At 56.6% G+C, this 57,671-nt stretch carries 54 protein-coding genes (2 of these 54 running past the window's edge); 31 read left to right on the top strand and 23 right to left on the bottom strand.

The features are described 5' to 3' along the window. The 11 genes from EL361_RS16645 to EL361_RS16595 all read right to left on the bottom strand — a co-directional run. On the bottom strand, positions 1-189 hold the 5' portion of the coding sequence (locus tag EL361_RS16645; RefSeq protein WP_126381160.1) for a hypothetical protein. The gene continues 411 nt to the left of window position 1, outside the view; only the first 189 of its 600 coding nucleotides appear in the window; the start codon lies at positions 187-189; its stop codon lies beyond the left edge, outside the window. A 29-nt stretch (positions 190-218) separates the two neighbouring features. Further along, complete coding sequence (locus EL361_RS16640) at positions 219-800, bottom strand: hypothetical protein (RefSeq protein WP_126381159.1); 582 nt, start codon at positions 798-800, stop codon at positions 219-221. A 29-nt stretch (positions 801-829) separates the two neighbouring features. Then, a complete protein-coding gene (locus tag EL361_RS16635) occupies positions 830-1,333 on the bottom strand; it encodes a RebB family R body protein (protein ID WP_126381157.1) in 504 nt (167 codons plus the stop codon). Positions 1,334-1,393: 60 nt separating this feature from the next. Further along, positions 1,394-1,663 (bottom strand): RebB family R body protein, encoded by a 270-nt coding sequence (locus tag EL361_RS16630; protein WP_126381155.1) that lies wholly within the window; start codon positions 1,661-1,663, stop codon positions 1,394-1,396. An 81-nt stretch (positions 1,664-1,744) separates the two neighbouring features. After that, positions 1,745-2,767, bottom strand: a complete 1,023-nt coding sequence (locus EL361_RS16625) for a hypothetical protein (RefSeq protein WP_126381153.1) — start codon at positions 2,765-2,767, stop codon at positions 1,745-1,747. 33 nt (positions 2,768-2,800) lie between these two features. Beyond that, the gene (locus EL361_RS16620; RefSeq protein WP_126381151.1) at positions 2,801-3,133 is read right to left on the bottom strand and encodes a hypothetical protein; all 333 of its coding nucleotides are present in this window, start codon (positions 3,131-3,133) and stop codon (positions 2,801-2,803) included. Positions 3,134-3,193: 60 nt separating this feature from the next. Continuing rightward, entirely contained in the window at positions 3,194-3,388 is a 195-nt protein-coding gene (locus EL361_RS16615) for a RebB family R body protein (protein WP_197723447.1), read from the bottom strand. A gap of 85 nt (positions 3,389-3,473) precedes the next feature. Then, positions 3,474-3,740, bottom strand: coding sequence for a RebB family R body protein (locus EL361_RS16610; RefSeq protein ID WP_126381146.1), 267 nt, complete (start codon positions 3,738-3,740; stop codon positions 3,474-3,476). 76 nt (positions 3,741-3,816) lie between these two features. Beyond that, positions 3,817-4,089: a RebB family R body protein gene (locus tag EL361_RS16605; RefSeq protein WP_126381144.1), complete on the bottom strand. Its 273-nt coding sequence runs from the start codon at positions 4,087-4,089 to the stop codon at positions 3,817-3,819. A 60-nt stretch (positions 4,090-4,149) separates the two neighbouring features. After that, entirely contained in the window at positions 4,150-4,422 is a 273-nt protein-coding gene (locus tag EL361_RS16600) for a RebB family R body protein (RefSeq protein WP_126381142.1), read from the bottom strand. A 280-nt stretch (positions 4,423-4,702) separates the two neighbouring features. Then, positions 4,703-5,134 (bottom strand): Fur family transcriptional regulator, encoded by a 432-nt coding sequence (locus EL361_RS16595; RefSeq protein ID WP_126381140.1) that lies wholly within the window; start codon positions 5,132-5,134, stop codon positions 4,703-4,705. A 275-nt stretch (positions 5,135-5,409) separates the two neighbouring features. On the opposite strand from EL361_RS16595, the gene EL361_RS16590 reads away from it, so the two are divergent. Beyond that, positions 5,410-6,702 carry a sensor domain-containing diguanylate cyclase gene (locus EL361_RS16590; RefSeq protein ID WP_172961810.1) on the top strand — a complete coding sequence of 431 codons (1,293 nt, stop codon included), beginning with the start codon at positions 5,410-5,412 and terminating at the stop codon, positions 6,700-6,702. Between the two features lie 97 nt (positions 6,703-6,799). On the opposite strand, the gene EL361_RS16585 is transcribed toward EL361_RS16590, so the two are convergent. Beyond that, positions 6,800-9,685 (bottom strand): insulinase family protein, encoded by a 2,886-nt coding sequence (locus EL361_RS16585; RefSeq protein WP_126381553.1) that lies wholly within the window; start codon positions 9,683-9,685, stop codon positions 6,800-6,802. Positions 9,686-9,806: 121 nt separating this feature from the next. Here EL361_RS16585 and EL361_RS16580 point away from each other — a divergent pair, with 121 nt between their 5' ends. Continuing rightward, positions 9,807-10,610 (top strand): SDR family NAD(P)-dependent oxidoreductase, encoded by an 804-nt coding sequence (locus tag EL361_RS16580; protein WP_126381135.1) that lies wholly within the window; start codon positions 9,807-9,809, stop codon positions 10,608-10,610. Between the two features lie 72 nt (positions 10,611-10,682). Next, the gene (locus EL361_RS16575; RefSeq protein WP_126381133.1) at positions 10,683-11,741 is read left to right on the top strand and encodes an HDOD domain-containing protein; all 1,059 of its coding nucleotides are present in this window, start codon (positions 10,683-10,685) and stop codon (positions 11,739-11,741) included. A 66-nt stretch (positions 11,742-11,807) separates the two neighbouring features. Here EL361_RS16575 and EL361_RS16570 read toward each other — a convergent pair whose 3' ends face one another. Further along, positions 11,808-13,172 (bottom strand): VgrG-related protein, encoded by a 1,365-nt coding sequence (locus EL361_RS16570; RefSeq protein ID WP_126381131.1) that lies wholly within the window; start codon positions 13,170-13,172, stop codon positions 11,808-11,810. Between the two features lie 183 nt (positions 13,173-13,355). Between EL361_RS16570 and EL361_RS16565 the strand changes: the two genes are divergently transcribed. The 5 genes from EL361_RS16565 to EL361_RS16545 all read left to right on the top strand — a co-directional run bounded on the left by EL361_RS16565 (position 13,356) and on the right by EL361_RS16545 (position 17,852). Then, positions 13,356-13,910, top strand: a complete 555-nt coding sequence (locus tag EL361_RS16565) for an HDIG domain-containing metalloprotein (protein ID WP_126381129.1) — start codon at positions 13,356-13,358, stop codon at positions 13,908-13,910. A gap of 23 nt (positions 13,911-13,933) precedes the next feature. Further along, positions 13,934-15,283, top strand: coding sequence for a YihY/virulence factor BrkB family protein (locus EL361_RS16560; RefSeq protein WP_126381126.1), 1,350 nt, complete (start codon positions 13,934-13,936; stop codon positions 15,281-15,283). Then, positions 15,270-15,584 (top strand): cysteine-rich small domain-containing protein, encoded by a 315-nt coding sequence (locus tag EL361_RS16555; protein ID WP_126381124.1) that lies wholly within the window; start codon positions 15,270-15,272, stop codon positions 15,582-15,584. Before EL361_RS16560 ends, EL361_RS16555 begins: the two co-directional genes overlap by 14 nt. A 127-nt stretch (positions 15,585-15,711) precedes the next feature. Continuing rightward, positions 15,712-16,728, top strand: coding sequence for a radical SAM protein (locus tag EL361_RS16550; RefSeq protein WP_126381122.1), 1,017 nt, complete (start codon positions 15,712-15,714; stop codon positions 16,726-16,728). Continuing rightward, positions 16,725-17,852 carry a hypothetical protein gene (locus EL361_RS16545; protein ID WP_126381120.1) on the top strand — a complete coding sequence of 376 codons (1,128 nt, stop codon included), beginning with the start codon at positions 16,725-16,727 and terminating at the stop codon, positions 17,850-17,852. The genes EL361_RS16550 and EL361_RS16545 overlap by 4 nt, the downstream gene beginning before the upstream one ends. A 196-nt stretch (positions 17,853-18,048) precedes the next feature. On the opposite strand, the gene EL361_RS16540 is transcribed toward EL361_RS16545, so the two are convergent. Continuing rightward, positions 18,049-19,497, bottom strand: a complete 1,449-nt coding sequence (locus EL361_RS16540; RefSeq protein ID WP_126381118.1) for an HD domain-containing phosphohydrolase — start codon at positions 19,495-19,497, stop codon at positions 18,049-18,051. Between the two features lie 272 nt (positions 19,498-19,769). On the opposite strand from EL361_RS16540, the gene EL361_RS16535 reads away from it, so the two are divergent. Then, a complete protein-coding gene (locus tag EL361_RS16535; RefSeq protein WP_126381116.1) occupies positions 19,770-22,433 on the top strand; it encodes an HDOD domain-containing protein in 2,664 nt (887 codons plus the stop codon). Then, on the top strand, positions 22,430-23,911 hold the full coding sequence (locus EL361_RS16530) for a MinD/ParA family protein (protein WP_126381114.1): 1,482 nt from the start codon (positions 22,430-22,432) through the stop codon (positions 23,909-23,911). The genes EL361_RS16535 and EL361_RS16530 overlap by 4 nt, the downstream gene beginning before the upstream one ends. Before the next feature lie 73 nt (positions 23,912-23,984). On the opposite strand, the gene EL361_RS16525 is transcribed toward EL361_RS16530, so the two are convergent. The 3 genes from EL361_RS16525 to EL361_RS16515 all read right to left on the bottom strand — a co-directional run bounded on the left by EL361_RS16525 (position 23,985) and on the right by EL361_RS16515 (position 28,246). Further along, positions 23,985-25,235 (bottom strand): OmpP1/FadL family transporter, encoded by a 1,251-nt coding sequence (locus EL361_RS16525; protein WP_172961809.1) that lies wholly within the window; start codon positions 25,233-25,235, stop codon positions 23,985-23,987. Between the two features lie 376 nt (positions 25,236-25,611). Further along, on the bottom strand, positions 25,612-27,039 hold the full coding sequence (pyk, locus tag EL361_RS16520) for a pyruvate kinase (protein WP_126381110.1): 1,428 nt from the start codon (positions 27,037-27,039) through the stop codon (positions 25,612-25,614). Between the two features lie 250 nt (positions 27,040-27,289). After that, positions 27,290-28,246 (bottom strand): UDP-glucuronic acid decarboxylase family protein, encoded by a 957-nt coding sequence (locus tag EL361_RS16515; protein WP_126381108.1) that lies wholly within the window; start codon positions 28,244-28,246, stop codon positions 27,290-27,292. Positions 28,247-28,477: 231 nt separating this feature from the next. Between EL361_RS16515 and EL361_RS16510 the strand changes: the two genes are divergently transcribed. The 5 genes from EL361_RS16510 (at position 28,478) to pgi (ending at position 33,777) form a co-directional block, all read left to right on the top strand. Further along, a complete protein-coding gene (locus EL361_RS16510) occupies positions 28,478-29,071 on the top strand; it encodes a TetR/AcrR family transcriptional regulator (RefSeq protein ID WP_338031049.1) in 594 nt (197 codons plus the stop codon). Positions 29,072-29,131: 60 nt separating this feature from the next. After that, positions 29,132-30,136 (top strand): TRAP transporter substrate-binding protein, encoded by a 1,005-nt coding sequence (locus tag EL361_RS16505; RefSeq protein ID WP_126381104.1) that lies wholly within the window; start codon positions 29,132-29,134, stop codon positions 30,134-30,136. Between the two features lie 95 nt (positions 30,137-30,231). Beyond that, on the top strand, positions 30,232-30,717 hold the full coding sequence (locus EL361_RS16500) for a TRAP transporter small permease (RefSeq protein WP_126381102.1): 486 nt from the start codon (positions 30,232-30,234) through the stop codon (positions 30,715-30,717). Between the two features lie 2 nt (positions 30,718-30,719). Then, positions 30,720-32,033, top strand: coding sequence for a TRAP transporter large permease (locus EL361_RS16495; protein ID WP_126381100.1), 1,314 nt, complete (start codon positions 30,720-30,722; stop codon positions 32,031-32,033). Positions 32,034-32,130: 97 nt separating this feature from the next. Continuing rightward, positions 32,131-33,777, top strand: a complete 1,647-nt coding sequence (gene pgi, locus EL361_RS16490; RefSeq protein WP_126381098.1) for a glucose-6-phosphate isomerase — start codon at positions 32,131-32,133, stop codon at positions 33,775-33,777. Positions 33,778-33,837: 60 nt separating this feature from the next. On the opposite strand, the gene EL361_RS16485 is transcribed toward pgi, so the two are convergent. Next, a complete protein-coding gene (locus EL361_RS16485) occupies positions 33,838-34,776 on the bottom strand; it encodes a sulfite exporter TauE/SafE family protein (protein ID WP_126381096.1) in 939 nt (312 codons plus the stop codon). A gap of 159 nt (positions 34,777-34,935) precedes the next feature. Between EL361_RS16485 and EL361_RS16480 the strand changes: the two genes are divergently transcribed. The 5 genes from EL361_RS16480 to EL361_RS16460 all read left to right on the top strand — a co-directional run bounded on the left by EL361_RS16480 (position 34,936) and on the right by EL361_RS16460 (position 41,319). Further along, positions 34,936-36,009, top strand: coding sequence for a TOBE domain-containing protein (locus EL361_RS16480; RefSeq protein WP_126381094.1), 1,074 nt, complete (start codon positions 34,936-34,938; stop codon positions 36,007-36,009). 351 nt (positions 36,010-36,360) lie between these two features. Beyond that, the gene (locus EL361_RS16475) at positions 36,361-37,146 is read left to right on the top strand and encodes a FadR/GntR family transcriptional regulator (protein ID WP_126381092.1); all 786 of its coding nucleotides are present in this window, start codon (positions 36,361-36,363) and stop codon (positions 37,144-37,146) included. Positions 37,147-37,170: 24 nt separating this feature from the next. Further along, the gene (betA, locus tag EL361_RS16470; protein ID WP_126381090.1) at positions 37,171-38,835 is read left to right on the top strand and encodes a choline dehydrogenase; all 1,665 of its coding nucleotides are present in this window, start codon (positions 37,171-37,173) and stop codon (positions 38,833-38,835) included. Beyond that, entirely contained in the window at positions 38,832-40,307 is a 1,476-nt protein-coding gene (locus EL361_RS16465; protein ID WP_126381088.1) for an aldehyde dehydrogenase family protein, read from the top strand. The genes betA and EL361_RS16465 overlap by 4 nt, the downstream gene beginning before the upstream one ends. 85 nt (positions 40,308-40,392) lie before the next feature. Continuing rightward, the gene (locus EL361_RS16460; RefSeq protein ID WP_232034816.1) at positions 40,393-41,319 is read left to right on the top strand and encodes an ABC transporter substrate-binding protein; all 927 of its coding nucleotides are present in this window, start codon (positions 40,393-40,395) and stop codon (positions 41,317-41,319) included. Positions 41,320-41,414: 95 nt separating this feature from the next. On the opposite strand, the gene EL361_RS16455 is transcribed toward EL361_RS16460, so the two are convergent. Beyond that, complete coding sequence (locus tag EL361_RS16455; protein WP_126381083.1) at positions 41,415-41,840, bottom strand: GNAT family acetyltransferase; 426 nt, start codon at positions 41,838-41,840, stop codon at positions 41,415-41,417. A gap of 176 nt (positions 41,841-42,016) precedes the next feature. On the opposite strand from EL361_RS16455, the gene EL361_RS16450 reads away from it, so the two are divergent. From EL361_RS16450 to EL361_RS16415, 8 genes are all read left to right on the top strand, one after another. Next, positions 42,017-43,156 carry an ABC transporter substrate-binding protein gene (locus EL361_RS16450; protein WP_126381081.1) on the top strand — a complete coding sequence of 380 codons (1,140 nt, stop codon included), beginning with the start codon at positions 42,017-42,019 and terminating at the stop codon, positions 43,154-43,156. Positions 43,157-43,418: 262 nt separating this feature from the next. Then, positions 43,419-43,613: a hypothetical protein gene (locus EL361_RS16445; RefSeq protein WP_126381079.1), complete on the top strand. Its 195-nt coding sequence runs from the start codon at positions 43,419-43,421 to the stop codon at positions 43,611-43,613. 75 nt (positions 43,614-43,688) lie between these two features. Continuing rightward, on the top strand, positions 43,689-44,828 hold the full coding sequence (locus EL361_RS16440) for an ABC transporter substrate-binding protein (RefSeq protein ID WP_126381077.1): 1,140 nt from the start codon (positions 43,689-43,691) through the stop codon (positions 44,826-44,828). 7 nt (positions 44,829-44,835) lie between these two features. Continuing rightward, the gene (locus EL361_RS16435) at positions 44,836-45,717 is read left to right on the top strand and encodes a branched-chain amino acid ABC transporter permease (protein ID WP_126381075.1); all 882 of its coding nucleotides are present in this window, start codon (positions 44,836-44,838) and stop codon (positions 45,715-45,717) included. Positions 45,718-45,721: 4 nt separating this feature from the next. Next, entirely contained in the window at positions 45,722-46,684 is a 963-nt protein-coding gene (locus tag EL361_RS16430; protein ID WP_126381073.1) for a branched-chain amino acid ABC transporter permease, read from the top strand. Beyond that, the gene (locus EL361_RS16425; protein WP_126381070.1) at positions 46,677-47,456 is read left to right on the top strand and encodes an ABC transporter ATP-binding protein; all 780 of its coding nucleotides are present in this window, start codon (positions 46,677-46,679) and stop codon (positions 47,454-47,456) included. The genes EL361_RS16430 and EL361_RS16425 overlap by 8 nt, the downstream gene beginning before the upstream one ends. A 2-nt stretch (positions 47,457-47,458) precedes the next feature. Continuing rightward, a complete protein-coding gene (locus EL361_RS16420) occupies positions 47,459-48,193 on the top strand; it encodes an ABC transporter ATP-binding protein (protein WP_126381068.1) in 735 nt (244 codons plus the stop codon). Between the two features lie 71 nt (positions 48,194-48,264). Further along, the gene (locus EL361_RS16415; protein ID WP_126381066.1) at positions 48,265-49,566 is read left to right on the top strand and encodes a phenylacetate--CoA ligase family protein; all 1,302 of its coding nucleotides are present in this window, start codon (positions 48,265-48,267) and stop codon (positions 49,564-49,566) included. A gap of 118 nt (positions 49,567-49,684) precedes the next feature. Here the strand turns inward: EL361_RS16415 and budA are convergent, their stop codons facing one another. The 4 genes from budA to EL361_RS16395 form a co-directional block, all read right to left on the bottom strand. Then, on the bottom strand, positions 49,685-50,485 hold the full coding sequence (gene budA, locus EL361_RS16410) for an acetolactate decarboxylase (protein WP_126381064.1): 801 nt from the start codon (positions 50,483-50,485) through the stop codon (positions 49,685-49,687). A 261-nt stretch (positions 50,486-50,746) separates the two neighbouring features. Next, entirely contained in the window at positions 50,747-50,989 is a 243-nt protein-coding gene (locus EL361_RS16405) for a hypothetical protein (RefSeq protein WP_126381062.1), read from the bottom strand. A gap of 235 nt (positions 50,990-51,224) precedes the next feature. Further along, positions 51,225-52,694 (bottom strand): sigma-54-dependent transcriptional regulator, encoded by a 1,470-nt coding sequence (locus EL361_RS16400; protein WP_126381060.1) that lies wholly within the window; start codon positions 52,692-52,694, stop codon positions 51,225-51,227. A 3-nt stretch (positions 52,695-52,697) separates the two neighbouring features. Then, on the bottom strand, positions 52,698-53,855 hold the full coding sequence (locus EL361_RS16395; RefSeq protein ID WP_172961808.1) for a sensor histidine kinase: 1,158 nt from the start codon (positions 53,853-53,855) through the stop codon (positions 52,698-52,700). Positions 53,856-54,071: 216 nt separating this feature from the next. Here EL361_RS16395 and EL361_RS16390 point away from each other — a divergent pair, with 216 nt between their 5' ends. The 3 genes from EL361_RS16390 to EL361_RS16380 all read left to right on the top strand — a co-directional run. After that, entirely contained in the window at positions 54,072-54,413 is a 342-nt protein-coding gene (locus EL361_RS16390; protein WP_126381055.1) for a hypothetical protein, read from the top strand. Positions 54,414-54,471: 58 nt separating this feature from the next. Then, positions 54,472-56,019 carry a DUF4139 domain-containing protein gene (locus EL361_RS16385; RefSeq protein ID WP_172961807.1) on the top strand — a complete coding sequence of 516 codons (1,548 nt, stop codon included), beginning with the start codon at positions 54,472-54,474 and terminating at the stop codon, positions 56,017-56,019. A gap of 375 nt (positions 56,020-56,394) precedes the next feature. Next, positions 56,395-57,671 carry the 5' portion of a HAMP domain-containing methyl-accepting chemotaxis protein gene (locus EL361_RS16380; RefSeq protein ID WP_126381051.1) on the top strand. Its footprint extends 727 nt past the window's final position, so 1,277 of the gene's 2,004 nt are visible here — the first part of the coding sequence; the start codon lies at positions 56,395-56,397; its stop codon lies off the right edge, out of view.

Raw genomic sequence — 57,671 nt, 5'->3', positions numbered from 1 at the left:
CATCGCTCGCAAGGATTCATCCACCTCACTCCGAAGTTCACGCACCAACTCAAGGACATCCTCTCGAAATCTTCCCATGGACTCACCCAACTCATCCACGGCAGCGATGGACTCCACACCCGGATCAACACCCTTATCATTTTTGGCCTCGTCCTTAGGGCGACTTACCTTGGTTCCCTTACCGGCCATCACTCCCTCCTTGCCGCGGTTCACCGCAGCTACAACAGATAATCCTGAATATCATTCATCATCAGATAGGCCATTTTCGCCACCCAGGTGGTCACTTGATCTGAATCATTGGCAAAAACCAGATCCATTCCCTCACTGCCACAACTCTCGACCATCAGATTCCAGCGGCAAGCAACACTGAATCGACACTCGCCCACATTCATCACGGCCTGGACAGCTGATAATTGAATGGTGTGCCCGGCCTGTGTCCCAGATGGTTGCTCACCACCAGAGTTCTTGTCCCTCTCTACTCCGGCATCAACTCCAGCGGCTGCTTCAGGTGGAGAATCCGAGAGAACGGTGGAAGAGGAAGAGTGCTGTGCGCCGTCGGATGACGAAGGGCTCACCACCGCGACCTGCTGACCGGCACCATTCCCGGATGGAGGATCCCAGGTTGTCGAATCCAGATATCCCTTCAGTTTGTGCTCAACGTCGATACTGATGCCTGTCACCTTGGTTTTGCCCGTGTCGAGAACAGCCTCGTAAACGATACTATCCGCAGGCCCCGCCCTGACAACTGTCGTTGTCGGAGAAAGACCGATACCCGTTACAATCTCCTGAAATGCTTTCATGGGACTTCTCCTTGGGATCAGGTCGTCCTCTAGCGGGGATCGATGATCTGCCCATCGGGTGCGATGACTTCAACCTCAGGGATAATCGGTTGCACATCCTCAACAACGATGTCTGGCACCACCACTCTGGTGGTCTGCCCGGATGAACAGGGTTCACCCTTGGCTCCCTTCACACCTTGTGCCCCGATAGGTCCCTGAGCCCCCACCGAACCTGGCGCCCCTCGTAAACCCTGCTGTCCCATGTCTCCTGGAGGTCCCTTGGGACCGGCAGGTCCGGGTACACTGGTAAAAACAGGCCCCCCAAAGCTCTGTACAGCCAGAATTCTTGCGCAGGTCTGGGCCATGGAAGCCTGTCCCACCAGCTTGGCATTATGCTGGGTGGTCACGGCATTATGCATATGCATGCTCATGGTCTCGGCCATGACGGAATCAATCACAGCCATGGAATGAGACGGGCCTGAACCGACCGTGGACTCCAACATCTCAATGACTGAATCCGTAATCTGCGTATTTACCGCGTTATCCTTGCCCATATCGCCTCATCTGGTGGCCGGCAGTCCTGCCGGGTTGAGGATTTGTGAATACCCGCCCCGTTATGATCCGAGGATCTTCATGGTGGCCACACCTGCAGAGGCCGTGTCCAGAGAATACAGCACTGCGACGCCCATCGTGGTTGCAGCTTGTGCTGTCACATTGGTCTGCTGCTGAGAAGTGGTTGCATTGTGCGCCGCATTGCCCATGGCCTGTGCCGTGGCTTGGAACAGATTCCCCATGGCAGTTGCCGGGGCCATTCCCAACACTTCCACATTGGCCTGAGTTACGGAGTCGGTAATCTGGTTGTTCACTGAAGTGGGATAAGCCATGTCGAATCTCCTGATTATTGTTGATTAACACTGGTTACGATTCTAACGAACACATCCAGTATGCCGCTCTGACGAGAGCCCTTACCTGGAGAAATCTGCGATAGTCACCAAGCCACTCGTGCTGCAGTCCAGGACCGCTGAAGCCTCGTCCGAAACATATTCAACACTGCGCTTCTGACCATCCTGAGACAGGACTGCTTCCATGGCATTGCCAGGACGGATCATGCACCGCACATCCATCAGCACATCACGAGCGGCCTGAGCCCATTCCACGTCATCACAATCAGAATCGATATTGCTCGACAACACACGCAAGGCCTGATGCTTGGTTGCAAAACCAAGCGGTTCGCCACCAAAGACCCGGGTTTCGATCTGCGCCGTTAGAGCCTCGCTGGAGTCAACTCTTGGCATCGTCATGGTTTCCAGAGTGCCATTCACCAACGGAGCCAACCGCAACCAGAGATGCTTAATGGCTTCGGCCACTGCGGATTGGGATCGTTCCTTACTGACCGATGCGTGGTGGCAGAAAAATCCGCAGGCGTCGCTGAACTCCGGGCAGGATTGAGACAGAGAGACAGCGAAGTCCGCTGCCTTGTGCTGCATTCCGGGAGATGCACACGTGGACAACGGCGAATCCTCTGAGGACAATGCAGTCAGACAGATCAAGTCTCCAAGGCTCAATGTGCTGAAAACGCTACAGTCTTCCACCTTCAATTGCTCCAGGATATCCTTCCCATCCTTCAAGGTGGAAAAATTCTGGATGCCCGCCTCGGCAAGCTCACTCCAAGCCTTGTCGCGATCTTCGTCAATTCTGGAGGAGACGGCCTGAGACACGACCTTGATCACTTCATCATCCAACTCCATCATTCGCCGGGGATGCGCGGTCAGATCAAGTGCCTCAATCGTCATCAATGCACAGCAATGCAAACCACGCTGCATCCTTGCCAGCAGGTCACTCTCGCTACGGGCCTCCATCACTAGTTGCCGCTCCAGGAGTGCCCACTGAAGCCACGCCGAGCCATCCTCCATGAGTCCCGTCAAATTACGAAACTTTCCCGAGAACTCCTCGACCTTTGATATCCACTGTCCTGCAACGATGATCACGTCTTCCCCCTTGCCTATTCAGTCATCGCTCCATCACATGGAGGGAAAACCCTTGAGCACATCCGCGGCGTTGGATCCGATATCCCGGAAGACGCTTGCCGCCTGCCCCGCCATCTTCTGAGCTTCGGTCAGGGCCGTGACGTATTTTTCGTCGCCCGTGGCCAGAAGCTGGGCCATGGCCACCCCCTGCGCAGTGGAACTTATGGTGCCGATGTTGCGCAGATAGTCAGCAGCATCCTGAACCGCGATGGCCGTTGACTGCGCCACGGATTGATAGGCCTTGCCCGCCCCCTGAATACGAGGCACGGAAGGCGCGCTGGTGGCGTCGCTGATGATGCTCAATGAATTGGTGATGGTGTCACTCATAAACCGCCTCTTACTGGCTTCGGACCAAGGCCCGTTGTAGAAATATTGGAAGGTGCGTTATCAGGACGCTGGGGCTGCTCCCTTGGCGATGATCAATGCGCAAACCTGAACCGTTGCAGCCGTGGAAATGGTCTGCATATGCTGTTCGGCAACAGCGGCGTTATGCATGATGATCCCGATGCTGTCCGCCATGGCCGCATAGGTCATGGACATGGACAGTGAGGGACCAAGCCCGACGACTGCTGTATTGGCCAACGCCACGGCATCAATGATCTGTGTGTTTACGCTCGCAGAGATAACGCACCTTCCTTATGTCTGATTCGACATCAGCCCATTTCAGTTAGGCGAAGATCTTCTGTGTCGCCTTGCCCGTGGCTGCGGTATCCACACTGAGCAGCATGGCGATGCCCTCCGTCATGGAGGCCTGAGCCGTCACATTGGTCTGCTGCTGAGCCGTGGTGGCATTGTGCGCTGCATTGCCAAGGGCCTGAGAAGTCACAATAAACAGGTTGCCTAGTGCCATGGCTGGAGAATCACCCAGAACCTTGACGTTGGCCTGGGTCACGGCATCGGTCACCTGACTGTTCATAGATGTGGGATACGCCATCTGTTTGCTCCATTCCCCCGGATCGCACCGGAGCATAGGTTATTTCAATAGCCGACAATGCTTGCCCGCCTCGGACCTAGCCAGCACCAAGAATCTTTTCAGTCGCGATACCCGCAGAGGCAGTATCCAGCGAATACAGAATGGCCACTCCCATGGTAGTGGCAGCCTGAGCCGTAACGTTGGTCTGCTGCTGGCTGGTGGTTGCATTGTGTGCCGCATTGCCCAAAGCCTGAGCATGAGCCTGGAACACGTTGCCCATGGCCACGGCCGGGGCATCGCCCAAAACCTTGACGTTGGCCTGAGTGATGGAATCGGTCACCTGATTGTTTACGGATGTTGGGAATGCCATTGCTCCTCCCTATGCTTTCTATTGATAATACCCGCTCCCGTAGGAGCGTTCCTCAAAGCCCTAACCCATTCCGAGGATCTTCTCGGTGGCAATACCTGTGGTGGCCGTATCCAGGGAATACAGCAGGGCGACACCCTGGGTGGTTGCGGCCTGGGCCGTCACATTGGTCTGCTGCTGAGCGGTCGTGGCGTTGTGTGCCGCATTGCCCAGAGCCTGAGCGGTGGCCTGATACAGATTGCCCATGGCCATGGCCGGAGCATCGCCCAGCACCTTGACGTTAGCCTGGGTGATGGCGTCGGTGATCTGACTGTTCACAGCGGTCGGATATGCCATGTCTTCCCTTCTCCTGATAATAATGTTGTTCCCTGGACCGGAAACCCCGGCCCTGCGGGTCCGCATCTCATCCAGAGAGACGGATCCGTACGCAACGTCCATATCGATTGTCTTATGGATAATGCTTTATCGATATCGAATCAACAGTTTTTTTATAAAAGTTAGCAGAGCACTTACTCTAGCAAGATCATCTTGATAGACAAAGCTATACTACAGCACCTAAAAAAGGCCGCTCCGAAACCGGAACAGCCTTGTGATTGCTTATGAATTTTGCGTAGAGTTATGCTTTGCGACAGTCGGCACACAGGCCATACAGATACATCTTATGACCGGTCAAAACAAAACCGTGACTTTCGGCAAGCTTCTCCTGCAAATGCTCAATCTCTTCGTCCATGACCTCAAGTGTCTTTCCGCATTGCTCGCAGATGATGTGGTCGTGATGTTTACTGCCGTACTTGCGTTCATAGCGGGTCACTCCATCTCCGAAGTGCACTTCCTTGGCAAGCCCGGACTCGGACAACAGCTTCAGGGTCCGGTAGACAGTCGCCTGCCCAATGGACTTATCCTCGCGTTTGACCATGTTATACAGGTCTTCGGAAGCAAGATGCCCATCGTCACGCAAAAACACATCCAGAATCAACCTGCGCTGAGGTGTCATCTTGAGGTTGCTCTTGGCAAGGTAATCAGAAAATACGGCCTGCGGCTCTTTCATGCATGTGCTCCCGTAGACGTTTGTGTCATCTATTCAAGCCCTCGCCGCTCTGTCAAGCCCATGCGACGTCCATAACGGCCCATCATTCAATCCGATCAGCAGACTTTGTCCCTTCCGCCAAGCCCAAAAGACACATCCACAGGTGTCCTAGTCATGAAGTTATCCCCATGTTAACGCCTCTTCTGGGGGATTTCACTGATTGACAAATACTTCCCGTTTTGTGCTAGTGAGAGCAAAACTCCAGAGAAACAATATCGCCACGACGGATGCTCATTATGCAGGACGGCCCCTTTTCCATCCTTTTTGTTTCACCCGAAGCACCCGGGACCAGCACCCTGGCTCTGAAACAATGGGGTGGCGACATATGGAACGCAGGAAATACACTGGAAGGCCTCAATATCCTGAAGAACCTGTTACCGGACATTGCCATCCTGGATACGGCCTTGCCCTCGTCAGGCTGGGAAGAGCTGGCTGCCATGATCAAGGGGCGCGAACCTGACATCCCGGTCATCCTGACGGGCATGACCCCCAACCAGCAGGACCTCATGACCGGCATGCGAGCCGGAGCCGACCTCTTCCTGGAACTGCCCCTGTCCGGAGAGCAGCTGGAACAGGAGATTTTCCCTCTGGCCCGCCGCGCCGCGCAAATCCGTTCCAACAGACTCCGGCACAGCACAGCGGCTGCCATTCTGGATGCCACCCCGGCCCCCATGCTCATCACGGACGGCAACACGGTAGACTACATGAACCGGCCGATGATGGAACTGGCAGACTTGAACGCACAGTTGACCCCTCGCTCCTGTTCCGAAGTCGAACAGGCCATTCCGCTGGTTCGTCTGCACGCTGTGGATGATCAATCGACATTTACCAAATGGATCAGCGTGGTCATGGAAACGCCGGATTGTGAACACCTCGTTAGCGTGGGCGGTAAGAAGAGCTGCGACAGGACCTTCCTGCTGCGAACCACCCCCCTGGCAGGACTACGGAACAGGCATTCCCTGAGTTTTACGGATGTGACTTCCATTGAGAATGAAAAACGGATGTACCATCGTCTGGCCACAACCGACCCCTTGACGGGTGTCTGCAACCGCCGAAAATTCATGGATGAATTGGACACTGAAATTTCGCGTGCTGCCCGTTACGGCAATCCGCTGTCGCTGATCATGATCGACATCGACAATTTCAAAAATGTCAACGACACCATGGGTCATCAGGCTGGTGACGTTGCCTTGGTCGAGCTGGCCTGCCTGCTCAAGGACAATATCCGCTCCATGGATCTGCTGGCCAGATACGGCGGTGAAGAATTTGCGCTGATCATTCCTGAAACGGACCTGGAGGGAGCCAACTGTGTGGCATCCAAGCTTTGCAGCATTGTGGATTCCACCCAGTTCGCCATCGTTCCTGACATGACTTGCTCGCTGGGCGTGTCCTCATTCAGCAAGGACGACTCCGTACACTCACTGATCGAGCGTGCGGACCAGGCCCTGTACAAGGCCAAGCACCTGGGCAAAAACCAGGCCTGCAAGTTGGAGCCGGTCTGTAACCCAGCCCCGACCAAAGTCATCTGACCCAGCATTTCCACCTGCTTCCGACAAAGAGAGCCCCCCGTACGATCACGTACGAGGGGCTCTTTCTTTCATGAGTTCTGTAGTCGATGATCAGCCCCTATAGGACCTTGTTGCTGGTAAAGCCCAGCTCCGCACGGTCCATGGCCTCTGCCGAGCCCAAGACAACGACATCACCACCCGCCATAAGCGGCTCAAGGAACTCACCCAAGGCCCGGATGTCCGAGAGCTGCGTCCCCAACAGCTGGTCACGCATGTGCTGGCGGGTCTCCATATCATCGCCCGTCAGATGCCTGAGCAACGAGGTGAAGCCCTGGGCATCCGGCAGGAGATAGGCATCCACATCGCCCACGGCGCCAATGATATTCTTGGAAAACTCCTCGCCTTCGAGATCAACATTCCTGAAAAATACCGGCAGGCCATCATAGGCATCAAGAGTCTGCATCAATGAAGGATCACGGTAGGACACCTGGGCCATGATACCACTGAAGCGATCCAGGAAGCAGAACGCTCCATATGCACCGCCACGGGCGCGCACGGCGTCCCAGAGATAAATCATCCGGGCCATGCGCACAGCCGTCAGATGAGTGCCATGGAAGGCGTATCCTGCCGGACGCAGGTCCACAACCTTGCCCACATAGTTGACCTGCGCAGGCAGCACCAGCCCTTCGGCAGCAGGCAACAGCCCAGGAGTCCAATCCGCTGCCGATGCCATCCCGGCAGGCAGGGACTCCGTCAGGCCGGACAACAACTTCTCTACACCCGCGCACAACCCCGGGTCTGTGGTCAGATTCAACACCAGCCCATCGCGAGACACGATAAGCCGCTTCAACTCTTCCATGTCGGCACGAACGCCATCCCAATCGTCATCCATCCGTGCAGAAAGTTCACGCAGACCCATGAGCGCTTCGATGCCCCCCATGCATTCCGCAGCCCACCCAGCGGGGCCGCTGCGGGCACGCAAGCGCGACATGACAACCAGATGTCCCGATGGGATCAGGTGCTGCTCCAGGCGGGCCTTTTCCTCAGACAGAATCTGGCGGAAACGATCGCGATCGCCAATCTGGGCATCCAACAGGACTTCACGCAGAATCTCCAGCATCTCCGGAGCATTGTCGGCTGTACATTTGCCTCGCAGGAACAATCGCGCAGCGGCTCCATCTCCGCCCAGCACGGCGGACGTGAACGTCTCATGCCCCATGCCACCGGTCTTGCGCGCAATACGCATGGACAGATCGGCAAAATCCTCACGGGAGGTTCCCGTCTCGAACAGCGCCCGGCCAAACAACGGCACCAGAGGCAACAGACGCGCAGGCACGGCGCTCAAATCAAACCCGGCATCCAGATAGACAATGCCCTGAGCCGGAATCTCGTGAACCAGAACATCATCGGCACGGCCTCGTTCAGGGATGGCTGTCTCTTGTGGAGCGATGTCAGCCAGATCCAGTTGGGGCAATGTTGCCAGGGCCTCGGGGGTATCCTCCACCAGTTGCAGGCGCTCCAATTCCGCAGCCTGCGCGATGACCTGCTTGCGCTGGTCGCTCCCAAAGTCTTCCAGAATCGAAGCCAATCCGGCCTGCTCTGCGGCTTCGTTTGCCGCAAGCAGGTCCACTTCGGGCTTGAAGACCACGGTCACCCGGTGCTGATTGTCCAACAAGTGCTCACGGATCAGGGTCTGGAAAAGCGGCTCACCGGACAACAGGCGTTCTTTGATTGTCGCAATGGGCCTTTCAAAAGCCAAGGGGGCAAAGGGGTCACCGTTATAGAGCCATGTGGTCAGGGAATGCAGCATCATGGACAACCCACGGGGGAAACGCCCGGAGTTGTTTTCCCGCAGGTCAAACTCCACGGTATTCAGAGCCGCTTCAATCATGGCTTCGGATGGGCCATCTGCGGCCAAGGCCTCCAGCACTTCCATAATCAGGGATTCGGCCTGCTCTACATTGCCGGGGTCGATGCCCTTCAGACCAATGGAAAAGAAGAACTGACGCAATTCGTCTTCCAGCCCCACTCCGGCCAGATCCTCTCCCAATCCGGACTCCATCAGCGCCCGACGCAGCGGCGAGGAAGGCAGACCGATCAGCACATGCTCCAACATCTCCAGAGCCAGGGCCAATTCGCGGTCCGTGGTCTCGGGCAGCAGCCAATTCAACGTGAACATGCCCTTGGAATCCTCACCACCGGCAAAGACGTGCTCAGCCCGGCGCGGAGCGGTCCAAGCCTGCTGGAATCCGACCTCGGAATCCGGTGTCAGGACTTCAAACCCGGCCAGGGCTTCGCCCAGAATGCGCAAACGCTCAGTCTCGTTATCGTCACCATAGAACCAGAACCGTGCATTAGACGGATGATAATACGTCGCGTGGAATCGCTTGAACTGCTCATAGGTCAACTCGGGAATGACCTTGGGGTCACCGCCCGAATCCAGGCCATAGGTGGTGTCGGGGAACAGCTCCCGCTGCGAATGTTCGTAGACCAGGCTGTCCGGGGAAGAATACGCGCCCTTCATCTCGTTGAAGACCACCCCTTTGCGGGTCAGGGGGCCATCCTCGGACTCCAGTTCGTAATGCCACCCTTCCTGGAGGAACACATGCTCGGGAATCAGGGGGTGGAACACGGCGTCCAGATAGACATCCACGAGGTTGTAAAAATCCTGAAGATTGGCGCTTGCCACCGGATAACACGTCTTGTCCGGGTAGGTGAAGGCGTTCAGAAAGGTCTGCAACGAGCCCTTGAGCAGCTCCACAAAGGGTTCCTTGACCGGAAACTTCTTCGATCCACAGAGCACCGAATGCTCAAGGATATGTGGCACGCCAGTGGAGTCCGACGGAGGCGTGCGCAGGCTGACTCCAAAGACCTTGTTCTCATCATCGGTCAGCACGGACATCAACTCCGCACCAGTGGTGTCATGCCGCCACAATTTTGCTACGCAACCCGCCTCGGGAATCTCACGCTCAACAACCAGGGTAAAACCGTGTATATTCGTCATCATGTCCTCCGCCGCCAGCAAGCGGCTGATTGATTCATTTCAAAGCATTGCGACAGCCACTCAAGGCCGCCCTGAAAAACAGACGGCAAAAGCCATTCTATCCTGTAAGGAGACTTCATACATGAGCTTGCTCGCGAACAAAACCCTCATTGTCACGGGTGCATCCTCAGGTGTCGGGCAGGCGCTGGCCGTTCAACTGGCACGTGCCGGGGCCTCTCTGGTTCTCAATGCCCGCCGCAAGGAGCCATTGCGCCAGACCTTGACAGATTGCGCAAATGCTTCTGCCAAGGCCGGGCATGACCGGCAGCATGTCTGCGTGGCAGGTAGCGCAGGCCAGGCAGACATCGCCAATGTCCTGGCAACCGAAGCCCTCAACCTGGGCCATTTTCATGGCTTCATCCATGCTGCCGGGGTGCTGGCTCCAGGCCCCTCCCTCTGGGAACTGCCAGAGGATGATTTCGACAAGGTCTTTGAGGCTGGGCCCTTGGCCGCGCACCGCCTGATCCGAACCTGCGTACCACATCTGTTGGCCGAAGGGCAGGGGCTGGCTGTGTTCATGGGATCGGGGGCAGCGCAGATAGCACAGCCCGGCATCGCGGCATACTGTGCCGCCAAGGCGGCTTTGGAACATACCATGCGCCAATTGGCGGCGGAGGCCCCTGCGCTGACAACCTTCGTCTATCGCCCGGGCATCGTTGACACCCCCATGCAGACTCAGGCTCGCCACAGCAAGGGGAGCGGCGCTCCACAACTCAAGGCCATATTCAATGCCTGGAAAAAAAATGGAGAACTACTTTCTCCCGAAGACTCAGCCGCCGCGCTGACGGCTATTCTTGACAACGAACCACATTCGTTTCACGGGCGCATCGCCACCGTGGAACATGGACGAATGATTTTGGCAGAAAGCACGGGGGTAAACGGTTAACTTGCTGATCTCCTTCCCATTGGGCAGGGCTTCACGTATACTGGGGCCACACCCGGGAGCACATCAGGAACTATGTACACAGACTCGACACCGACTCCAGAACAATTCGATCTTGGACGCTCCTTTGCAGCACGCCGTTTCGCCTTTTGCGACACCAACCATGCGGCCGTAAAGACCCTCTTCAACATCTGCGCAACCTATGCTGCTCATGGTCTGGCCCAAGGCAAACACATCCCGGACCTGCCTGCCCCGGACGAGCAGCCTGGTCCAAGCCAGTACCCCAAGGCAGCTGCGGACCCCTTTGATCTGCTGCGAAGCGAAGCTGGACTTCCGTCGCTTCCAACCATCTATGCCGAATTGCAGGACGTCATCGTCAAGCCCGCAGCCTCGACCAACGATGTGGCTCACGTCATCAGCCGTGACACCAGCCTTGCCGCGTTTTTGCTACGTCTGGTGAACAGTGCATTCTACAGCTTTCCGTCACAAATCGAGACCATCAGCCGTGCCGTGACCCTGGTCGGCACAAGCCAACTCACGACTCTGGCCATGGGCACCACGGTCATGAAGCTGTTCTCGGACATCCCCGACGAGTTGGTCAGTATGGAGAGCTCATGGCGGCACAGTATTGCCACAGGTATTCTTGCCAGTAACCTGGCCCGACGAATCGGCGAAACCGACCCGGAACGACTCTTTGTGGCGGGTCTGCTGCACGACGTCGGATTGTTGACCATGTACCAGACAATCCCGGACAAGAGCCGCCTTGTGCACAGCTTCATCCGCGAACATGGCGCAATCCTTCACACTGCCGAAATGAATATCCTGGGCTTTGACCACGCCATGCTCGGCGGCATGATGCTGCGCAAATGGAATCTGCCCTTCCCTCTGATCAACGCAGTGCTTCGGCACCATACCCCTGACAAGAGCGAAAAACACATTGAACCCGCTCTGATTCACATTGCCAATACCCTGGCGGGGGCCATGGACTGCAGCGCGACAGGGGAACCGTTCATCCAGCCCTTGAACCTGATTGCCTGGAATGCGACGGGCCTGACTCCCGAAGACCTGAAAGAAACAGCCCGGGAGTCCGAGACGCAAATCGCCGAGGCTTGTCAGGCCCTGCTGTGCATCTGACCCCCTCGCACTAAAAAGCCCACGGCACGGGCCATGGGCATCATTCAGCATTCGCAGCCAGTAAACCTATGCGTTGGAATCAAGGATAGAGGAACCTTCGAGCAGGGACATGACATCCCTGAGTTCATTCTTGAAACGGCTGCTCACGGCACCCTGAACACGCTCGGAAGACGAACCGAACTGCCGCGACCGGTTGTCATAGACGGCCTTGATCAGCTCTTTTTCAAACCCGGGCCCATCGATGTTTCCCACCGCGTCCAGGGCTTTGGCGAAGATCTTGGCCGATCCCGTGGCCCCGTGCTGCACGGCCGTGGACCACAGAACCTGGGCAATGGCCTGGTGCCTGCCGGTCAGATCCACCCCTGTCAACTCAGCAACCTTCTTGAGCGCAGGTTGAAAATGTGTCTCGCGGATGAACTCATGCTGCAAGTTGGAAAAACGCGGCCCTTCGTCATGGGCCAGAGTCTTCCAGGCCGAAGGCATGGGGCCAGTCTTAGAGCCGGTATCGGCCTGGCCCGCCGCCCGCAAGCGCGAGGCCATCTCTGGGGCCTTGGCATCCAGGAAATTCAAAAAACGATCAAAGGTCCCGGCTCTGGAAGAGACCTGATACATGCCATAGGAAGTGCCACCGACCCTGTCATAGCCCACTGAACCGGGATTGCCACCGGATTCAAACCGGGCGGACAAGACGCCAAAGGGATCAGAAGCCGGGGCCGCGCCATAGGCCTTGTGAGCCATGGCGGTTCGGGCCGCCCTGAGTGAGGCTGATGGTCTGGCCTCGGGGGCATTGATCATGGCCTGGACCGAGGCATCCATGGGTTTGATGGGAATCCCCATCGCCGGCTTCTGCACGGCAGACGGAGCATCCATGGAAAAAAGTGAGGGCTCGTTTCGTGCCGGATTCGCAGCAACCTCGCTCATTCCGGCCAGTTCATCGGCCTCGGGAACCACCCCATTCATGGCGGTCTGAGGAGCCAACTCCTGCTGGCTGGCATTGGTCTTCAACGCCTCGGCAACCTTGCTCATATCCACGCCGGGGATTGCGGAGCCCACCAGCCCCATCAAATCCAGAGAACGGTTATTCCCACCGATCCCTCCCATGAGCTTGGTGAAATCCATGCCGCCGCCGGGCTTGTCCGAAGTGTTCGACAAGGCATCAAGCAGTTGATTCATCTCGCCGGTTTCCGCCAATTTGCTGGCATCACCACCCTGCATCAACGACATGAACTGTCCGCCCATGGATAACTGGGCAGCGAGGTCCAAAGCTTCGACTCCGCCCGTCTTGAGGGCCGACTGGAGCATTTTGGCAAAAGCACCGGCCTTGCCGGAAAGGTCCGGTAGCCCGGTGCCGACAGCGCCTTGCCCCCCAAATCCCTCGCGAGAGAACTCCATGGGTTTGATGGGGATGAATTTGATTGGATTGATGCTCATAACTGCTTCCTCGATATCTGCCTTGCGCGTCGAAACTTTGGCGCAGGGCGGCCTTGATATCGATTTGAGCAAATTCCGTGCCCGGAGCTGTAACTCCGGGTTTGCCCTTTCCCCCCGGTTGCTTATAGTATGGGCCACAGCCTTATTGGTGTGGGCTGAACCTACGGCATGAAGGAGAGACCAATGCTGCCCAGAGACGAAGCGCTGGAACTGGTAAAATCACAGAACCCCGAGCCACACTTGGTGAATCACGCGATTCAGACCGAGGCCATCATGCGCGCTCTTGCCCTCAAGCTGGGTCATGACCCCGAGTTATGGGGAGTCACCGGACTGCTGCACGACCTCGACTACCCGCAGACCAAGGACAACCCCGCACGACATGGCCTGGATGCTGCCGACATGCTCAAAGGCAAAATGCCTGAAGATGCCTTGCAAGCCATCGTTGCCCACAATGAGGAACACACCCAAGTCGCTGCGGCCAACCAGTTCGACTACGCCCTGCGCGCGGCTGAAAGCGCCACAGGACTCATCTCCGCGGCGGCGCTGGTACGCCCCACCCGCATGGAAGGGATGAAACCCAAGAGCCTCAAGAAAAAGATGAAGGACAAATCCTTTGCAGCCTCCGTCAGCCGGGAACGCATCCGCGAATGCGAAAAGCTGGATATGGACCTTGGGGAGTTCTTCCTGACGGCCATCCCGGCCATGGCTGAAGTGGCCTCCGAAACGGGCCTCGGCTAAGCCGAAGACGGGAGAGTACTGCGATGAAACAGCGACTGATCTTTCTGCACCCTGATGCCAGAGGCCAGAACATGACCTTTGCCCAATCCCAGCTCCAGACTCTGGTGCGCTGGGCCTACATGGTGGGCAAGGGCTTTGTGGCGGACAAATGCTTGCTCTGGGCCTCGGCCCTGGCGTTCACCACAGCACTGTCTCTGGTGCCACTGCTGGCCGTGGCCTTCTCCATGGCCAAAGGCTTCGGGTTCCAGAATTCCCAGTTCATCCACGATCTGCTGATGCAGGTCGCCGCAGGTCGCGCCCAAACCGTTGACGCCATTGTTGGCTACATCAACAATACCAACGTCCGCACCCTGGGAGTCGTGGGCGTAGGATTCTTGTTCGTCACCGTACTCTCCCTGCTGTCCAACATCGAAAAATCCTTCAACTCCATCTGGGGAGTGAAGGCCACCCGGGGGACATGGCGCAAGCTCTCGGACTATCTGTTCATCACCTTGATCTGCCCACTGCTGATCATCATCGCCATCAGCGCCACGGCATCCATGCAGAACTCGGCAGTGGTCCAGACGCTGCTGTCCTATTCAGTAGCCAGCGTTGCCTATCTGGCATTGCTCAAGATGCTGCCCTACTTCAGCACCTGGATTGCACTGCTGTTCATCTACAGCTTCATGCCCAATACCCGGGTCAAATTCCGTTCCGGCATCGCCGGAGCCGTGGTTGCTGGAACCCTGTGGCAATTCGTGCAATGGGGCTATATCCACTACCAGGCGTCTTTCAAGAATTACAACGCCATCTACGGCAGTTTCGCCCAGGTACCGCTCTTTCTGATCTGGCTGTTCATCAGTTGGGTCATCGTACTGCTTGGAGCGGAAATCTGCTTCGCCGTGCAAAACAGCGGAACCTACTTCCGCGAATCACGCCTTGGCAACTACAGCCACGACGACCGCCAGAAATTGGCGGCACTGGTCCTGGCACTCCTGACCAATGCCTTCATGGGGGGCACTAAACCCGTCCCCAACGAGGACGTGGCTCACCGCCTGGACGCACCGGTCAAGCTGGTCAATGATGTCCTGCACATGTTGGAAGGGGCCGGGATCGTGGTCAAACTGGATCACCCCGAACTGGATATGTATGGGCTGGCACGACCGCCGGACAGCGTCCGCATGGTAGACGTCATCGTTGCCCTGTCCCGTTACAAGGGCAACGCCCGGAGCGAGGCACTGACCGGGCGCCTGGAATTTCTCGATCCCGTATTCGAAGGCATTATCGGAGCCGCTGCAGACAGTGCCGACAATCTGACCCTGTCTGAATTTGCGAGCCGTTGCGAAGGGCACGTCATCTGCCAGCCCGAGGACAAGACACATGACCAAGCCTGATCACAAATATTTCCGCAATACCGATTGCCAATACTTCCCCTGCCACAAGATGGCCGATGACTCATTCTACAACTGCCTATTCTGCTTCTGTCCCCTCTACTGGTTGCAAAACTGTGGCGGGAATCCCGCAGACCGGGATGGCGTCAAGGACTGTACGGGCTGTACACTGCCTCACCGCCCGGGGGGCTACGAGCACATCATCGATCGCCTGAAGCAGGAATTCGAACACAATCGCACCGCACGTAAAACAAAAAATGAGCAAGAAAGCCCGCCCGCCCAAGACGCCCCCGACAAGGGTTGACGAACACGCCAGCTGACCATAATACATTGAAAGGAATGACTTTTATCCGACTCAATGGGTATGGATCAGCAGGTGTCACCCGATGTTCACGCCTGCCTGCTAACAACGATTATATCAGGAGGCCGAAATGAATATCCAAGACATCATTAAACAATCCAAAAACGCAGAACCCTTCAGCAAAGCACAACTCTGCGACATGCTGGCCCTGTCTCCCCAGTCCCCCGAATCCTACCTGCTCATGGCCGAAGCCAAACGGATTTCCCGGGAAGTGACAGGTGACAAGCTGGAGGTCCACGGCCAGTTTGCCCTGAATCTGGCACCCTGCCCCAAGAACTGCATGTACTGCTCCTTTGCCGTCAAAAACAAGATCTTCACCAAAGTGACCGAACTGACCATACAGGAAGCCATCGACAGCGCTCAGGTGCTTGAAGCTGCTGGATGCAACGCGGTGTACATGATGGTCACGGCCAACTACAAATTCGGCAAACTGCTGGAGATGACTCAGGAAGTGAGAGCCAGCCTGAAGCCCGACACAATTCTGATCGGCAATGTGCCCGACCAGGACACCAAGACCGCACGCCAGTTAAAAGATGCAGGATTGAACGGTGTCTACCACGCCCTGCGCCTGCGCGAGGGCATCGATACCGGGCTTGATCCCGAAGCCCGCAAGGCCAGCATGCGCGCCTTCCAGGAAGCCGGATTGGTGGTGGGTACCTGCGTGGAACCTGTGGGACCAGAGCACAACAACGAGGAAATTGCAGACCTGATTCTGTACACCGGCTCGCTGGACCCGGCCTACAGCGGTGCGGCACGGCGCATCCCCATTCCCGGTACGGAAATGTTTGCACGGGGCACCATCTCCGAGTTACGCATGGCTCAGATCGTGGCAATCACTCGGCTGGGACTGCCGCGAACAGTCCTCGGCAACTGCACGCATGAACCCTATTCACTGGGTGCTGCGGCCGGGGCCAGCCTGCTCTGGGCAGAGATCGGAGCAAATCCCAGAGATATCAAGGAAAAGACCGAAGAAGGCCGGGGGTTCACACCCAAACGTTGCACCGAAATCTTCATTGATGCAGACTGTGGCGTACTTGAGGGCCCATCCGCCTATTATAGCAAATCCCCGTTACCGGAGGCCAAATGAACGAAGAGAGCAGCACCCAGGAATCCATACCAGCATCGACATCCGCAGGTGGCCCCCGGAAAGGGGTGATCCTGTTGGTCATCGCGGCTCTGGCCGTGGCCATTGTTCTGGCCGTCAAATTCATGGACAAACAGCAGGCTCTGGATGAAGCGGTCGTCGGCAGTGGCGAACAGTCCAAGGATAACGGCGTTCTGGATCTCCCCATGTTCGCCCCCAAGCCCGATCCTGCCACGCAAGACCCACAGGCCGCCAACGGAATGCAACAAGCTGGCGAAGCTGTGCCCGCCCACGCTTCCAGCGTCACCATGAGCGCTGCCCCGACCGAACCCAAGACCGACCGAGTTTTGACTCGGGACTTTATCCGCGACCTGGCCGCAACACTGGCAGCAAGCTACCAGCCTGCCGGGACCAGGAACAACCTGAGCAACCGGGGCGTGACCACCCTGACCTTCAAGAAGCTCAACATGCGCTACGGCACAGAGCTGACAGGTTTGAACGTGGATGAACAAGACGCTGCTCTTGGGCGTGACCAAGCCCTCTCGCATCTGTTCTCACCCATCGTACTGCGCCTGGTGTTCGACATTTTCTCCCAGCCCCTGCTCGACGAACTCACGGCTCAAGGCGCGGCCCAGCAACGGGAATTCGCCAAGGGTAGCACCTACGTTAAGCATTCAGTATCCAGTGCACAGGTTCGGGAAATGCTGAAACTCTACGCTTCATTGGTGGCCGATGCGGGCAAGGCCTTTGAGGCCTTCGCCAGCCGCCCCGACCTGACCACCGCCCTGAACCGATATTTTGATGCCTCGGCCAGGGTCAACGCCGCCTACGGCAAATACTCGGACCGCGAAGCCGTGGAAGCCCCACAGAAAGAGCTGGATGCCATTTCCCTGGAAATCAAGAATGCCATCCAGGCCCGCGAAAAGATGCGAATCGGTCTTCTCAAGGGGATCAGGCTCGGCTCCGGCTCCATGCTGGCAGAGAGTGATGCCATCGACATCGCCTCCTGGATTCACCGCCGTCTGGCAGCCGATCCCGACGCCATCAATGCCGTAGGAGCCATCGCTTCTCTGGCTCGCGAATTCTCGGCCAAACTTGCGGAGACAACCTATTCTCCCGAGGGCTAGGCCATCACCACCATCGGACAATACTCAAACGCAAAAAGGCCGGGAAATCCCGGCCTTTTTACATGCGTCATGACAGAACGCAGCACAGATACCCCAGAAGAGACAACAGCCCATGCCCATGAGTATATTATCAAAGGCAAGGCCCGAATGAGTGCGAAAATTCAACTGTGAAGGGGAACCAAAATCCAGCGGCAGATCAACAGGTCATCTTGTCGCGCTCCATCAACTGACACCAGGCGCGCACAAGGTGCTCATCCCACTGCTTTCCAGCTCCATCCAACAGGATGCTCTGGGCTTCATCAGGGGAACGCCGCTGCTGATAGGCACGATCCGTGGTCATGGCCTCGTAGCCATCGGCTACACTCACGATACGCGCCAGAAAGGGGATGGAGTCACCACTCAGGCCATCAGGATAGCCCGCACCATCAATGCGTTCATGGTGATGATACACGATGGGCAACAGGTCTTTCAGCGTATGGATGTTGGAGAGGATGTCGCGGCCCATGACCGGATGCTGGTGCATGATCTTCAACTCATCTTCGCTCAACGGGCCAGGCTTGTTCAAAATATTATCAGGAACACCGATCTTGCCCACATCATGCAGAATTCCTGCAAAAGACAGACACTGCACCTCGCGATCAGGCAGGCCGATCTCACGACCCAGTTGCGCCGCAAAGGCTCCCACCCGTTCCGAGTGTCCCTTGGTATAGATATCCTTGGCTTCCACCGAGCAGACATGGGAAGTGATGATCTCCAGATTCATGTCGCTCAGACGGCATTTAGCCGACAGGTTCTCCATGGCCGAAGCGGCCTGAGAGGCAAAGACCGTGAGCATCTGGAGGCTCGGCAGGGCATAGACGCCGCGCTTCAAGTCGCGAATGATCACCGCTGCGCCCAGCGCACCGGTCCCGTCCATCACGGGGCAGACCATGGCAGAAACCGTGGACGTTCCAGTACCATTGTTCACTGCCAGCGAGTCAAACAACTTGGGACTACCACTCTCCATAAGTCGCTTGGAGACAGCCTCAAACCATTTCCGAGCACGAGAGTTGCTGCGCAGCATCGGCCCCCAGGCCACGCACTTACCCAGCCCCGGTTCAAAATCCTCACGCAGGAACAACGCCATGGCATCGGGGCGGAAGGTCTCGCGCATCTGGACCAGGAATTCCTTGACCAGGGCTTTCAGGTCACGCTGGCTGCGCAGAGCGGCACCCAGATCGAGCAGCCGGTCCAATTCGGATTCACCACCACGCTGGCCCTGGGTCTTGCGGCGCAGACTGCGTTCTTCCAGAATCTTTTCGACCTTGGTCACGAACTGGCGGATATCAAAGGGCTTGAGCAGGTAATCGGCGGCACCCAACTGGATGCATTCCACGGCGCTTTCCACAGTGCCATACCCCGTCAGAAACATCACCTCGGACTTGATATTCCGATTGCGCATTTCCTCGAGCAATTCGCGCCCACCCAACTTGGGCATGCGTAAATCGGTAATCACAAGGTCGACGGGGGTGGAAGAGAGGAAATCCAGCGCATCAGAACCATTACCGACTGTCGCCACGCGATAGCCGCACCCTTCAAGGGTTTCCCTGTTCACTGCGAGAAGTTCTGGCTCGTCATCGACGAGCAGGATGGTGCGCTGACTCATGCATCCTGCACTGGAGGAGAGTTCACCGGGGAAAAGGCACGGGGCCCTACGCGCCCGTACAAATTACCAAGTACATCTACCTCAGCCTGAATTACATGTCCAGACCGGTTAGAATACACTCCAAAATTCCGGCACCATACAAATTTTCTATAAAAATTTGAGATTCTGACCTCCCAAGCATGCTTTGCGTTTTATTCATAAATTTCTTATGGATTCTCAAGCAGCAATAGTATTGCCACCCCACACCCACCGCTACCGCAAAGGAAGGCGCGATGCACACCGGTGAGAGCCCAACCGACGCTCCTAATATCCGGAACATTGTCCGGCATATCGAAGAGTTGCCCGCCCCTCCGTCTGTTGCCACCAAAATCCTGAACAGCGTCCTTGCCGACGATGTTGATTTTCATGAAGTCTCTGAGCTGATCGAATCCGACCAGACACTGACGTTGAAAGTCTTGCGCATGGCAAATTCCATGGGCTACGGCTACCGGGGAAAAATCGAAAACGTGGAGCAGGCCATTGCCACCATCGGCTTCGATTCACTCAAAACATCCCTGCTATCGGTCATCATCCGCGACAGCCTGTACAAAGACGCGCAAGACGGCGACCCGCTGCTGACCCATATCTGGAAGCACACTCTGGCCTGTGCCGTGGCCTCATCCCTTGTGGCCGAGCACGCGTTGCCACAGCTCAAGGATGTCGCCTTTGCCGCTGGCATGGTGCACGACTGCGGTCAACTGGTACTGCTGTCGGCCATGGCCGAAGACTATGAGCCACTAGTCAAACAATGTATCGACGGCGAGACCTCCCTGCTGGACCTTGAAACCGAAGTCCTGGGAGTGGAACACACCCTAGTGGGCAAATGGCTGCTTTCCGCCTGGAAAATGCCGCGCCGCCTCATCGATAGCGCCTGGCTCCATCATCAGGGGCCAGAGACGTTACACGAACTGGGCGAAGAAGGCAGGCTCGTTGCCGCCGTTGCTCTAGGTGATATCCTGGCCCACGAGGTGATGCACGATGGCCCGACAGCGAACTCGGAGGAACTGCGAGTGGAACTCGTCGCCTCCTTCGGGTTTGACGAGTCAACCCTGGAATCCATCAAGGGGCATATCGGCGAAGGTTTTGCCAAACGCGCCGAGGCCTTTGATCTGGAAAACGACGCGGCCCTCTTCTATTTTCAAGCTTTGCAACGGGCCAATGCCAAATTAAGCGGCATCAATACCCAACTGGCCGCACGTGAAGATCGGCTGAAAAGCACCAACGCCCTGCTCTGCGCTGTCGCTGCCGCCGGCCCAAGACTGGCAAAGGCGACCGAAACTGACGATGTTTTTCGGGCAGTGGAACGTGCCGTTCGCGATGGCCTTGGCGCGGGACGGGTCTTTGCCTACCGCATTGACGCCGGAGGAAAAATCCTGGAGGGCCTGCTGTCCGACAACGGCAAGCCCTATCTCTTCTCAGTCCTTCTGGACAATGATTTGCGCCCGTTGTGGGGAAAATCAGACATAGAGCCCCCCAAGTCCCTGCACAATCTGCTCGCGAGCTACCTGACCCGCATCCCGGCGGATGACCCGGCCGACGATCATCAACCACGGCCCATTCCTGTCCCACCCTGGCAGTTGCTGCCGCTCTTGGCCGAGGACGGTTTCCTGGGTGAAGTCGGCATCGAACCGCCCATCGAAGCGGCGTTGCTCCCCGAACAGACCGCAGCGCTGGCACAGCTCACATGCCTGGCGGCGGCAGCCCTGCATCGTCTGGAACTTCACGACCGTCTGGAAGAACGCGCCGACAGGTTGAGTTCCGCCTTACGCAAGATCAGACGCATGAACCATAAACTCCTGCAAACCGAACGTCTGGCCGCCGTTGGTCAACTTGCTGCTGGGGCAGCCCACGAGATCAACAACCCCCTGGCCATCATTTATGCCCGCGCCCAGCTTCTTGAATTTCATGAAACTAACGAGAAAAAGAAGCACGACTTCCAGCAGATGATGACCCAGATCGAGCGCATCACCGCCATCCTGATCAACCTGATGGATTTTGCCCGCCCAGCACCACCGCGCATGGACACCATCGCACTGGAAGGAGTTGTCCGTCGTTCACTGAGCCTGGTGGAGAGTGGCTTGAGCAAGCAGGGAGTAACTCTCGACGCCCGACTGGACAGCCTGCCGTCCATCATCGGCGACGGCAACCAGTTGGAGCAGGTGGTTTTAAATCTGCTCATCAATGCAGAGCATGCAGTGATCGAAGCCCGCCCCGAAGGCACCGGACGCATCAAGGTCCGTGCCGGGATTCGAGCGGACAAGGCTGTACTCACCATTTCCGATAACGGCATCGGCATCAAAGCCGAGAACCTGAACAAGATTTTCGATCCTTTCTTCACCACCAAGGAAGAGGGCAAAGGTACTGGCCTCGGCCTCTCCACTTCCTACGGCATCATACAAAGCCACGGTGGAGACATCCGCTTCCATTCCGTCCCCGGAAAAGGGACAGAAGTGACTGTGGTCCTGCCTCTGTCCACTCCCGACGAACGTTCCGAAGTGTTGCCTACCCAGCCCGGCTCGAATCAGGCCAAGCCCATTCTTGTTGTTGACGACGAGAAGCATATTCGGGATATTCTGCGGGAATCACTCGAAGCGCAGGGCTATCGGGTCGAGACGGCCAATGATGGCGAACAGGGGCTGGCTAAACTAAAAACCAGCGCTTACCGTCTGTTGCTGCTGGATATCCGAATGCCCTCGCGCGATGGACTTTCCCTGCTCAGCGAAGCCAAAAGCCTCATCGGGGGCATGCCGGTCATCGTGCTCACGGGCATGGCCGGCCCCGAAGAGATCGAAAAGGCTCTCAAATTCGGGGCCTACAAGTGTGTCCGCAAGCCCTTCCAGATCGATGCCCTGCTTCAGGACATCTCGGCAGCACTCAAACCGGAGGATACGGTATGAAGATCGTCCCTCTGAATCCTGATGTTCCACCCACCCGTGTGGTTTCAGTGGCCAGCGGCAAAGGTGGCGTGGGCAAGACCAGCGTCACGGTCAATCTGGCTTTTGCCCTTGCGGACCTTGGCAACAAGGTCTGCATTCTGGATGCGGATCTGGGCCTGTCCAATGTCGACATTCTGCTCGGGGTTGAACCTCTCAAGACACTGGAAGACGTGCTCTTTGACGGCGTATCCATGGCCGAAGCCATCCTGCCCGTAGGCAAGGGGGTGGACCTCGTCTCCGGTGCATCAGGCGTCCCCCGCCTGGCCGAGTTGAGTCTTGTTGATCGGCGCAGACTCGTGGAACAGTTCCAGATGCTGGACACCTACGACTACCTGCTTGTGGACAACTCCCCGGGCATCACGCAACAGATTCTGTCCATCTGTCTTTCGTCCAAGGACATCATCGTTGTCGTCACTCCGGATGCCACTTCCATCACCGACGCCTATGCCCTGATCAAGGTCATGACGCAGAACGGACTGTGGTGGAGCCCGCAGATACTCATCAACCGCGCCAAGAACCCTCGTCACGCGCGCTTGATCTATGAGAAAATTCGCTCCACGGCAGGCAAGCGGCTTGGACTGAGTTGTGCCTACCTGGGCTGCATCCTTGAAGACCGCGCCATGTCCGCAGCAGGACTTGCCCAACGACCGCTCATGCAGGTGTCCCCCGGTTCTGCTGCAGCCCAGGATATCGCCTCTGTGGCCAAATCCCTGGATGACAAAGGCCTGGACCGCAAGGGACGAGACATCTCCCCCGTACGGTTCCTAGATGGCTCCATCATGCGTCTGAAGCAGCAGGACCGCAGCAGAAAATCCGTTACAGCCACGGCCAAACGCTTTGCCAGGCGCAATGCAACCCTCGATGCCACGGCATTGCTTGGCGGGCTGGATCATCTCTCCCTTTGCCTGGACCGGCTTGACCTGCCCCATTCCGAAGACGAACAACAACAGCTGTTGGCATCGATGCGGCGCGAACTGGGCAGCCTACGCGCACTGCTTGCACCAACCGGCGGTGCAACTCCAACCAAACCAGTGCGCCGCACGTCCCCCATACGACAGTTTGACGGGAACATCCCTGCACCAAGGACGACAGGCAATGGCAAGGCCTTACTGATCTGCCCTCCATCGCCCATGCGTGATGTGTTGACTGAAGTCCTCTCTGCATCAGGGCTGGTTCCCGTTGCAACCCATCCCCGCACGACTGACGAACCGGACTTCTCGGGTTACAGCCTCGGTCTGGTCTGTTGGGATGCCCCCAAGCACGAGCTTGAACACCTTGTCTCTCGCGCCGCTGGCACACCTGTCGTCCTGCTTCGCGGGTACAGACGAGCCCCCGAACAGGAGCCAAGCCTCGCCGATGCTCCCGTCACAGTGCTACACAAACCCTTCAAGGTCACCGATCTGACCGGAGCCATTCGCAAAGCAGCCGGGCTGAGTTGAAGCCACAACTTTAATGCAAAAAAGGCCGGAATGGATATCCATTCCGGCCTTTTGCTTTTGCTAATATCAAAACCTAGAACTTGTAGCCCAGGCTGACACCCACGATGTGGGTCTCGAGGTCATGAGCCTCACCAGAATACACGCCCTCGGCCGGACGATTATTGTATGCACGTTCATCACTGCTCAGGTAGATGTAGGACAGGTCCACAGTCCAATTATCCAGATTGAGGCCTACACCCGCGGAGTACAGCTGACGGTCATTGGCCGGAACCATATAATCGGCATGGTCATCGCAAATGGGCGACTGGTCGTAGATATAGCCGGCACGCAGGTCCAGCCAATCGTACAGTGCATACTCCACGCCCAATTGATAACGGAAGGTATTGCGCCAGGCCTTTTCCGTCACGGATTGGGTGGAAGCTGCAACCCCCGGAATCAACTGCCTGTCGTAGTTAATACGCAGTTCCTGATAGGATTCCCATCGTGTGTACAGAATATCGGCTTCCACGGTCAGCTTGTCCATAGGCTTGATCGCAACGGCCAGGGTCAGGCTATCAGGAAGAGTAATGACACCATGAGCTCCAGCCGTAGTGGTATAGGCGCCCAAAGGGTTCACGGCACCAATAGGGCTGAAGGTAGCATCACCGACGATCTTGTGCTCAACCTGAGTACGGTAGGTAAGCGCAGTAGTAACCCAATCCAGCGGCTTATAGGTTACAGCAAACACTCCACCAACATCCGTGCTGTCACCATCAAGCTTGGCATGGGTGTCCGACGTGGTGGTCGTCGGGTCCTTGACGTTGATGTTGTCCACCGTCTTACCCTGCTGGAAACGCATATACATGAACTCAGGGCCAGCAGAAAAGGACCACTGGTCGTTCAACCGATACGCCAGAACAGGAGTGAAAGAGACAGACTCAATGCTGGCGTCCATCATGTTGTAGCGACCAGCCCAGGTCTCCTCGAATTCCGTGCCCAGGCCAAAGCGGGAAAACACACCAGCACCAATCCAGAAATCTTCACTCAACTGGTGGGAGACATACGCATGCGGCGGTAACCAGACATTGGACTTGCCTGTGGAGTCATTGTAGGCCGCGTTGTCAAAATCAACAATGGCCTTAGGTGCGATGGCGCTGACGCCTGTCAAAAGGTGAGTCCCTTCCAGATCAGTCATACCCGACGGGTTGGTTGCCACCGTCGACGCATCCCTGGTGTTGGCATATGTAGCGCCACCCATGGCGTTGCTGCGTCCACTCCACTCATAAATTCCGAAGCCCGAGGCAATAGCGGTGCCTGCCATCAGCAGCACCGCAAGCATTGCCATCGCAAGAGTTTTCAAACCCCCATTCATCAGGACACCCCACTTGCAGTTCAGTTCGTTGATATGGCAACTATTGCCTTCTACAATATAATTGCGCTAGCAACCATTTGCCCCTGGTTCACCAACGCGTTCACAACTCTCCGGCCATTACCCCAAATCGAACTGCTTGACCAGCCTTTACACCCCTTGAATTCAAGAGAATTTCTGTTTTTATTCGCCAACATACCGCAAATATGAACAAAATTATTCAATTCTGAAGACTTCTAAACTTTTCAACAAGTTCAACACTGCACGTCAATAGCATTATGGTTCCAAATAAAAAGGGCCCTAATGTTTTCCAACTGAAAACAGTAGGGCCCTTTACCTTTTCAATCTTGTTCTACTTGTAGAACAAGCGGATGGTATTGGTCTTGATTTCGGTTTGCCCGGGGGGGCGAGCCTGGCCGGAGGTCACGACAACATTTTCTCCGGATGCAAATTCATTACTGGTTTTGACAAACTCCAGAGCACGTTCGGTATGGCTTTCGATGCGGGGATCAACGGCCCGCGGCTTGACCCCCCAGAAGAAGTTCAACCAACGGATAACACGTTGATCGGGGGTCAATGCAAAAATAGTCTGCCTTGGCCGACGGCTGGAAAGAAGCCGAGCTGTGGAACCACTAGTGGAATGAGCAATCAAAGCCTTGCTCTGAGCCTGTTCGGCCACGAGACAAGCTGAATAGGCCATGTATTTGACGAGATTGCGTTGTTTGCTGGGCTTGAAAGGCTCGCCTATCCGCTCGAGATAGTATTCCTCTGCGCTGGTGGCGATCCCCTGAATAAAGCGGCAGGTCTCCACCGGATGATTACCGATGGCTGTCTCCTCGGACAGCATCACACAATCCGCCCCGTCCATCACGGCGTTCGCCACATCAGCGGCTTCAGCGCGGGTAGGTACAGGGCTCTTGACCATGGAAAGCATCATTTGCGTCGCCACGATCACGGCCTTCTGCTGATGGCGACAAGCCCGAATGATTCGTTTCTGGATCACAGGCAGGGTCATCAGAGAACACTCGACTCCCAAGTCACCCCGGGCCACCATGATCGCATCCGCTGCCGCCACGATGGATTCGATATTGTCCACAGCACGCTTGCGTTCAAGCTTGGCAACCACAGGGACCCAATGGCCTTCCTTGCGGATCAGTTCCTTGGCTTCGTCCACATCATCACGCGTCTGCACAAAGGACAAGGCCAGTGCATCCACGCCAATAGCCAAGGCCTCGGACAAATCCTTGCGGTCCTTTTCCGTCAGTGCCGGCATGGGGTGAACCTTATCCGGGAAGGCAATCCCCTTGTTGGAAGTCAGAATCGAACCATTCTGCGCCTCCATCAAATACATTTTGTCCTGCTCCAATACACGTGTAATGGTGAATTGCAGCATGCCGTCCGACAGGAAGACCGGTTCGCCCACGGACAGGCCATCCAGTAATTCGGGGACTCCCAATTCAATAAACAACGCGTCTGCAGGGGCTCCGCCACGCATGTCCGGCAACCCCAGACAGACAACATCCCCCTTACTCACGTTGCACGGTGAGCCTATCACCTGCCCGATGCGAATCTTAGGACCGCACAGGTCCCCCATCGCAGTTAGCGGAAAACCCACCTCCTGCTCGATCTCGCGGATCGTCTGGACAATGGGACGAAAATATTCGGCATCGGCATGGGAAAAGTTGAGACGAAAGATCCGGACCCCATGGTCGACCATGGCGCGCATCACGTCTTTTTCCATGGATGCGGGACCCAACGTGGCAATGATCTTGGTACGCATGAGCTTTCTCCGTGTTCGTGTTCGTGATGCCTTATACCACAGAACAGGGACAAATACACTGATTTGACTAGAGCTCAAGTGATTCTCAGAGGCCCACGGCAAGGCAATTCCAGTCCACTCCGAAAGCGCCTTTAACTGCATTTTCCATTCAACTGATCACAAGAAACATGTGCCACTGATCCTCGCAAACAAAAAAGGCCGCGTTATGACGCGGCCTCACAATGAATATGCAGATTCCCGGTGGAATTCTCTAGATCACGCCCTGTGTGAACAGCTCTTCAAAATAGGCGACGGTCTTTACCAGCCCATCGTCAAGCCGCACTAAAGGTTCCCAATCGATGGTCTCACGCGCCAAAGTAATATCAGGCTTGCGCTGACGAGGATCATCCCCGGGTAAAGGCTTGAAGACCACCTCGGACTTGCTCCCCACCAGATCGATCACCTTCGTGGCCAATTCAAGGATGGTAAACTCATCCGGATTCCCCAGGTTCATGGGACCGGTAAACTCGTCGGCAGTGCCCATCAGGCGAATCATGCCATTGATCAGATCATCCACATAACAAAACGAGCGGGTCTGGGAACCATCGCCATACACGGTGATCGGCTCGCCTTTGAGCGCCTGGACAATGAAATTAGAGACCACACGCCCGTCGTTGGGATGCATGCGGGGGCCATAGGTATTGAAAATGCGGCAGACCTTGATGCGCAGCCTGTGCTGCCGGTTGTAATCAAAAAACAGAGTTTCTGCGCATCGCTTGCCTTCGTCATAACAGGCACGCTCACCAATGGGGTTGACCCGGCCCCAGTAATCCTCGGTTTGAGGATGAATCTCCGGATCACCATAGACCTCTGAAGTGCTGGCCTGAAGAATCTTGGCTTTGACCCGCTTGGCCAGCCCCAGCATGTTAATGGCCCCATGAATGGAAGTCTTGGTCGTTTGCACTGGGTCGTACTGATAGTGGATGGGGGAGGCAGGGCAAGCCAAATTATAAATTTCGTCAACCTCAACATACAGCGGGAAAGTGACGTCATGGCGCATCAACTCGAAATTCGGCTGCCCCATCAGGTGCGCGACATTCCCGCGTGCGCCGGTGAAGAAGTTGTCCGCACACAACACGTCGTTCCCCTCATCGAGCAACCTCTCGCACAGGAACGATCCCAGAAATCCTGAACCACCCGTGACCAGAACACGTTTTCTCAGATGCATTGATGCCCTCTTTGCTCAATCGCTTTGTTGCCGCCTACGCCGAAAAGCTGACAGCCCTGTGTTCTTGTTGCAAAGAGCGCGCCGTGAGGCAAGCCTAACCTCGTGGGTAGTCTGAATAATATATCCGCCACCTCTTGACAGCGTTGGCAACAAGAGATAATCGATCATCTCTTGTGACCGACGGTCACTTTTTGACGCCCGGTCGCAAAAACAACGCAACTGGCTAATATTATGAAGAAACAACAAGAAAAATCTCAACAGACACGTCTCGAATTGGAGGCTTCCGCCATCAGCTTGTTCGGTCAGAAAGGTTTCACCAAGACCTCCATCGCCGAAATCACAGCGGAGGCGGGGTATTCCAAGGGCTGCTTTTATCGCCATTGGGAAAGCAAAGGAGAGCTGTTCCTGAAGATCATTGAAGGCAAGCTCAAGTCCTACCGGGAGCAACGCGACAACCATTTCCCAATAACCCATGACCTGGACGAGGCCATGGGGATCATCTGGGATTTCCTGGAAACAATCATCGACGATCAGGACTGGTCCCGCATCTTTCTGGAATTCACCATGCACGCCACACGCAACGAAACATTGCGCCAGGCTCTGAACCAGGGAGCATACCGACTTTCCAACGAACTCTTTGCCGCATTGGTGGGAAATCATGTGAATAGCGGTTACCCGGCAGAAAAGATCGGAGCCCTAAACACCGCACTATTCGAAGGATTCCTGATCCACAGCGCATTGGGTACCGGAGTTCTGGATAAGACCGACGTCCGCCAAGCCGCACTGACCCTGGCGCGGGCCAACGGTTTGAAACCGCAAGGCTAGCAACTATCGGCACCCGCTGGGGCCGATGAACGATATCGAACACATCACACGGAGGAACCCATGAAGAAACTGCTACTGGCTGCCCTGACCCTGGCCGTCCTCAGCACTGCCCTTCCCGCACAGGCAGGGAACGTTAAGCTGACCTACTCGAACTTCTTTCCGCCGACCCACGTCCAATCCCAATTGGCCGAAGCCTGGTGCAAAGAAGTAGAGAAGCGCACGGGTGGAGCCGTCAGCATCGACTACTTCCCCGGCGGCACTCTGACCAAGGCCAAACAGTGCTACGACGGCGTTGTGGAAGGCCTGTCGGACATCGGTTTCTCCGTGTTGGCCTATTCTCGCGGCCGCTTCCCCGTCATGGCCGCCGTGGACCTGCCTCTGGGCTACCAAAGTGGTGTGGTTGCCACCAAAGTCGCCAATGGCGTGAATGAAAAGTTTCAACCCAAGGAATTTGACGATGTCCAGGTCATGTACTTCCATGCCCATGGACCGGGACTGCTGCATACCGCCAAGAAACCCGTCCGAAGCATTGAGGACATGAAGGGCCTCAAACTGCGCGCCACAGGCAACTCCGCCAAAGTCGTCTCGGCACTGGGTGGCACTCCGGTGGCCATGTCCATGCCTGACTCTTACCAGGCCATCCAGAAAGGCGTGGTCAACGGTGGCATGTACCCCGTGGAAACCAACAAAGGTTGGAAGATGGGCGAAGTCGTGGACTACATGACCGATTCGGGCGCCGTAGCCTACACCACCACCTTCTTCGTGGTCATGAACAAGGATCGCTGGGCAGAAATTCCGGCCGATGCTCAAAAGGCCATCTTGGAAATCAATGCCGAATGGTCGGGTAAACATGGTCAGGCCTGGGACGACAGCGACAAGGCAGGAATGGAATTCTTCAAGGCTCAAGGCGGCGAAGTCATCCCCTTGGCCGACGCCGAAACGGATCGCTGGAAAGCTGCTTGCGCCCCCATGCTGGAGGCTTACACCGCCGAGGCCACCAAGAAGGGGCTGGACGGAAAAGCCGTCCTGGATTACATCGTCGCAACCTTGAATTCGCTGCAATAGCGACTCAGGATTATTAACGAACAACACTCCGGGCAGGGGGGATGACTTCTTGGTCAACCTCCCTGCCTGTTTGAACAAACGCCTCGGACACACCCATGAAGACCTATCTCGCCCTGTTGGCCAAGCTCGAAGCGGTCATGAAAATCCTGGCTGCCTGCTGCCTGATGGGTATGGCATTCCTGACCGGGGCCGATGTCCTAGGCCGGGGCGGCTTCAACACCCCCATCTTCGGCTCCGAGGAAATCGTCACCATTTTGGCCACGCTGGCCGTAGGCCTCTCATTGCCCTACGCCCATTCGCAACGGGTGCACATCGGGGTCGAAATCGTCGTCCGGCGCTTCTCCCGTCGCACCCGGGACATCATCAAGCTGATCACGGACCTGGCTGCCCTGGCCCTGTTCGCCCTGGTTTGCTGGCGCATGGCCCTCTATGCAGGCACATTGAACCGGGCCGGAACCGTGTCCATGAATCTGGAGCTCCCAGAATACTATGTTGTCTATGCTCTGGGCTTCGGCTTTTTGGTCTTTGCTCTGGGCATTTTCGGAGATGTCATGCGCTTCTTTAGCAAGGACGGGGAATAGCCATGGACGCGACCCTTGTGGGCATCATCGGCATCGTCGTCATGATCGCCCTGTTCATGACCCGGATGCCCGTGGCCTACGTCATGACCCTCACCGGATTCATCGGTTTTTCCTTCCTCACGTCCTCCAAGGGCGGAATGAACCTGCTGTCCCGCAGCGTCTACGACGCATTTTCGTCCTACAGCCTGTCCACCATCCCGCTGTTCATCCTGATGGGACAGCTAGCCTTCAATAGCGGTATCAGCCGCAGACTCTACAGCACCGCCTACCATTTCTTCGGACATGTTCAGGGTGGATTAGCCATGGCCACGGTCAGCGCCTGCACGGCATTCGGCGCCGTTTGTGGCTCCAGCCCTGCTACCGCCGCCACCATGGCCACCGTAGGTATTCCCGAAATGAAACGCTACGGCTACGCAAACTCCCTGGCTGCAGGCAGTGTTGCCTCGGGTGGTGGACTGGGCATGATCATGCCTCCGTCCGTTGTACTCATCGTCTACGGCGTCCTGACCGAGCAATCCATCGGTGCCCTGTTTGTGGCAGGCATCCTGCCCGCACTGATGCTGACCGTGCTGTTCATCGCCGCCATCGCCATCCAGTGTCACCGCAACCCGGAGCTGGGACCCGCTGGCGAAAAATTCAGCACTGCAGCCAAGCTCAAATCCCTGCTCGGACTCATCGACACGCTCATTGTTTTCGGCCTGGTCATTGGTGGCATGTTCTTCGGCTGGTTCACCCCCACCGAAGCCGCATCCATCGGCGTACTGGGCGTATTGGCACTCTCGCTCATCAAGCGGCAGCTCAGCTGGAAGGCCTTTGTCAATTCGCTCTACGAAACCCTGCGTACTTCCAGCATGGTGCTGTTCCTGGTGGCCGGAGCCATCGTCTTCGGCAAGTTCCTGGCCGTGACCCGCATCCCCTTCAACGTGGCCTCGTGGGTCGCAGGCTTCGAACTGCCTGCGTTCCTGGTTATGGCCGTTATCGTCCTCATCTATTTTCTGGGTGGTTGCTTCATGGACGCCCTGGCCCTCATCATGCTGACCATCCCGGTCTTCTACCCGGTGGTCACCAATCTGGGCTATGATCCCATCTGGTTCGGCATCATTATCGTGCTGATCACGCAGATGGGCGTCATCACCCCTCCGGTGGGCATCAACGTCTATGTGGTCTATGGCACAGCGCAATCCATCATCCCCGGCATCACGCTGGAATCCATCTTCAAGGGCATCATTCCCTTCATGTGGGCCATTGTCGTGGGCATCGCCCTGCTGTTCCTGTTCCCGCAGGTCATTTTATGCCTGCCCAACCTCATGTACTAGCAAGTCTGCTCTCCACGCGTTGACACAAAGCGCCAATTCGCCCATTCTACAATGCGGTTAGAAACGCTTGCATTCATTCACGAACAGGAGAGAGGCCATGTCTACGTTGACCGCTTCCCCCCAGTGGAAGGCCCTGGAGGGGCATTACCTCGAGATCGAAAGCCTGCACATGCGGGAACTCTTCAGCAATGATCCCGAGAGATTCAGCACATTCTCCCTGCGCTTGGGAGACATCCTGTTCGACTACTCCAAGAACCGCATCACAGAAAAGACCATGAGTCTGCTGATGGACCTGGCCCGTTCCACAGGTGTGCCCGAACGTCTGCAGGCCATGTTTGCAGGCGAAAAAATCAACACCACCGAGGATCGGGCGGTGCTGCACGTGGCCCTGCGCAACCGCTCAAACACCCCCATGCTGGTAAACGAAAAAGATGTGATGCCCGGAGTCAACGCCGTGCTCCAGCAGATGCGAACCTTCACCAAGTCCGTACGCTCCGGCAAATGGACCGGCTATACCGGTCGCCCGGTGGCTGATGTGGTCAACATCGGCATTGGCGGTTCGGACCTCGGCCCGCACATGGTGACCACCGCGCTGGCACACTATGCCGACGGCCCCCGCGCACATTTCGTCTCCAATGTGGACGGCACGCACATGGCTGAAACCCTGAAGTTGCTGAACCCGGAAACAACCCTCTTCATCGTGGCTTCCAAGTCGTTCACCACTCAGGAAACCATGATGAACGCCGCCACTGCGCGCGCCTGGTTTCTGGAGGCCGCAGGCAACAAAAAACACGTGGCAAAACATTTCGTAGCCCTGTCTACCAATGGCCCGGCCGTGACCGACTTCGGTATCGACTCCGCCAACATGTTTGAATTCTGGGACTGGGTGGGAGGGCGCTACTCCCTGTGGTCAGCCATCGGCTTGCCCATCGCCCTGAGCATCGGCATGGACCGATTCGAGGAACTGCTCGCAGGCGCCCATGAGGTGGACAATCATTTCCGCACCACCCCGCTGGAAGAGAACATACCCGTGGTCATGGCCATGCTGGGCATCTGGTACAACAACTTCTTTTCCTGCGGCACCCACGCCATCCTGCCCTATGACCAGTACCTGTCACGCTTCCCGGCCTACTTCCAACAGGGCGACATGGAATCCAACGGCAAATCAGCGACACTGGACGGTCAGATCGTCAATTACGGCACAGGCCCCATCATCTGGGGGGAACCCGGGACAAACGGCCAGCACGCCTTCTATCAATTGATTCATCAGGGTACCAAACTGATCCCTAGCGACTTCCTGGCGCCGGTCCAGCCACTCAACCCTCTGGGAAAACATCACAATGTGCTGCTCTCCAACTTCCTGGCGCAGACCGAGGCCCTCATGCAGGGCAAGTCCCCCGAGGAGGCCGAAGCCGACATGCGCGCTGCGGGAATGACCGACCCCGAAATCGGCAAGCTCATGGCCCATCGCTCTTTCATGGGCAACCGCCCCAGCAACTCGATCCTTTACAAGCGCCTGACCCCGCACTCCCTCGGCGCCCTCATTGCCCTCTACGAGCACAAGATCTTCGTGCAAGGCACGGTCTGGAATATCAATTCCTATGACCAATGGGGAGTGGAACTGGGCAAGCAACTGGCCCAGGCTATCCAGCCGGAACTCACCAGTGACGCACCGTCTGAAAGCCATGACAGTTCCACCAACGGTCTGATCAACGCCATCAAAAAGATACGCAACGAGGGCTAGCTCCAGCCTTCGCCCCTTCATCCAAGGCTGGCAGTGCGAGCCCGGCACACCAGCTTGAGACTACAAGGCACTCAGAACGTACTTGGCAGCGGTAAAAAGCAGAATGACCGCAAGCATCCACTTGATGGCCCGTGCAGAGACATACTTTTGGCAGCAGGCCCCCAGGTACATCCCTGCCATGCCTCCCAGACCAAACAACAAACCAAGGGACCAGTCCGGTGCCACATGCATCCCCGGATACCAGGGCTGTATGAATTGATAGAAGGCGACTCCCGCCACCGAGGTCACAAACGTTCCCATGAGTGCGGCACCAGCTACAGTATAGACCGGAAGCCCCAGAATGGAGACAAAGAACGGGGCCACGATGGACCCTCCGCCGATGCCATAGACACCCCCCACAATACCCACCAAAAAGCACAGCAGCGAGACTCCCATGGTGGAGACATCAAAGGTTTCTTCATAGAAACGATAGACCAGCCTACTTCTGGTGAAACTCAAAACCTCGACCGGACGTATGCTTTCTCCCTCATTCTGTTTGGAGCGAAACCTGGCTGCCATGTTCTGGAAATGCTGCTCGGCAGCCTTGCGGCCATTCTTGCCGGGCCCAGCCATCAGATCACGGGTCATGCGCACCCCGATATAGGCAAGAACTACAGCGGCAAACAGCTTGAAACTATTGGGATCCGGCAACCATGCAACCCGGATGATGGCTCCCAGAAACACCCCAGGAAGGGTCCCAATGATCACGATCCAAGTCAAAGGCCAGACCATACGCCCCTCGCGCATATAGCGTAAGACTCCACTCGGTATGGCCACAATATTAAAAACCTGGTTGGTGGCACTCACAGATGGCGAGGTGTACCCCAGAAACGTCATTTGAAATGGCAGAAGCAAGAAGGCTCCCGAAACCCCACCCATGGACGTAAAGAATGAAACACAAAAGGCCACCAGAGGTGGAACCCAAACGGAAACGGTAATATCGGCTACGGGAAAATACATGGCAGCTCCTGACAAAAGAACGCTTGATATCTACTGACACGAATGATATATTTTTCGTGTCTGTAAATAACCATATATCGATCCTATAATTGATTGTCATTCTATTTTTCATGAATTTTTCTACTGGTGAATTCAACAGCAAGAGCATTTGGAGCATCCATGGCAGAATCACCACACACCGAGTCTCACCCCCGTCGCCCCCCCGTTGACATTGATCCATCCAGTAAGACACCGGATCAAAGCAGCGGAGCTTCCTGCCTGGACACGTTGGAACTGGAGCGTCTGGACCAAAGTTTCGGCCAATGGGCCGACCAGCCCAAGCGCCGTGACATCAAGGAATCAAGGCAGAGAATTTGGCTCATCTTCAGACTGATTCGCACCACGGGAGCCAAACTCGGTGAGATCACGGCACTGGAAACTGACGACTTGGATCTTGCTCGGGGGCGTATGAGATTGACGGGATTGGGACAGTCGCGTTGGATCCCTTTGCCAGCCAACCTCTGGCAGCAACTCGACGAAGTCCTGAATCTCAAAACCGGAGAACGCCCTTTTGACGTTGATCCGGCACATGTACGACGCAAATTCTACGAGCAGGCTCAAGCGTGCGGACTGCCCAAGGAAGCGGGCAATCCTTCAGCGATTCGCCGTTCCAGGGCCGTGGAACTCATGCGCGAGGGAGTGCCCATGCCCGTCGTACAACAGGCCATGGGACAAACAGCAACAAGCACTGCCGTTTCCCTGATGGACATACCGCAACAGGACCGCGAACATATTCTGCGCCAATTTCTGGATCGTGAAAATGGTCGAAAGACCAGTGCGCGCAATGAATTCTATGCCAAGGTACACAGCATAGGACGCGGAGACATCCAGGCCGCAATCAGCCTGCAGACCCTCGGCGGATTCAACATCCACTCCGTTATCACCATGGACAGCCTGGACAGACTCGACATCCGCGAAGGGGCATATCTCACGGCCCAAATCAAAGCCCCGAATGTACACTTGGCACTGGGTGAAGAGGAGCCGCAGCTCGGCATCTCCAACCTGCTGCTCGGCACGGTGGAAAAGATCACGCTTGGCAAGGTGGCGGCGGAGGCCATCCTGCGTCTGACCGATGGTTCATTGATCTGCTCCACTCTGACCCGCTCCAGCGCGCAACGACTCAACCTGACTCCCGGCGACAAGGCCTGGGCTTTGTTTCCTGCACACGCTGTGATCCTGAATGTAGAGAAATAACACCCTCAGGACCTCACAACCAACTGGCACTCAGCCTCCCTCAGCGTAACACCTCATGGTGTCACCCTCTCCGTTTGCATTCCAACCCCTCCCCGGAACCTCCCTACGGTTCAAGGCCTGCCACTAAAGCCCCTCCTCTCCAACAGATTGCAATGCTTCCCCTCGCGGCCTTGCCCGTGTCTAAGGGTTGACAGATCGGGTCTAGCCCTGCACAATGGTCCTACCATTTCAGCCAAGCCACTCCAGCAAAAAAACCGCCAGATTCATATCAGTCCAATATATTGGCAATAATTTGAGCAAAGGCGGCTCTGCGTTACTTAAAACCTCTCTTAATGGTAAGACCAAAGAAGCATGATCGACACTCAGACATTCACCCCCGCACAGACCGGCCGCGCCAGTGAAGACGTGGCCCTGCAACTGGAAGCCGCCATCCTCAGCGGCAAGGTCCTGCCCGGCGAAAGCCTGCCCAGCGAGCGCGAACTGCAGACCCTGTTCAAGACGGGCCGCGGCGTCATTCGCGAAGCTCTTAGAGTGCTTCGCCAGAAAGGCATGGTCGAAGTACGTAAGGGAGCCAAGGGCGGCACCTACGTTAAACACATCGACATGAGCAATGTCAGTGAATCCCTGGCCCTATTCCTCAGGCAAAACAAGATTGACCCCCAGCATGTGATTGCCTTTCGCGAGAGCATGGACCGCACTCTGGCAGCGCTGGCCATCATCAATGCATCCGAGGATGAGAAGCAGGCCTTGCTGGATGGCACCAGGGCACTGGGTGAACTTGCCCTTTCGCCGGACCTTGACCAGCACCTGTTGGGCGAAATGGACAGAGAACTCAACATCCAGTTCGCAAAGATGAGCGGCAACCCCGTCTTTGAATGGGTCATGGGGGCGCTGCAACTCGGATTCAGTTCCCAGGATTATGCCCTCTATGCGCACAAGAAATTTCGCGAGCAGACCGCTCGCAACTGGCAAAACACAGCCCAAGCCATCGTCGATGGAGATCTCTTGAAGTGCACAGCCCTGATCGGCAGGCACTATCTGCTCCTCCGCGAGTGCGTGGAAACCGCCCATCAACAACCATCCGATGTGACCGAACTGCTTGGTAATACAGGCCAGGACACATCTGCCTCGGCTTAGCTTCAGGAACAATCAGGAGAAAGAATGACGACCAATAAATATGATTACATCATCGTGGGCGGAGGCTCCGCTGGCAGTGTGCTGGCCAACCGCCTGAGCGCGAACCCCAAAACCAATGTTCTCGTTCTGGAAGCTGGCTTGCCAGACTTCAAAATGGATTTCCGTATCCACATGCCTGCCGCCCTGACCTACCCCCTCCAGAGCAAGACCTACAACTGGTGGTACGAGTCTGAGCCGGAACCCCACATGAAGGGACGGCGCATCTATCAGCCCCGAGGCAAGGTCCTTGGTGGCTCCAGCTGTATCAACGGCATGATCCATATCCGCGGTAACGCCATGGATTACGAGAAATGGGCCAGGTACAAAGGCCTTGAAGACTGGGACTACAGCCACTGCCTGCCCTACTTCCAACGTTTCGAATACAGTCTGTCCGGGTCCGACGGCTATCAGGGCGCGAACGGCCCCATGTACCTGACCAGCCCCGACTGCGAAAGCCCGCTGTTCGATGCCTTTTTCCAGGCAGCCCAACAGGCCGGACACCCCCTGACCTCCAACGTCAATGGCTATCAGCAGGAAGGGTTCGGCAAATTCGAGCGCACCACTTATCGCGGCCGCCGACACAACGCTGCCCGCGCCTACGTCCATCCAGTCAAGAACCGCAGGAACCTGACCGTAAAGTGCCGGGCCCAAGCCACGCGCATTCTGTTCGAGGGCACCACAGCCGTCGGTGTTGAGTTCAAACGCGGTAGAAAGCTGCACAAGGCCTATGCAGGTGAAATTATTTCCTGTGGCGGTGCCATCAACTCTCCGCAGCTGCTGCAGCTCTCCGGCGTAGGTAACGGCGACGAGTTGAATCACTTCGGCATCCGTTCCGTAGTGGATCTGCCGGGTGTGGGCGAAAATCTCCAGGATCATCTGGAGCTGTATGTCCAGTATTCCTGCAAAGAACCCGTCAGCATGTACCCGGCGCTAAAATGGTACAACCAACCCTGGATCGGTGCACAATGGCTGTTTGGGCGCAAAGGGGCCGCAGCCACCAACCATTTCGAAGCCGGTGGTTTCATCCGCGGCAACGACGAGGTCGAATACCCCAACCTCCAGTATCACTTCCTGCCCGTGGCCATCCGTTACGACGGATCATCGCCCCAGCAGGGACACGGCTACCAATGCCATGTCGGGCCCATGAATTCCGACGTGCGCGGTCATGTCAAACTCAAGTCCGCCGACCCGTTCGAGCATCCCTCCATCCTCTTCAACTACCTGTCTACCGAACGGGAGCGACGTGAATGGGTCGAGGCGATCCGCTGCACCAGAAACATCATGGAACAGCCTGCCTTTGATCGCTACCGAGGCGAAGAACTGGCTCCCGGCGCAGACGCACAGACCGATGAGCAAATTCTGGACTTTGTGGCCCGCGAGGGCGAGAGCGCCTACCACCCGAGTTGTACCTGCAAGATGGGCTACGACGACATGGCGGTGGTCGACGCCAAGCTCAAGGTGCATGGCACGCAGAACCTGCGAGTGGTCGACGCTTCGGTCTTCCCCGACGTGACCAACGGCAACATCTATGCTCCGGTGATGATGACCGCCGAAAAGGCTGCCGACATCATTCTGGGCAATACCCCCCTGGAAGCTTCACAGGCCGATTTCTACAAACATCAGCCTCAAGCCAAGGAAGACCAGTCATGAACCAGGGCCTATTCATCAACGGTCAATGGACCACAGGCCGCAGTACGGGCACTCGCGAGATCATCAACCCCTTCAACCGGGAAGTGATCGCCACCGTGGTCGAAGCCACGCGAAAAGACACGCAGGATGCCATTGCTGCTGCCCGCGCAGCCTTTGACTCCGGCCCCTGGCCCCGATTCGCAGCGTCCGAACGGGCTGCCCTGGTTCGCGCTCTTGGCGACGCCGTAGAGCAGCACCGTGAAGAACTGGCACATCTGGAGAGTCTGGACACGGGCAAGACCCTTGAGGAAAGCCGCTGGGACATGGACGATATCGCCGGCATCTTCCGCTACTACGCCGACATTGTTGAATCCGACATGGCCGACTCGGCAGTGCAAAGCCCCATCAAGGACAGCACGAGCACCATCGTGCGCGAGCCCGTGGGGGTCTGCGGTCAGATTTCGCCTTGGAACTACCCGCTATTGCAGGCTTCCTGGAAGATGGCTCCGGCCCTTGCTGCGGGATGCACCATTATCATGAAACCCAGCGAAATCACCCCGCTGACCACCATCCGCATCACGGAACTGGCACAGGAAGTCGGCTTCCCGCCAGGAGTGGTCAACCTTGTGCTGGGAGCAGGACATCCCGTGGGCGCGGAACTCGCTGAAAGCCTGGACGTCGATCTGATCTCATTTACCGGCGGCATCGAAACCGGACGCAAGATCATGCAGGCAGCCAGCGGTAATGCCAAGAAGATCGCTCTGGAGTTGGGCGGCAAAAACCCACACATCGTCTTTGCCGACGCAGATATCGAGACAGCCGTGGACTATGCCCTCAACGCCGTCTTCTTCCACGCCGGACAAATCTGCTCCGCCGGGGCGCGCCTGCTGCTTGAATCATCCATCCACGACGACTTTGTTTCGGCCCTACGCGCCAAAATGGAACGAATCGTCATTGGCAACGGAATGGTCGACGGGACACAGATGGGACCACTGATTTCCGAGCAACACAGAGACAAAGTAGAGCGCGCCATCAAGCTCGGTCAGGAGGAAGGAGCCACTGTGCTGACCGGTGGAAAACGCCCCGACGCCAAAGAACTTGAAAACGGCTTCTTCGTGACCCCCACCCTGTTCACGAACTGCACCAGCGAGATGCGCATCGTTCAGGAAGAAGTCTTCGGACCGGTCATTACCGTAGAACGATTCGAGACCGAGGAAGAAGCCATAATTCTGGCCAACGATACGACCTATGGCTTGTCCGCCGGGTTCTGGACGACCGATACGGCGCGTCAGCAACGCGTATCCCGCGCCCTGCGTTTCGGGACAGTATGGATCAATGACTTCAACGTCTACTTCGTGCAGGCCCCATGGGGCGGCTACAAACAGTCGGGCATTGGCCGGGAACTCGGACGGGCCGGACTGGAAGAATACCTGGAAACAAAACATGTCTTTCAAAACCTGACCCCAAAATCACTGAACTGGTTCGGTGGCTAGGTTAACAGCGCATCTGCCGTACAGGTGTGGCTGATTCGATAATCATAACAGAGGAGAAATGATGTATTGCTCAAGGAAAGCTCCCTTGACAGCCTTGATGGTTCTTTTACTGCTTCTGTCACTGACAGTAGCGGCTCACGCCCGCGACACCATTCGTTTTGCCAGCGTCAGCTGGACGGGCGTGACGGTAAAGACCGAGCTGGGGGTAAGCATCCTGAAAGCCCTTGGATACGACGCTGAAAACTACATGCTCTCAGTACCCGTTGCCTACAAATCCATAGCCACCGGCGAAGCCGACGTCTTTCTCGGCAACTGGATGCCCTCCATGACCGGCATCGCTCAGCCTTACTTTGATGACGGATCCGTGGTGAAATCCGTGGCAAACATGGATGGCGCCCAATACACATTGGCCGCTCCCAGCTATGTCATCAAAGGTGGTCTCAAGGACTTTTCCGATATCGCAAAGTATGCCGACAAGCTGGATCACAAGATCTACGGCATCGAGGAAGGCAACGACGGCAACGAGATCATTCAAGCCATGATCGACAAAGACATGTTCGGTCTAGGCTCATTCGAACTGATCCCCTCCAGCGAAGCCGGAATGCTGGGTCAGGTCAAGGACTGCATCCGCACTGGCAAATGGGCGATCTTCCTGGGCTGGACTCCGCACTACATGAACGAGATCATGGACATCGGCTACCTCACCGGCAGCACGGACGACACCTTTGGCGGCAACGACGGTCTGGCCACCGTCTACACCAACTATCGCAAAGGGTTCGACGCCGAACAGCCCAATGTCATGGCTTTCGTCAAGCAATTCAAATTCCCCCTGTCCATGATGAACCAGATCATGACCCGCATGTATGAAAACCCAGACCTGAAGCCCCTGGCCGCAGGTCTGGCCTGGGTCAAACAGAACCCGGATGCGTACCGCGGATGGCTCAAAGGAATCACGACCAAAGACGGCAAGCCCGCCCTGGTCGCGTATGAAGCCTGGTTGAAAAACAACTAACTCCGCTCTCTCCAAACCAACTCAAAAAGCCTCCGGGAAATCCTACCCGGAGACTTTTTGAATGCTCTACCTCGCTATTCCCTTCCAAAAAATATCTACTCATCCGGAATCAATCGCTTACCAAGCACCTTGACTGGCTCATCGCTGTAGCCCAAGTGCCGATAGAATTCGAGGACCTTGGTGTTCGTGTCGCGCACCATCAGTTCAACCTTGGGGCAACCGCGTTCCTTAAGCACCGTCTCGGCGTGATCCAACAAGGCGCGGGCAATACCGCAACCCTGTTGATCTGGCTGTACCGCCATGTAGAAAATCCAGCCCCGATGCCCGTCATAGCCCGCCATGCACGACCCCGCAACGAATCCCTCGGTTTCAGCTACGAGAAATAGTTCCGGCGAATCTTCCAGTTTACGCTGAATGTCCTTGGCCGGGTCATTCCAAGGGACGACCAACCCGCAATCCCGCCAAAGCCCGATCACCGGTTCCTGATCCCCTTCCTGAAAAATCCTGATCTTCGCCTTCATTACTCCTCCAATCCATGAACGTCACACCTCCGATGATGCGTCGAATTCATAGTTTTCTCAAGCCCCTGGGCTGTTCTGAACAACCGCTCCCTTCGCCATTTGACAGATCATCGATTATAAATCATAGTTCATCACTATTTTCAACACCCATCAATTCCCATAGCGGAGGGGACGGCATGAAAACCTTGCGAATGATCATTTTGTCACTGTCGATTCTGGCCTTGGCCGCCGTAGCCATGGCCTCGGAAACCATCAAGCTCGGCGCCGTGCTCTCCGTGACTGGTCCGGCTTCATTCCTGGGTGAGCCCGAGCGCAACACCATGGAAATGCTTGTCGAAGAGATCAACGCCAAGGGAGGGATTCTGGGCAAGCAGGTCGAGCTCATCATCTACGATGACGAGACCAACGTGAACAAATGCGTACTCGCCGTGGACAAGCTTCTGAAGAAGGACAAGGTCTGCGCTGTGCTCGGCCCCACCATATCCGGCAACACCCTTGCCATCATGGGCAAATTCCCCAAGGCCCAAATTCCGCTGATCTCCTGCGCTGCTGCTGAAAAGATCGTCAAGCCCGTCAATCCATGGGTCTTCAAGACACCTCAGTCCGATCGTCATGCCGTGACCAAAATCCTCAAGCACGTCACCGCCCAAGGATACAAGAAAATCGCCATCCTTTCCGTGTCCAACGGTTTTGGCCAGGCCGGACGTGCCGTCCTGCAGGAACTTGTCCCTGCGCAGGGTATGCAGCTGGTTGCCGACGAAGTCTACGGACCCAAAGATACCGACATGACTGCCCAGCTGACCAAGATCAAGAGTCTGGCCCCTGATGCTATCATCTGCTGGGGAACCAACCCCGGACCCGCCGTTGTTGCCATGAACCGCGTACAGTTGGGCATCACCACCCCGCTCTACATGAGCCATGGCGTGGCCTCCAAGAAATTCATCGAACTGGCTGGCGCGGCCTCCGAAGGCATCATGCTGCCTGCCGGACGTTTGATCGTGGCCGACCAGATCGCAGATGCAAATCCGCAAAAGCCCATGCTTACGGCCTACGCCAAGGACTATCAAACCAGGTTCAAGGCCCCGGTCTCCACCTTTGGCGGCCATGGCTATGACGCCCTGGTGCTGACGCTGAAGGCCATCGAGAATGGCGGCTCCGCCGAGCCCCAGGCCATCCGCGACAACCTGGAGAAGCTGAGCGGATTTGTGGGCACTGCCGGTATCTTCAACTTCTCAGCCAATGATCACAACGGCCTCAACGAGGACGCCTTTGAAATGGTTGCCATCAAGAACAGCAACTGGACCATCGTCCACTAACCAGCTTCAGCACGCCTCCCACCCCCCAGAGGCACACCATACTCGTCACCTCCGCGGCGAAGGCGGAAGGCGTTCCTGGCATCGGGCCAGGAACGCCTCCCCCCACTCTCTGGCCTTGAAACTACTGACATATCAGGAACCCTTGCTTGACAATAACCATCCTGATTTGACAAGAATGATTCATACTGCCGAACCGGGACAGTTTCCCGCCGGCAGTTTCCTGTCTTTAGAATACCGGCAACCATCAACCCACGAGGGCGACATGATCCGCTTCGCAGACCACGCAACCGCACCGCATCGCGGCCTTGCGCGTGTCTTCGCCCCTGCCGGTTCCTCCACCACCACGACGAGTGCCTACGGCACCTGGGACATTCTGCCCGCTCCTGTCCGCGGGCTCTCCGGGCGACTATCCCGGGGTTTCGCGGGCACGGGCGGCATCTTTAGTTTTATACACTAAGCCCAGTCGAACTCGATCCCGGGTGCACAACGCCCGACCTTTTCTTCTATCCATTTCCCCTAAGGAGGGACCCGCATGAAAGCCATGCGCGCTATGATTCTGTTGGCCCTGTGCCTGATGATCGCCACTGCGGCGGCTGCGTCCGAAACCATCAAGATCGGTGCAGTGCTGTCCGTCACCGGCCCGGCATCCTTTCTGGGTGAGCCCGAAAAGAACACCCTGCTGCTGCTCGAAGAACAGATCAATGCCAGCGGCGGTATTCTGGGCAAACAGATCGAATTGGTCATCTACGACGATGAGACCAATGTGAACAAATGCGTTCTCGCCGCCGACAAACTCATCAAGAAAGACCGTGTGGTTGCCGTGGTCGGCCCCACCGTTTCCGGCAATACTCTGGCCATCATGAACAAGTTCCCCCGGGCCAAGACCCCGCTGGTGTCCTGTGCCGCGGCTGAAAAAATCGTCAAGCCCGTCAACCCGTGGGTCTTCAAGACCCCCCAGACCGATCGCCATGCCGTGCAAAAAATCCTGACTCATGCTCAGGCTGCAGGGCTCAAGAACATCGCCATCCTGACCGTCTCCAACGGCTTTGGTCAGGCCGGTCGTGCTGTACTCAAGGAACTGGTTCCGGCAGGGGGCATGAACCTCATCGCCGATGAGGTGTACGGCCCCAAAGACACGGACATGACCGTCCAGCTGACCAAGATCAAGAGCCTGAATCCTGACGCCATCATCTGCTGGGGCACCAACCCCGGTCCCGCCGTTGTCGCCATGAACCGCGTGCAACTGGGTATCGCCACCCCGCTCTACATGAGCCACGGCGTTGCCTCCCGCAAGTTCATCGAGTTGGCTGGAGAAGCCGCCAACGGCCTGATGCTGCCTGCCGGACGCATGATCGCAGTGGACCAGATCCCCGCCGATCATCCCCAACAGCCCGTACTCGCGGCCTATGTGAAGGACTATGAAACCAAGTTCAACATCCCGGTTTCCACCTTCGGTGGCTATGCCTACGATGCCCTGATGCTGGTCAAGGCCGCCATTGAGAAGGCCGGCTCCGCAGACCCTTCGGCCATCCGCGACAGTCTTGAATCCATCACTGGTTACGTTGGTGCCACTGGTGAATACAACTTCTCCAAGACCGAGCACAATGGTCTGGACGAGAGTGCCTTCGTCATGGTCGCCATCGAGAACGGCGACTGGAAGGTGCAAAGGTAATCGGAACATGGATCTCGCATCGATACTGCAATACCTGGTGTCCGGCCTGACCGTGGGCAGTACCTACGGCCTGACGGCACTGGGTTTTACCATCATCTTCAATACCACGGGTGTCATCAACTTCGCTCAGGGCGAGTTCGTGATGCTCGGGGGCATGCTCAGCGTCTTCTTCATGAAGGCGCTGGGCCTGGCCCTGGTCCCGGCCATCGTACTGGCAGTGATGGTGTCCGTGGCAGTGGGAGCGGTCTTCGAGCGCTTCACAATCCGTCCGGTCAAGAACGCCAGTGTGATTCAGTTGATCATCATCACCATCGGCGTTTCCATTCTGATCCGGGGCCTTGCCATGCTGGCCTGGGGCAAGGACACCTTTGCCCTGCCACATTTTTCAGGCATGCAGCCCATCCACATCGGTGGCGCGGCCATGCTGCCCCAGACCATCTGGGTACTCGCCATCACTCTGGCCATGCTGGCCGGCCTGAAGCTGTTTTTCTCCAGCACCATCTATGGCAAGGGCATGCTGGCCTGCTCCTATGATGTCAAAGCGGCCTTTCTGGTTGGCATCGACGTCCGGCGCATGGTGCTCTTGTCCTTCATGATCTCGGCACTGGTTGGCGCCGTGGGCGGAGCCATCCTCGCACCACTGACGCTGACCAGCTACGATGTGGGCATCCTGCTTGGCTTGAAGGGCTTTGCCGCATGTATCACTGGCGGTCTGGGCAACCCCTTCGGCGCGGCTGCGGGCGGACTCATCCTTGGCGTGCTGGAATCCTTTGGAGCCGGGTTCATCTCCTCGGCCTACAAAGACGCCTTCACCTTCATCATCCTGCTGCTGCTCTTGTTCGTAAAGCCTTCGGGCCTGTTTGGCCAAGCCAGCTCGGACCGGGTGTAAGGCCATGACAACAGGCAAAAAAAACACCCTCGGCGTTGCCATGTTCGCCGCCCTGGCGGCAGCCCTGCCCTTTCTGCTGACCAACGACTATTACGTCAGCACCCTGATCCTGGCTTTTCTGAATGCCATCATCGTCATCGGGCTGAACCTGCTGCTGGGCTATGCAGGGCAGATTTCACTGGGCCACGGTGCCTTCTATGGCCTTGCTGCCTACACCACAGCCATTCTGACCACCACCTACGGCTGGCCCATGGAGGCCGGACTTGTGGCAGGTGTGTTACTGACTGTCGTCACCGCGTATCTGATCGGCATCCCCACGCTGAAGCTGTCGGGCCATTATCTGGCCATGGCAACCCTAGGCTTCGGGCTCATCGTCTACATCGTCTTCAATGAATCCATCGAGCTGACCGGTGGCCCCAGCGGATTCGTGGGAGTCCCCCGGTTGGAGCTGTTCGGATTCGCCTTTGAATCCGACCTGTCCTACTATTTTCTGGTGGCGGGGGTGCTGACGCTCATCGTTCTGCTGTCCCTGAATCTCATCGACTCGCGCATCGGACGCGCCATGCGCGCCATCCATACCAGCGAAAAAGCCGCCGAGGTCTCGGGCATCGACATTGCCGCCTACAAGCGTTTCATCTTCGTGCTCTCGGCGGGATACGCAGGCGTGGCGGGCGTGCTCTACGCACACTATCTGTCCTTCGTGGCCCCATCCTCCTTTGGCTTCCACTTCTCGGTCACACTCATCGTGATGGTGGTTCTGGGCGGCATGGCCAATGTCTGGGGCGCGGTGGCGGGCGCTATCTTTCTCTCCGTGCTGCCGGAATTTCTGCGGGCCTTCGAAGATATCGAAACCCTGCTCTACGGTGGCATTCTGGTCCTGGGCATGATGTACCTGCCCGATGGAATCGCGGGTGGCATCACCAGACTGTTCAAGGCGGCCATGGCCAGGAGGGTGCCCCATGAATAGCACCCCCCTGCTCGCCTGCGAAGCCGTCACCGTCCGCTTTGGCGGAGTCGTGGCCCTGGACGGCGTGAATTTCAATGCAAAAAAAGGCGCCGTGACCAGCATCATCGGCCCCAACGGCGCGGGCAAGACCACCCTGCTCAACGCCATCACCGGTATGGTCCAGGCCAATGAAGGCCATATCGGCTTTGCTGGAAACGAAATCACGGACCTGCCCACATACAAGCGCGGTCAGGCCGGCGTGGTGCGCACCTTCCAGAATCTGGAAGTATTCTCCAACATGTCGGTCATCGAGAACGTCATGACCGGTTGCCACCGTCATGTGAAATACTCGGTGCTGGATTGCCTGCTCAAGACCCCACGCTATCACCGCGAGGAGCGCCGCTGCACCGAACTGGCAATGAACAAGCTAGAATTCGTGGAACTGGCGGAACTGGCCCAGGCCCCGTCCGGTGACCTGGCCTTTGGTCAACAACGGGCCATGGAACTGGCGCGCGCCCTGGCCTCCGAGCCCGAATTGCTGCTGCTGGACGAGCCTGCCGCCGGACTGAACATGAAAGAGACCAAGGCCCTTGGAAAACTCATCGGCCGCATCCGCAGCGAGCTGGGAGTGACCGTGGTCCTGGTGGAACATGACATGGATTTGGTCATGGGCATCTCTGATGAGATCATGGTGCTCAACTACGGCAAGGACCTTGCTGTGGGTTCACCGCAGCAAGTGCAGAAAAACCCGGAGGTCATCAGGGCCTATCTGGGCGAGGATGACGAGACCTAGCCATGCTGAGACTCAGAAATATCGACGTATTCTACGGCAAGATCCATGCGGTCAAACGCGCATCCCTGCACGTGGACAAAGGCGAGATCGTGGCGCTCATCGGCGGCAACGGAGCGGGCAAGACCACGCTCTTGACCACCATCTCCGGGTTGAATCGTCCGACCGAAGGCACTATCGAATTCGACGGACAAGACATCACCCGCGCCCGAGCCAACACCATCGTCAAGCTGGGCGTCTCGCATGTGCCCGAAGGCAGGCTGGTCTTCAAACCCATGAAGGTCGAAGACAACCTCCTCCTCGGGGCTTTCAACCGCTTCTCCCTCAAGTCCCGCGCCAAGGTGGCCCGCGACATCCAGGCCATGTATGATATGTTCCCGGTACTGGGTGAGCGCCGCAATCAAGCCGCCGGGACCCTGTCCGGCGGCGAACAGCAGATGCTGGCCATTGGTCGTGCGCTCATGGCCCGGCCCCGGGTGCTGTTGCTGGACGAACCCAGCATGGGCCTGGCTCCGCAGATCACCCGCGAGATCTTTCGCCATATCCGGGAGTTGCGTGACCGGTTCGACCTGACCGTGCTGGTGGTGGAACAGAACGCCCGCATGGCTCTGCGCAGTGCAGACCGCGGCTATGTTCTGGAGACAGGACGCATTATCCTCCAGGGACCGAGTGAGGAATTACTGGAAAACAGGGATGTACAGCGCGCCTATCTGGGCCGCGACCTGGACGTGAATCAATAAATTACCGGGGTCGTACCCCGGACATCCCCAGGGTCATTGACCAGGGAAACGTTCGAATCAAGGAGCCTTGAATGTACTTCGACAAGAAGAACGAATGCATGAGCCGCGACGAGCTGACCCAGCTTCAGCTTGAGCGGCTACAGTCAACGCTGTACCGCCTGTCGCGCAATGTGCCGTTCTACCGCAAGAAGTTCGAGGACATGGACCTGGATGTGGACGATGTGCGCACCCTCGATGACGTGCGTCAACTGCCCTACACCAGCAAATCCGATCTGCGCGACAACTACCCTTACGACATGTTCGCTGTCCCCATGCGCGAAGTCGTGCGCCTGCATGCCTCATCCGGGACTACGGGCAAGGCAGTGGTGGTGGGCTACACCAAGAACGACGTCAAGCGCTGGGCGCAACTGGCCGCGCGCGTGCTCACCGCTGGCGGCGTCACCAAGGACGATGTGGTCCAGATCGCCTTTGGCTACGGTCTGTTCACCGGAGGCTTCGGCTTCCACTACGGGGCCGAATTGCTCGGAGCCTCCGTAGTCCCAAGCTCCTCTGGCAACACCGACCGCCAGATCCAGATCATTCAAGACTACAAAACCACAGCCCTGCTGTGCACTCCGGGCTATGCCCTGTACCTGGCCGAGGCCATGCGCAAACAGGACATCAACACCAACGCCCTGACTCTGAAACGGGGGCTCTTCGGCGGCGAAGCCTGGTCCGAGGCCATGCGGGGTCGCATTCAGGATGGCCTGAAGCTGACGGCCACGGACAACTACGGACTGTCCGAAATCATGGGCCCGGGCGTTGCTGGCGAATGCCTGGAGCGAGGTGGTCTACACATCAACGAGGACCATTTCCTGGCCGAGATCATCGACCCCGAGACCCTAGAGCCGGTCCCCGAGGGTGAAGTGGGCGAGTTGGTGCTGACCACCCTGACCAAGGAAGCCTTCCCCATGCTGCGCTTCCGCACTGGCGATCTGACACGGCTGATCCCCGGTCAATGCCCCTGTGGCAGGACGCACATGCGCATCGATCGCATCCAGGGCCGTACGGATGACATGTTCATCTTGAAGGGCATCAACGTGTACCCCAAACAGGTGGAAAACGTGCTGGCTCAGATCGAAGGCGTTGACCCCTGCTATCAGGTCATTCTGGAACGGGACGGCGTGCTGGACAAGGGCACGGTCATGGTGGAAGCCGCCACCGATGAATTTTTCGACGAGATCAAGAAGCACCAACAGATGTGCGCCACCATTCGCAAGCGCCTGGAATCCGTGTTGGGTGTAGGCTTCGACGTCCGTATCGTGGAACGCTCCAGCCTCTTTGACACGGATGCCTGCAAGACTCAGCGCGTCGTGGATAAACGCACGCTGTAACAACCATCTGCAATCGCACACAACAAAGGGCCGCTTCCACGAGGGAGGCGGCCATTTTCAATTCTTCTCTGGATCTCGAGGCGCCCAAAGCGACCCTCGAGACTTCCGAACCAAAGTCCTATTTCTCAACCTTATGCAGGTCCTCTGCCCGGTCACGGGCAAGGTCGGTGGTAGCAAAGTCCTCACTCTGAGGCAGGACAACGGTAAAGGCAGGTGTCGCGTCCAGGGTCAGGGTCAGGTTCTCGAAGGAACAATCCAGCATGTGCCCCCCTCCTGTGCGCTCAGCGTTGAGGAAGTGCAAATGGAACCCAGGCACCCCCACACCCTTGACGAACGCAGGCGACCAGAAGCCCACAATATCACCCGGAACATCGGCGAAATGGAACACCGGCTGGTTGGCAGCCACCACCTTGAGCGGAGGATAAGGCTTCTCCTGACGGGGCACACTGCGCGTCTTGACTTTGCTGAACCGGCCTGTGGCCCGGATGGCATAAAAAATATTGGGATTGGGCAGCAGGGATTCCAAAGCCGAAGTCAGTTCGCGCATGGAGGCTACGTTGCCCAGGGTCAATTCGAAATCGGCCTCAAAGGGGGTCACCGCCGCAAAGGGAGTACTCGCCTCGGGTTGTGCCACTCGCACCGAACCATCCGCCCGGACCTGGTAGACAATGCCGTCGATCACGGCCATTTCACCATCCAAAGCGTGAAACGTCCCCAAACCTGCATTGCCCTTGGCAGTCAATTGCGTCACAGGCATAGCCCCGTCATAGACCCCATCCAGCAAGGCATCGATGGTCGAAACCTGGAACAGAGTGTCCGTTCCTTGCTCGGCCTTCACTGCGGCGGCTGTGGTCAGCACGGCCAGGGCGTACAGGACGACACCCAGTATGATTTTTAACAACAGACGCGTTCGTTTCATGTGGTTACCCCTCCCAGGATGGACGTTCAATACCAACCCTGCGGGCAAATGGAAAGCCCGTGAAACAATCTCTGTTCGAAAAGGCTTCACATGAAATCAAAAGTCAATTGATTCATTATGTTGGAACCAAAAAGAAAGCCGCCTTCTCGGGGGGAGAGAAGGCGGCATCGGGGGGGAGCGAGACGGCCTTATAGGGGGGGAGCCGTCTCACCAGATCTGCAGGCTACGCAGGAGGTACGCCTACAGACCAAATATATTCGGCTACATGAGCCGGTATTCAACTTCCTTATTGAGCAGGGTCTGCCGAAGCATATCCGAAACGCCAATGTCATCGAAGCCTCGCAGCAGGGGGGCCAAATACAGCCATTGGCGAGCACGACATTCCGGGCAGTCTTCAGTGTCATGGACGGTCCAGCAAACAGTACACAGCCTCGCAGCTTCCAGGGCAACGCCTCCGCATTCGGCCTTCTCTGCCAGATTCTGAATATTAATTGCTGTACTCATTGTCTCGCCCTCCACTCTCTCTATAACAAGATGCGTACCACTTTCAAAAAATCGATATGATTAATTGAGAAGCCAAACAAAAACAGAGAACTGGGGGTTCATCAAAGGAAGGCAAACCGGTTTCACAGCGCACAGTGAAACATTCTTCTGTATACTCGAACAGGAATTGTCTAACTTTAAAAGACAAATAAGACGGAGATTGTCCAAGTTTAATAGACAATCGCGAAGGATATGCTCAATGCGAGCGCTTGATTCCGCGCTTTTGCAGAATTTGGTACAGTCGCGCCCGGGAAACATCGGCAATCTCACAAGACTCCCTAACATTGCCATGGGTAAAGGCCATGAGTCGTTCAAAATACTCGCTCTCGGCTTGTCCCACAATGCGTTCGCGGAAGGAACTCCACGGCTCGATAGCCCCGGACTGTGCGGGGCTCAACGGCTGCTGTCCGGCCTCGCTCGCAGCCATCGGCGAAGCCGGCCTCATCACGGGTGCAGTGCCGGGATGGGGCTTGCTGATGCCCTCCCGATTGACCAATGTCCGGGCGTAGCTGACCCGCACGTTCTCAGGAAGATGAGTCAGAAACAGGGTTTTATCGGCATGCGCCGCCGCCAATGAACGCTCAAGGCATTGGACCAACTCACGCACATTGCCCGGCCAGGGATAGGATGACAACGCATGCACGAATTCCGGAGAAAATCCCTTAAGCGGGAACCGCCCCTGAGTCGCCATGCGCGACATGTGCCGAGTGATTATTTCCTCGATATCCTCAACCCGTTCCCTGAGTGGAGGCAACTCAATGGAAAAAGACCGGATGCGATACAATAAATCTTTGCGAAAATCACCAAGCTCCACCATTTCATCGAGATGACGATTGGTGGCTGCCACCAGCCTGAAATCACTGCTCAATTCAGTTTTGCTCCCAACTGGCCGAAACATGCGCTCTTCCAATACACGCAAAAAAGCACGCTGCATGGCAAAGGGCAGTTCACCCACCTCATCCAGAAAGAGCGTTCCTCCGTCAGCCAACTTGACCAAGCCATCACGGGCTTTGTCTGCTCCGGTAAAAGCTCCTTTGACGTGTCCGAAAAGAATGGATTCCACAAGAGTCTCAGGCAGTGAGGCACAATCCACCACCACGAACGGCATGGACGAACGCGGACTGTTGGCGTGAATAGCCCGGGCGAATAATTCCTTGCCTGTACCGGTCTCGCCGGTGATCAGCACACTGGCACCGCTTTCACCAGCCATGGCGACGGTGTCCAACAACGCCCGGATCAACGGGCTTGAACCAGCAATCCCCTCACGGCGCACTGTCTTTTTCACGGCAGGGCGACGCCGCTCATCCCGAAACTTCAGGGCGCGCTCCAGGGGGCCAATCACCCCTTCGAGGTCCAGCGGCTTGGCCACAAAGTCCCAGGCTCCTTCACGCATGGCACGCTCAGCCACATGTGCCTCGCCAGCGCCGGTAATGATCACCACTTCCGGCGCACCAGGGGCGTCCTTGAGCTGGGGCAGAATATCCAACCCCATACCATCTGCCAGATACACATCCTGGAAGATTACATCGTACTTCCCGGACTGCGCCATGACCAAACCATCGCGGATGGATCGCGCCAGATCGCAGTGATGTCCGACGTCCTGAACTATATCCGCAATCATCTCACAGATCATTTGGTCGTCATCAATCACGAGAACATTCGCCATCGTCTATTCCCCCGCCTGCGGCAAACAAACCGTAAACATCGAACCACGCCCCGGCTCGCTTTCCAGGCCGATCCAGCCCCCATAACTCTGAACAATACCGTGCACCACAGCCAGCCCCATCCCTGTGCCTTCGCCCGAAGCCTTAGTGGTGAAGAACGGATCGAAAGCCCGGCGGCGAACATCCTCGGCCATGCCACCGCCCGTGTCGCGCACAACCATTTTCACACAAGCACAATCCTGCCAGCCAGGCTCGACGAGCCTGTCGAACATGGGCAAACAGACAACACCTTCCGGGTCCTCTCTGATCCCGCTCTCCAGTGTGACGCTCAGCGTGCCGTCTGTCTGAGCCATGGAATCCACTGCATTCTTAAGCAGATTCAAAGCAACTTGGTGCATTTGAGTGGAACTGGCCCTGACCAGGCATGGTGTACCAGGAGGGGAGAAATCCGTACGGATACCAGCAGGCAACGATGGCGACAGCATGTCCATGGCTTCAGTAACAATCGCGCCCAGGTCCACAAAATCCAGGTCACTCCCGGCTGGACGGCTGAAATCCAACATCAACTGCACCAGATCCTTGGCACGCCGCCCTGCCTTGTTGATACGATCCAGCATTTTGTGCAGAGAGTCCGATTCATCCACTTTGGACAGCCCCATTTCGGAATATCCAATAATCGCGGACAGAATATTGTTGAAATCATGGGCAATGCCGCTGGCAAGTGTACCCACTGCCTCCAGCTTCTGAGCCTGACGCAGGCGATGTTCGCTTACCCTCAGCTTCTCTTCCATATCGCTCTTGTACAGAGCGGTCTCCACGGTGATCCGCAAGTCTGTCTGGTCAAAAGGCTTGATCAGATAACCATATGGAGCCGTGGGCTTGACCCGCGCCAGAGTCTCATCGTCCGTATAGGCTGTGGAAAAAATGATGGGGATATGACTTTGACGCCGAATCTGCGCGGCCGCTTCGGTGCCATCAATATCGCCCGCGAGCATGATATCCATGAGCACAAGATCAGGCTGCTCACTGAGGGCACGTTCAATGGCTTCTTCACCGGTGGGAACAACACCAAGCACATCATACCCAAGGTCCTTGAGAGTCAACTCAATTTCCTTGCCAATAATGGCCTCGTCCTCTGCGACAAGAATTCTGCTATGATCCATATGATTATCTCTGAGCATCCCGGATAAGACCCTCGTCTAATTTAATTATACATAGCAAATTTTACTGGAATGTAAAAGATATCTCACCTCATCAGGTTCTGACACCAGCGCCTGGCTATACCCCCGAACCTCTTGAGCAAGTCACCCCGAAGCTGTATGACAGGACTGTTCGCTCCACTGGGGAGCGACTGACACGAAAACTCGGCGAGGAATACGATGGAAAACGGGACCACCACCTACGAAGGCTGGATTTACGGAATCGGCGAATGGCAATACAGCAAGATCAGCAAGCTTCTCAAAAGCGCATTTCCCGATGTATCATACGAGTACCTTGACGATAACACTGGCACAGTCTGGATTTCCGGTCCTTCGCCCATGTTCGAAGAGGATGAAGACAACTTATTGGCCACCTTTGATCTTGTGGCTGATCAGATCATCGAGTCCGGCAAGGGTGTTCTTTTGTCCAAAAAATGGGACAATCACGGCAGTGTCGAATTGAAATCCTATGAATTCGGCTCCAAGACATGGACCCAAAAGGATTTTCAGCTGGGCGCCTGATTCTAAGAACATAAGCCATATGACCCGCCCAGCAATCAGCAGCCGAGGGAGGTTCCTCATGACGGCTCTTCAACGCACGATGGCCACGTCAGTTCTGCTTTTCCTGATTTTGGCACCGCTGACAGCGCTGGCCCAGCCCATAGCAGTGACCCTGTATCCCAACTCGGGAGTGGTCACCGAACTCGCAACAGTCCAGCTGACTGCCGAGGCGGGCCTGAACAAGGCCACGTTGACTTTGCCCGCAGCAACAGACCCGGCAAGCCTGCGCATCTCCCCGGAGGGGAGCTCCGGCCTCACCCCGACGGATGTCTCTGTCCTCAGTGTCGAGCGCCGAGATGAAGGCCGTATCAAGATGGTTCACGGGCAATTAAGCCAGGCCAAAGCCAAACGTCAGGAGCTGGTAGACAAACGTTCCGCTCACGAAGGGGCTGCGGCCTACTGGCGATCCATCTCTGGCAAGGAAGGCCCCAAGGCCTCGGATGCGGCGGGCATGGCAGCAGCCGTCCGCCAAGGGCTTGTGGTCGAGCTCGCAGCGGCTTCGGCCCTGTCGCGCGAGATCAAAAGCCAAGCCAAAACCATCAAGGAACTGGAAGAGGAGCTGAAACGTCTGACCGGCGGCAGTGTTCGTATCCTGGTGGCGACCGTCACCCTGACAGGCAAGGCAGCAAAACAGGCCAAGCTTCGATGGTCATACCGCCTGAATACTGCGGGCTGGACCCCTCGTTACACCTTGAATGCCAAGCCGGATACCGGCGTGGTCGATTTCACCTGGGATGCTGAACTCTGGCAGAACTCCGGTACCACCTGGAACGATGTCGCCGTGACCCTGGCAACAGCGGAATTCAGGGGCGGACATGCCCCTGGGGCTCTGCCTCCCTGGCAGATTCGTCCCGATGCCCCCATGCTGCGCAAAACCAAGGAAATGTTCAGCGACAATGCCATGGAAGAGCCCCTGGCCCTCATGGCTGCCGGAGCGCCAGCCAGCGCCCCGGTCCGTAGCGAGGGACGCATCTTCGATTCCTACGACGCTGGGCGTACCAGTCTCGACTCGGGAAGCCGAAAACGCATCCTCATGGAGCAGACGTCCTGGAAAGCGAAGTTTGACTATCTCGTCCGACCTGCTGTGGGCCCAGGCGCCTACACCCATGCTGCGTTCACATTCGATTCCGCCCCCAAATATCCGAACGGCCCGGCGACCTACCTCCTGGATTCCGCCATGGTTCGCAAGGCATCCTTTGCATTATATACCAAGCAGTCTGAACTGTTCTTCGGAACCGATCCCCAGCTGGAAGTCCGTCGCATCCCTCTGGCACGCCAATCGGGTGAGGCCGGATTCCTGAGCTCCAAGAAATCACACTCCTGGGACTGGCGGGTATCCATCAACAACACCAAATCCATTCCCGTATCTATGCGCATTGAAGAACGCATCCCCCAGATCGGTGACGAACGTATCGAACTTGAAAAACGCCTGCCTGATGCCGATGAAGAGGCAGGAGGATTGGCCATCTGGTCTCTCAAACTCAACCCCGGACAAAAGACTGATTTGGAATACGGCTATAGCATCACCTATCCCAAAGACATGATTCTGGATCTCGGCGGTCGCTGAGTCCATGGCCGTCTCACCTTCGATCTTTCTGGGATCGAAGGTGAGACGGCCAGAATCATACCTATCTAGTTGGTAAATCTCTACTTTTTCTGGAATTTGTCCAACTTTTATTGACATATCCTCCACTTCCGGTGGATATTCCATCCTTAAATTTCAACATATCCATTCAACTAACTAATTTTACTAGTTTTTCCACTTGAATGAACTTGGAACACATCTTGTAGTATATTACACGCTGTATACTCAATCCGTACAGCACAGACAGGTCGTACCCCAAAAATTCCCACCCGAGCCGATCTCTGTACACGTGTACCGGCCTCACACAGGGACGACCAACTGCAGTTGCACAACAACACTACAAGGAGGGGTCAACAAATGTTCAAGAACATGAAACTCGGCCTGAAACTGGCTCTGGGATTCATCGTGGTCCTCGCGCTAACCGCCCTCGTCGCAGGGGTGGGTCTAAACGGCATGAATTCTGTGCAAGACCGTGTGGACAAGGCGGACGGAGTCAACCTCATTGTCAAGGACATCCAACAGGCTCGACTTCAGGAAAAGAATTTCATACTCCGCAAGGACCAGCTTTCCCTTGATGAACACGCCAAATCCATCAAAGAGCTCCTCTCCAATGCCTCCGATCTGAAGTCCAAATTCAACGCCCAAAACAACAAGGAACAGATCGATCAGATCACTGAGGCAGTTCAAGGCTACCAGCAGGCCTTCAACAGCTATGTCACTCTGGAAAACCAGCGTGCGGAGTTGCTTGCATCTATGGGTTCTTCCGCCATACGTGCACTGAATGAAATCGAATCTATTCGGGCCGAGCAAAAGCAACAGTTGGCACAAATCCGGGCCCGCGCCAACGCGTCCAGAATTATTGTCGATGACAAGCTCGGCAAGGCCGACAATGCCAACCGGATGATCAAGCTCTTTCTGAACGCACGCATCAAGGCCCTGTATTTCATGAGCAGCGCTGATGAAACAGCCTTCAAAGCGACCCTCGACTACATCAACCAGGCTCTGGATTTGGCCAGTGGTGAACGCAGCAAATACAAAAACGCTGAAAACATAGCCCAGATTGATCGAGTCCTGTTCGAACTTCGCGGTTACTCCAAAGCCATTAATGATTATCATACGGCGCTGTCCGCACAGGCCCAGGCCAATGACAAAATGATTGATTCCGCACGGCAGGCTCAAGCCATTTGCGCGGCTGCACACAAGGATCAGACCGCAAAAATGGAAGCCGAAATCCAACAGAGCAACATGATGATCCTCATCGGAGCAGCCGTGGCTCTTATCATCGGCATTCTTGCCGCCTGGATCATTACCCGCGCGATTACCGGCCCCGTACGTCAAGGCGTGGCCTTTGCGCAGGCCATCGCAGCAGGCGATCTGACAGCCACTGTTGACGTTGACCAAAGAGACGAAATCGGACAACTGGCCGCCGCTCTGAAACAAATGGTTGCCAAGCTGGCCGATGTGGTCGGCGATGTACAATCTGCAGGCGAAAACGTGGCCACAGGTTCCGAGGAACTGTCCGCATCTTCGGAAAGCCTGTCTCAAGGAGCGACCGAACAGGCGGCCAGCGTCGAAGAAATCTCCTCCTCCATGGAGGAAATGGCCTCCAACATCCGTCAGAATGCCGAAAACGC

The organism is Desulfovibrio ferrophilus (genome assembly GCF_003966735.1).
GTDB classification, from domain to species: Bacteria; Desulfobacterota; Desulfovibrionia; order Desulfovibrionales; family Desulfovibrionaceae; genus Desulfovibrio_Q; species Desulfovibrio_Q ferrophilus.
Note: the sequence above shows the minus strand (reverse complement) of the source record. Positions and strands in the feature narration are given on the sequence as shown.

Bases quoted from the DNA above. Each gene is read 5' to 3' on its own strand.
- EL361_RS16530 (WP_126381114.1), top strand. From the start codon at position 22,430: ATGAAGATCGTCCCTCTGAATCCTGATGTTCCACCCACCCGTGTGGTT.
- EL361_RS16600 (WP_126381142.1), bottom strand. From the start codon at position 4,422: ATGGCATATCCGACCGCTGTGAACAGTCAGATCACCGACGCCATCACC.
- EL361_RS16455 (WP_126381083.1), bottom strand. From the start codon at position 41,840: ATGAAGGCGAAGATCAGGATTTTTCAGGAAGGGGATCAGGAACCGGTG.
- EL361_RS16590 (WP_172961810.1), top strand. From the start codon at position 5,410: ATGCAGGACGGCCCCTTTTCCATCCTTTTTGTTTCACCCGAAGCACCC.
- EL361_RS16610 (WP_126381146.1), bottom strand. From the start codon at position 3,740: ATGGCGTATCCCACATCTATGAACAGTCAGGTGACCGATGCCGTGACC.
- EL361_RS16475 (WP_126381092.1), top strand. From the start codon at position 36,361: ATGATCGACACTCAGACATTCACCCCCGCACAGACCGGCCGCGCCAGT.
- EL361_RS16510 (WP_338031049.1), top strand. From the start codon at position 28,478: ATGAAGAAACAACAAGAAAAATCTCAACAGACACGTCTCGAATTGGAG.
- EL361_RS16415 (WP_126381066.1), top strand. From the start codon at position 48,265: ATGTACTTCGACAAGAAGAACGAATGCATGAGCCGCGACGAGCTGACC.
- EL361_RS16620 (WP_126381151.1), bottom strand. From the start codon at position 3,133: ATGAGTGACACCATCACCAATTCATTGAGCATCATCAGCGACGCCACC.
- pyk (WP_126381110.1), bottom strand. From the start codon at position 27,039: ATGCGTACCAAGATCATTGCCACGTTGGGTCCCGCATCCATGGAAAAA.
- EL361_RS16560 (WP_126381126.1), top strand. From the start codon at position 13,934: ATGAAACAGCGACTGATCTTTCTGCACCCTGATGCCAGAGGCCAGAAC.
- EL361_RS16430 (WP_126381073.1), top strand. From the start codon at position 45,722: ATGACAACAGGCAAAAAAAACACCCTCGGCGTTGCCATGTTCGCCGCC.
- EL361_RS16630 (WP_126381155.1), bottom strand. From the start codon at position 1,663: ATGGCTTATCCCACTTCAGTGAACAACCAGATTACCGACTCCGTAACT.
- EL361_RS16500 (WP_126381102.1), top strand. From the start codon at position 30,232: ATGAAGACCTATCTCGCCCTGTTGGCCAAGCTCGAAGCGGTCATGAAA.
- EL361_RS16400 (WP_126381060.1), bottom strand. From the start codon at position 52,694: ATGGCGAATGTTCTCGTGATTGATGACGACCAAATGATCTGTGAGATG.
- EL361_RS16540 (WP_126381118.1), bottom strand. From the start codon at position 19,497: ATGAGTCAGCGCACCATCCTGCTCGTCGATGACGAGCCAGAACTTCTC.
- EL361_RS16435 (WP_126381075.1), top strand. From the start codon at position 44,836: ATGGATCTCGCATCGATACTGCAATACCTGGTGTCCGGCCTGACCGTG.
- EL361_RS16640 (WP_126381159.1), bottom strand. From the start codon at position 800: ATGAAAGCATTTCAGGAGATTGTAACGGGTATCGGTCTTTCTCCGACA.
- EL361_RS16535 (WP_126381116.1), top strand. From the start codon at position 19,770: ATGCACACCGGTGAGAGCCCAACCGACGCTCCTAATATCCGGAACATT.
- EL361_RS16515 (WP_126381108.1), bottom strand. From the start codon at position 28,246: ATGCATCTGAGAAAACGTGTTCTGGTCACGGGTGGTTCAGGATTTCTG.
- EL361_RS16440 (WP_126381077.1), top strand. From the start codon at position 43,689: ATGAAAGCCATGCGCGCTATGATTCTGTTGGCCCTGTGCCTGATGATC.
- EL361_RS16505 (WP_126381104.1), top strand. From the start codon at position 29,132: ATGAAGAAACTGCTACTGGCTGCCCTGACCCTGGCCGTCCTCAGCACT.
- betA (WP_126381090.1), top strand. From the start codon at position 37,171: ATGACGACCAATAAATATGATTACATCATCGTGGGCGGAGGCTCCGCT.
- EL361_RS16390 (WP_126381055.1), top strand. From the start codon at position 54,072: ATGGAAAACGGGACCACCACCTACGAAGGCTGGATTTACGGAATCGGC.
- EL361_RS16450 (WP_126381081.1), top strand. From the start codon at position 42,017: ATGAAAACCTTGCGAATGATCATTTTGTCACTGTCGATTCTGGCCTTG.
- EL361_RS16580 (WP_126381135.1), top strand. From the start codon at position 9,807: ATGAGCTTGCTCGCGAACAAAACCCTCATTGTCACGGGTGCATCCTCA.
- EL361_RS16555 (WP_126381124.1), top strand. From the start codon at position 15,270: ATGACCAAGCCTGATCACAAATATTTCCGCAATACCGATTGCCAATAC.
- EL361_RS16595 (WP_126381140.1), bottom strand. From the start codon at position 5,134: ATGAAAGAGCCGCAGGCCGTATTTTCTGATTACCTTGCCAAGAGCAAC.
- EL361_RS16550 (WP_126381122.1), top strand. From the start codon at position 15,712: ATGAATATCCAAGACATCATTAAACAATCCAAAAACGCAGAACCCTTC.
- EL361_RS16445 (WP_126381079.1), top strand. From the start codon at position 43,419: ATGATCCGCTTCGCAGACCACGCAACCGCACCGCATCGCGGCCTTGCG.
- EL361_RS16585 (WP_126381553.1), bottom strand. From the start codon at position 9,685: ATGACGAATATACACGGTTTTACCCTGGTTGTTGAGCGTGAGATTCCC.
- EL361_RS16395 (WP_172961808.1), bottom strand. From the start codon at position 53,855: ATGGATCATAGCAGAATTCTTGTCGCAGAGGACGAGGCCATTATTGGC.
- EL361_RS16565 (WP_126381129.1), top strand. From the start codon at position 13,356: ATGCTGCCCAGAGACGAAGCGCTGGAACTGGTAAAATCACAGAACCCC.
- budA (WP_126381064.1), bottom strand. From the start codon at position 50,485: ATGAAACGAACGCGTCTGTTGTTAAAAATCATACTGGGTGTCGTCCTG.
- EL361_RS16605 (WP_126381144.1), bottom strand. From the start codon at position 4,089: ATGGCATTCCCAACATCCGTAAACAATCAGGTGACCGATTCCATCACT.
- pgi (WP_126381098.1), top strand. From the start codon at position 32,131: ATGTCTACGTTGACCGCTTCCCCCCAGTGGAAGGCCCTGGAGGGGCAT.
- EL361_RS16635 (WP_126381157.1), bottom strand. From the start codon at position 1,333: ATGGGCAAGGATAACGCGGTAAATACGCAGATTACGGATTCAGTCATT.
- EL361_RS16575 (WP_126381133.1), top strand. From the start codon at position 10,683: ATGTACACAGACTCGACACCGACTCCAGAACAATTCGATCTTGGACGC.
- EL361_RS16420 (WP_126381068.1), top strand. From the start codon at position 47,459: ATGCTGAGACTCAGAAATATCGACGTATTCTACGGCAAGATCCATGCG.
- EL361_RS16485 (WP_126381096.1), bottom strand. From the start codon at position 34,776: ATGTATTTTCCCGTAGCCGATATTACCGTTTCCGTTTGGGTTCCACCT.
- EL361_RS16465 (WP_126381088.1), top strand. From the start codon at position 38,832: ATGAACCAGGGCCTATTCATCAACGGTCAATGGACCACAGGCCGCAGT.
- EL361_RS16480 (WP_126381094.1), top strand. From the start codon at position 34,936: ATGGCAGAATCACCACACACCGAGTCTCACCCCCGTCGCCCCCCCGTT.
- EL361_RS16570 (WP_126381131.1), bottom strand. From the start codon at position 13,172: ATGAGCATCAATCCAATCAAATTCATCCCCATCAAACCCATGGAGTTC.
- EL361_RS16495 (WP_126381100.1), top strand. From the start codon at position 30,720: ATGGACGCGACCCTTGTGGGCATCATCGGCATCGTCGTCATGATCGCC.
- EL361_RS16425 (WP_126381070.1), top strand. From the start codon at position 46,677: ATGAATAGCACCCCCCTGCTCGCCTGCGAAGCCGTCACCGTCCGCTTT.
- EL361_RS16525 (WP_172961809.1), bottom strand. From the start codon at position 25,235: ATGGCAATGCTTGCGGTGCTGCTGATGGCAGGCACCGCTATTGCCTCG.
- EL361_RS16545 (WP_126381120.1), top strand. From the start codon at position 16,725: ATGAACGAAGAGAGCAGCACCCAGGAATCCATACCAGCATCGACATCC.
- EL361_RS16385 (WP_172961807.1), top strand. From the start codon at position 54,472: ATGACGGCTCTTCAACGCACGATGGCCACGTCAGTTCTGCTTTTCCTG.
- EL361_RS16405 (WP_126381062.1), bottom strand. From the start codon at position 50,989: ATGAGTACAGCAATTAATATTCAGAATCTGGCAGAGAAGGCCGAATGC.